Genomic DNA, 56,426 nt, shown 5'->3' on the forward strand with positions numbered 1-56,426 from the left:
GCGCAGATCGAAGACGCGGAAAAGCAGCTCGCCCCGGAAATGGCGCGCAAGCTTTAGTCCGCAGGAAACGTCACCGCCTCGATCCGGTTGCCATCGGGGTCGACGACGAAGGCTGCGTAATAACGCACGCGATCGTGCGGGCGGATACCCGGCGCGCCGTCGGACGCGCCGCCGGCGGACAGCGCTGCCGCGTGAAATGCATCGACCTCGGCGGTCGTCCTGGCCCGCAGGCAGATATGCACGCCGCTCTCCGGCGGCACGCGCGGCATGCCCTCGCGCAGATTGATCCAGAATTCGGGATAGGCCTTGCCAAAGCCGATCGTCCGCGGTCGCGCGACGACGCGCGTGAGCCCGAGGGCCCCGAGCGTTGTTTCGTAAAATGTCGCCGAGCGTTCGAGATCGCTGACGCCGACGGAGATGTGATCGATCATGCCTTGGTCCCTCCTCACCCCCAGCTGTCATCGCCCGGCTTGACCGGGCGATCCAGTATTCCGAGACGCCAGAGAGCTACGGAGAAGCCACGGTGTACTGGATACCCCGCTTTCGCGGGGTATGACAGCCATTGTGGGTCCTAAGCCGGCGCGCCCGACTTCACCAGCTTGTAGATCACCGAATCCATCAATGCCTGAAACGAGGCGTCGATGATGTTGGGGGACACCCCGACCGTGGTCCAGCTGTCGCCGTTCTCGTCCTCGCTCTCGATCAGGACGCGCGTGACCGCGCCGGTGCCGCCGTTGAGGATACGCACGCGATAGTCGATCAGCGTCAGGCCTTCGATATATTTCTGGTACTTGCCGAGATCCTTGCGCAACGCGACGTCGAGCGCGTTGACGGGACCGTTGCCTTCGGCCGCCGAAATCAGATGCTCGCCGGCAACGTCGACCTTGACCACCGCCAGCGCCACGGTGACGCGCTCGCCATGCGAATTGTAGCGCTGCTCGACATTGACGTCGAACTGCTCCACCTCGAAATAATGCGGCACCTTGCCGAGCGTGCGCCGCGCCAGCAGCTCGAACGAGGCGTTGGCGGATTCATAGGCGTAGCCCTGGGCTTCGCGCTCCTTCAACTCCTCGACCAGCCGCGACAGCTTCGGATCGCTCTTCTCATAAGCGATGCCGGCGCGGTCGAGCTCGGCGATGACGTTGGAGCGGCCGGCCTGGTCGGACACCAGCACCTTGCGGTGATTGCCGACCAGCTCCGGCAAGACATGCTCGTAGGTCTGCGGATCCTTCAGCACGGCGGAGGCATGGATGCCGGTCTTGGTGACGAAGGCGCTCTCGCCGACATAGGCTGCATGCCGGTTCGGTACGCGGTTGAGCATGTCATCGAGCGTGCGCGACACCTTGACCAGCGTTGCGAGCTTCTCCGCCGTGACGCCGATCTCGAAGGCGTCGGCAAACTCGGCCTTCAGCTTCAAGGTCGGGATCAGCGAGCACAAATTGGCGTTGCCGCAGCGCTCGCCGAGGCCGTTCAGCGTGCCCTGGATCTGCCGCACCCCGGCGCGTACCGCGGCGAGCGAATTCGCCACCGCCTGCTCGGTATCGTTATGGGCGTGGATGCCGAGATGATCGCCGGGGATGTGCTTGGTCACCTCAGTGACGATGGCCTCCACCTCGTTCGGCATGGTGCCGCCGTTGGTGTCGCACAGCACCACCCAGCGCGCGCCGGCTTCATAGGCGGCTTTCGCGCAGGCGAGCGCGAAACTGGAATCCTCCTTGTAACCGTCGAAGAAATGTTCGCAATCGAGCATCACCTCGCGGCCGGCGGCCTTTGCTGCTGCGACGCTGTCGCGGATCGAGGCGAGGTTCTCCTCCTTCGTCGTCTCCAGCGCGACGCGCACTTGGTAAGCCGAAGCTTTTGCGACGAAGCAAATCGCGTCGGCTTTGGCTTCCAGCAGCCCGGCCACGCCCGGATCGTTGGAGACCGAGCGCCCCGCCCGCCGCGTCATGCCGAACGCAGTGAAGCGCGCATGCGAAAACTTCGGCTTGGTGCCGAAGAACTCGGTGTCGGTCGGATTGGCGCCGGGATAGCCGCCCTCGACATAGTCGATGCCGAGTTCATCGAGCATCGCCGCGATGATTTGCTTGTCGGTCAGCGTGAAGTCGACCCCATTGGTCTGCGCGCCGTCGCGCAGCGTGGTGTCGAACAGATAGAGACGCTCCTTGCTCATTGCAGCGCTCCCGACGCAGGGCCGCTGCCGAGCGTCTTTTGCATGGTGGTGTTGGCCAGCCACTCGTCGTTGACGGTGATGCTGTTGCGCTGCATGGCGACATAGCCGCGCTTGGCAAAAAAGCCCTGCGCGTTGTCGCTGGCATCGACCGTCAGCTTGTCGGCGCCGCGGCCGCCCGCAAGCTTTTCCAGCGCATCGACCAGCATGGTCGCCAGGCCCTGCCCGGCCACGGCCGGATGCACATAGAGCATGCGGACATGATCCTTGCCGCGGAGCGAGGCAAAGCCCACCGGTGATCCCTCCAGCGTTGCGATCAGCGTCAGGTCGGAGGCGAGCCCCTTGCCGAATTCTTCGTCCTCGGCTGCGGCCATCCAGGCCTGCTGCTGCGCTTCGCTATAGTCCTCGCCGGTCAGCTCTTCGATGCTGGCCGTGAAGATCGCGGCGAGAACCGGCACGTCCTCCGGCAGGAAGGGCCGCAAGCCAGGCTTTGGGAGTGCTTGTGCCATCGTCTTCACCACATCCCATAGAGTTTCAGCGCCAGCGCCACGGCGGCGCCGAGCAGCAGGATTTTCAGCGCGATGTAATAGAACCAGTGCCGCGGAAAAGGCGTGTCGGGCCGCTTCATCGTGCGACCTCCCAGGTCGTGCCTTCCTTGGAGTCCTTTATCGCGACGCCCATCGCGGCAAGCAGATCGCGGATACGATCGGAATCCGCAAAGTCCTTGCGCTCACGCGCCGCCGTCCGCTCCGAGATCAGGCGCTCGACTTCCTTGGCATCGACGCCACTCGCCTGCTGCTTGCGTCCTTCCCACTGCGCGGCACTCTCGGAGAGAAAGCCGAGCAGACGCAACGAACCCGCGAGGGCACCAACGTCGCTGCCGCGCAACCCATGCAGCGCCGCGATGGCGAGCGGCGTGTTGAGGTCGTCGAGCAGCGGCTCGACCACTGACAGGGCGGGCTTGCTGGGCGCGATGTCAGCCGCAACTCGATACCAGTCGTCGAGCGTCTTCGCGCTCTCCTCCAGCGACTTCATCGTCCAGTCGATCGGCGAGCGGTAATGCGTCTTGAGCATATTCAGGCGCAGCACTTCGCCCGGCCAGTCGGTGAGCAGCTCATGGATGGTGATGAAGTTGCCGAGCGATTTCGACATCTTCTCGCTCTCGACCTGCAGGAAGCCGTTGTGCATCCAGTAGTTCGCCATGCGCTCCCGATGAAAGGCGCAGCAGGTCTGCGCGACCTCGTTCTCGTGATGCGGAAACACGAGATCGATGCCGCCACCGTGGATGTCGAAGTGCTCGCCGAGATGCTTCCAGGCCATCGCCGAGCACTCGACGTGCCAGCCCGGGCGCCCCTGCGCGGCGATGCCGGCCGGTGATGGCCATGACGGCTCGCCGGGCTTGGACGGCTTCCACAGCACGAAGTCGGTGTTACCCTTTTTGTACGGCGCGACATCGACGCGGGCGCCGGCAACCATCTCGTCCAGCGAACGATTGGACAGCGCGCCATAGCGCGGCAGCCCGGAATCGGCCGCGTTCATCGCCTGCGGCGAGAACAACACGTGATCCTCGGCGACATAGGCAAAGCCGCCGGCGACCAGCCGCTCGATGATATCGCGCATCTCGCCGATATGCTCGGTGGCCCGCGGCTCGACGCTCGGCCGCAGCGCACCGAGCGCATCGACGTCGGCGTGAAACTGCTCGCCGGTCTGCTCGGTGACTTTCCGGATCGCCTCGTTCAGCGGCAGGCCGGGGAAATCCCGCGCGGCGCGGTCGTTGATCTTGTCGTCGACGTCGGTGATGTTGCGGACATATTTGACGTGGGCCGCGCCATAGAGATGGCGCAGCAGCCGGAAGAGCACGTCGAACACGATCACCGGCCGGGCATTGCCGATATGGGCGAAGTCATAGACGGTCGGTCCGCAGACATACATGCGGACGTCCTTGGCATCGAGCGGCACGAAGGTGCGCTTTTCCCGGCTCAGCGTATCGTAGAGGCGCAATTCCATAAGGATACCCGTCGGCTGTTGGCCGGGCGTCCAAGGCTCTCAATGGTTTTGAGAAAAGACGGCTCCAGCCAGCGAATCGCTAGCTCGTAATCTCGCGGCAAATGGCGCAAATGATGAGGAGACCGTTCATGACGGAACATATGGGCTATGAGGCTGCCCCGCGTCAAGAGAGCCGCGGAAATGCCGTTTTATCTCCGCAATGCGCAGCCGCAGCGCATAGATAGTTCATATCCTTAACCATTTGAGCCCATTCTGGAACTGGCAGTTCCTAATTTTTTGCCCCCGGTGTTTTCATGCGATCATTGCTCGCGCTCATTTCCTGCGCCTCCACCCTCCTCGTTTCCAGCGCTCTCGCCGAGACCCGCGTCTTCATCATCCCCAACCAGGCGGACGGCTACGGCGTCGATCAGTGCCTGGCCAAAAGCGACAAATGCGGCGCGCAGGTCGCCCGCACCTACTGCCAGTCACGCGATTTTGCCCAGGCTTCGGCCTATCGCCGGGTCGATCCCGACGAAATTACCGGCTCTGTCCCCAAATCCGGCGCAAACTGCTCCCATGGCCATTGCGATGAATATGTCGCAATCACCTGCCAGCGCTGAATTCGCTCGGAACTGGCGTACCTTAGGCCCAATCGCTGGCCTCTGAAACGACGTGACGATGCCGCAGGAAGCGGCTATGGGAGGGCGCGCTTCGGCCCCCCACATCACGCGTGGCCGTGACCTCGCTAGAATGGCGGATATGCCTGAATTTTTGTCTCTATCCCGTGCTCGCTCGATCCTTGCCTGCGCCGTGCTCTTGAGCACGGTCGCGCTCGCCAATGGTGCTTCCGCACAGGCCGGACCGCCGGGACCGCCGCCTCAACCCGGCCAGAACGGGCTCGGACCCAACCCGATGTGTGCGCGCCTGGAAGGCCAGCTCGCCGGTCTCGATCGTGGCGGCGGCGGTGATCCCGCGCGCGAAGACCAGATCCGCCGCTATCAGGAATCCCAGAGCAAGCAGCAGGCCGAGCTCGACCGCGTCACCATGCAGGCCAAGCGCATGGGTTGCGATTCCTCCGGCTTCTTCTCGTTGTTCAGCGGCCAGTCGGCGCAATGCGGTCCGGTCAACACCCAGATCCAACAGATGCGCGCCAATCTGGACCAGATCACCGGCAATCTCGAACGCCTGCGCGGCGGCGGTCCCGGCGGCTTCAGTCCCGAGCGTGACAACCAGCGCCGCTCGGTGCTGGCAGCGCTGGCCCAGAACAATTGCGGCCCGCAATATGCCAACGCCGCGCAGTCGCAAGGCGGCGGCAACTTCCTGAGCAATCTGTTCGGCGGCAACAACCCCAACAATCCGCAAGGCGTGCCGCCGTCCGATCTCGGCCCGCAATCAGGCACCTATCGCACCGTGTGCGTGCGCACCTGCGACGGCGCGTATTTCCCGGTTTCGTTTGCGACCGTGCCGGCGCGCTTCCCCGACGACGAGAAGACCTGCAAGGCGCTGTGCCCGGCCGCCGAAGCCGTGCTCTACACCCATCGCAATCCCGGCGAGGACATGAACTCCGCGGTCTCCACCAGCGGCCAGCCCTACACGGCGCTGCCGACCGCGTTCAAATTCCGCAGCGAGTTCAACCCGTCCTGCTCCTGCAAGGCCGCAGGCCAGACCTGGGCGGACGCGCTCAAATCGGCCGACGACAAGGCCTCGGCCGAGCAGCAGGGTGACATCATCGTCACCGAGGAGAGCGCCAAGAAGATGCAGCAGCGGCAGCTCACCAAGGGCACGCCCGCGAATGCGAAGAAGGGCGCAGCGCCGGCGACGACGACGGCTGGCGCGCCGGCAGCAACGCCGCCGATGGAAACTGGCACCCCTGCCAACTCCGAGAACAAGCCGATCCGTTCGGTCGGGCCAAGCTTCCTGCCGCAACAGCAGAAGTAGGCGGCCACAAATTCAACTGTCATGCCCGCGAAGGCGGGCATCCAGTACTCCGCGGCGGCAGTTGGGTTTTGACAACGTCCGCCGCGGCGTACTGGATCATCCGCCTTCGCGGATGATGACAGCGTCGTACGTGACGACACCGTCCATCCCACGACCGTCGGCCAGCCTCACCCCTCGAACGCGTCGATCGAGGCTTTGCTCCCACGCGACACCAGCGTCTCATCCGGGGCGGCGAGCTGCTCGCCTTTGTCGCGAAAGCGGTTGGTGATGGGATAGCGGCGGTCGCGGCCGAAATTCCTGGCCGTGACCTTGACGCCGGGCGCGGCCTGGCGGCGCTTGTATTCGGCGACGTTGAGGAGATGATCGATGCGGGTGACCATCTCGCGGTCGAAGCCAGCGGCGATGATCGTGTCGAGCGGCTCTTCGCGCTCGATGAGACGCTCCAGGATGGCATCGAGCACGTCGTAAGCCGGCAACGAATCCTGGTCGGTCTGGTTCTCGCGCAGCTCCGCGGTCGGCGGGCGCGTGATGATGTCGGGCGGGATCACCTCGCCCGCAGGCCCGAGCGCGCCATCCGGCTTCCAGCTGTTGCGCAAGCTTGCCAGCCGAAACACCTGCGTCTTGTAGATGTCCTTGATCGGATTGAAGCCGCCGTTCATGTCGCCGTAGAGCGTGGCATAGCCGACCGACATTTCCGACTTGTTGCCGGTTGTCACCACCATCAGGCCGGTCTTGTTGGAGATCGCCATCAGCAGCGTGCCGCGGGTGCGGGCCTGGAGATTTTCCTCGGTGACATCGGGCGGCAGATTCTTGAAGACGCCGGACAGGATGGTCTCGAATCCGGTCACCGCTTCGGCGATCGGCAGCACCTCGTAGCGGATGCCGAGATGGCCGGCGAGCTCGCCGGCGTCCGCAATCGAGTGTGCCGCAGTGTAGCGATAAGGCAGCATCACGCCGTGCACCTGATCGGCACCCAGCGCATCGACCGCGATCGCTGCGCACAGCGCGGAATCGATGCCTCCGGAAATGCCGAGCAGCACCCCGGGAAAGCCATTCTTGGCGACGTAGTCGCGTAGACCCAGCACGCAGGCCGCGTAGTCGGCGTGGTCGCCCTCGGGCTGCGCGGCGATCGGACCGGTGCAACGCCAATCGTCGCCGCTTCTCGTGAAGCGGAGTGTGGTGATGCTCTCCGCGAACGCCGGCAATTGCGCTGCGAGCGAAAGGTCGCCGTTGAGCGCGAAGGAAGCTCCGTCGAACACCAGCTCGTCCTGGCCGCAAACCTGATTGAGATAGACCAGCGGCAGGCCGCTCTCGGTGACGCGCGCGACCGCGACCGACAACCGCACGTCGGCCTTGTTGCGGGCGTACGGAGATCCGTTCGGCACAAGGATGATCTCCGCGCCGGTCTCGGCCAGCGTCTCGACCACGTTCTCGTAGTCCTCGGACTCCTCCAGCCAGATATCCTCGCAGATCGGCACACCGATGCGCACGCCGCGCACGGTGACGGGACCGGCCGCAGGGCCGCGCGAAAATAACCGCTTCTCGTCGAACACGCCGTAATTCGGCAGATTGCATTTGAAGCGCAAGCCAGCAATACGGCCGCCATCGAGCAGCGCGCAGGCATTGTAGAGCCTGCCCTCCTCGACCCATGGCGTGCCGATCAGCATGGCCGGCCCGCCATCGGCGGTCTCGCGCGCCAGCGCTTCGATCGCAGCGCGGCAGGCGGCCTGAAAAGCAGGCTTCTGCACCAGATCTTCCGGCGGATAACCGGCGATGAACAATTCCGGAAACAGCACGAGATCGGCGCCGTCGGCGGCTGCCCGCACGCGCGCCGCGCGCGCTTTCGCGGCATTGCCGTCGATGTCGCCCATGGTCGGATTGAGCTGGGCGAGCGTGACCGCGAATGCGTTGAGACGTTCGGTCATGGCGCTCCGATCAGAGCATGATCCGGAAAAGTGTGAAGCGGCTTTCCGAAAAGATCATGCTCAAAAAAACAGTCTAGAGCGCGATGCGCGCTCTAGAGGAATCCCAATCGCTCGATGATGGCGATGATCCAGAACGCGCCAGCCATCAGGAGCGCAACACCGACCGCGGCCGAGCCCATGTCCTTGACCCGCCCGATCTGCTTGTCGTGATCCATGGTCAGCCGGTCGGCAAGCTTCTCGATTGAAGTATTGAGGAGCTCGACCACCAGGACGAACGCGACCGCGCAGATCAGCTCGACCGCGCGCATCGCCGTCGCGCCGACGAACCAGGCAACGGGCAGCGACAAGAGGAGCGCAACGATCTCCTCGCGGACGGCCTGCTCCGAGCGGAACGCAAAGGCCAGACCGTTACGGGAATTGATCGTGGCCTTCCAGATCCGCAGCAAGGTCTCAGAGCCCCGCTGCGGCCGGCATCGGCCTGACCTTGCCGGCGCGTTCCTGCTTGAGCAGTTCCGCGACCAGGAAAGCCATGTCGATGGATTGCTCGGCGTTGAGCCGGGGATCACAGACCGTGTGATAGCGGTCGTTGAGATCCTCGTCGGTGATCGCGCGGGCGCCGCCGAGGCACTCGGTGACGTCCTGGCCGGTCATCTCCAGATGCACACCGCCGGCATGGGTGCCTTCCGCGGCGTGGATCGCGAAGAACGACTTCACCTCGGACAGGATGCGGTCGAAGGGCCGCGTCTTGTAACCCGACGTCGAGGTGATGGTGTTGCCGTGCATGGGATCGCACGACCAGACCACCACTTTGCCCTCGCGCTTCACGGCGCGGATCATGTTCGGCAGGTGCTCGCCGATCTTGTCGGAGCCGAAGCGGCCGATCAGCGTCAGCCGGCCCGGCTCGTTGTCGGGATTGAGCACGTCGATCAGCTTCAGCAGCTCGTCGGGCTTGAGCGATGGGCCGCATTTGAGCCCGATCGGATTCTTGATGCCGCGGAAATATTCGATATGGCCGTGGTCGAGTTGGCGGGTGCGGTCGCCGATCCAGATCATGTGACCCGAGGTCGCGTACCAGTCGCCGGTGGTGGAATCGACGCGGGTCATGGCCTGCTCGTAGCCGAGCAGCAGGGCCTCGTGGCTGGTGTAGAAATCGGTGGCGCGCAGCTCGGGATGGGCCTCGAGATCGAGGCCGCAGGCGCGCATGAAATTGAGCGCATCGGAGATGCGGTCGGCCAATTCCTTGTAGCGGCGGGACTGCGGGCTGTCCTTGAGGAAGCCGAGCATCCACTGATGCACGCTGCCGAGATTGGCGTAGCCGCCGGTGGCGAACGCACGCAGCAGGTTCAGCGTCGCGGCCGACTGGCGATAGGCCATCAGCTGGCGCTGCGGATCAGGGACGCGCGCTTGCTTGGTAAAGGCGATGTCGTTGACGATGTCGCCGCGATAGCTCGGCAGCTCGACGCCGTCGATCTTCTCCATCGGCGAGGACCGGGGTTTTGCGAACTGGCCGGCGACGCGCCCGACCTTCACCACCGGGACGGCGCCGGCATAGGTCAGTACCACCGCCATCTGGAGCAGCACGCGAAAGAAGTCGCGGATGTTGTTGGCACCGTGCTCGGCAAAGCTCTCGGCGCAGTCGCCGCCCTGCAGCAGGAAGGCCTCTCCGGCCGCGACCCGCGCTAAGGCCTTCTTCAGATTGCGCGCCTCGCCCGCGAACACCAGCGGCGGAAAGGTTGCAAGCTGCGCCTCGACGTCGGCCAGGGCCTTGGCGTCGGGATAATCGGGCACCTGTAGCACCGGCTTGCTGCGCCAGGACTCGGGCGTCCACCGCTCGGACATCGCAATCTCTCCGTGAAGCAAAAAGCACAACCTGATCTGTGGGTTGCGAGGGTCGCCTTATACACAGGCTGGCCACCGGCCGCCAGTTGTAAATCCGTCTGGCACTGCAAAGCCTTGCGGGGAAAGCCAAATTCGCATTTGCTGGGAAACGGCTTGGAAACTGGCAAGATACCTTCGGCCCATGGACGTGGCACTGGACGACGTTTTCATCGACGAGATCAGCTTCCCGGCCACCGACGGGTATGCGCTGACCGGCACGCTATTCCTGCCGCGCGGCACCAAACGTCATGCTGTCTTGGTCAATTCGGCGACTGCCGTCCCGCGAAAAATCTATCGCGGCTTTGCCTCCTATCTCGCCCATCGCGGCTGCGCGGTCCTGACCTACGATTATCGGGGCATCGGCGACTCCCGGCTGCCGGCGATGGTCGGCTACAACCAGCCGAAATCGCTGGTCGGCTTCAAGGCCTCGATGTCGGACTGGGCCGCGCTCGACGTCACCGCCGCGGTGCACTGGATGCGCCAGCGCTACAATACCCTGCCCTTGGCCTATGTCGGCCACTCCTTCGGCGGCCAGGCGCTCGGGCTGATCGCCAACAACAAGGAGATTTCGCGCGCCGCGTTCGTGGCCTCGCAGGCCGCGACCTGGCGGTTGATGACATCGCCGGAAAAATATCGCGTCTTCGCCTTCATGAATTTTGTCGGCGTGCCGCTCGTCCACGCGCTCGGTTTATGCGCCGGGCTGGGCCGGCATCGGCGAGGATTTGCCCAAGGGCGTCTTCCTGCAATGGGCCGAGTGGGTCTCGAGCCCCCGTTATCTCTTCGATTCAAAGCTGCCGGCCCTGGAGAACTTCGCGAAGTTCAAGGGCGAGTTGCGCACACTCTGCTTCTCCGACGATCCCTGGGCGACGCGGCCCGCGGTCGAGCTGCTTGCGAGCGGATTCACCGCGATCAAGCCTGAGGTGCTCAACGTGAAGCCGTCCGACGTCGGCGCCAAGGCGATCGGCCATTTCGGCTTCTTCCGCCCCGACCACCGCGACACATTGTGGCGCGGCGTCGCGGAATGGATCCAGGGGGAGTGAGAATAGATCTCGGACGAATGTCGGTGCTGGCCTGAAGCAGCTCTGCGTGCTTTGATGCGCTGGGCCAAATATCATATTTTAGAGGCCATTTTGTTGAGACCAATTTGACCGGCGAGCGCGTAGAACGACGACTTGTAGCAGTATTGGCTGCGGATGTCGCCGGCTACAGCCGTCTCATGGGCGCTGACGAGGAAGGCACGCTGGCCCGGCTGAAGGCAGCTCGAAAGATCGTTGTCGATCCCACGATCGCTGCGCATCGCGGCCGCATCGTCAAGACAACCGGCGACGGCATGCTGGTCGAGTTTGCGAGTGCGGTGGACGCGGCGCGCAGTGCGGTCGAACTCCAGCGCGGAATGGCGGCGCAGAACGCCGACGTCTCCCCGGCAATGAGGATCGATTTCCGGATCGGCATCCACATCGGCGATATCATCCTTGATGACAACGACATCTTCGGCGATGGCGTCAACATCGCCGCGCGCCTTGAGGGGATAGCCGACCCCGGCGGCATCTGTATCTCCGACGATGCTCGTCGGCAGATTCGTGGCAAGGTAGACGTCGCCTACGACGATATGGGTCTGCAAGCACTCAAGAATATCGCCGAACCGATGCATGCATGGCGCCTCCTTGTGGATGCGAATTCATCTGCAGCATCATCAAAGCCGCGACAAACGCCTGAAACTGCGCGACCGCTGGCGCTTCCGGACAAGCCATCCATCGTAGTGCTGCCGTTCCAGAACATGAGTTCCGATCCGGACCAGGAGTTCTTCGCCGACGGAATAGCGGAGGACGTCATCACGGCGTTGTCGCGATATTCCTCACTGTTCGTCATCGCCCGCAATTCGTCGTTTTCCTTCAAGGGACGCGCGGCAGACGTGAAACAGGTCGGGCGCGAACTGGGCGTTCGCTATGTGCTTGAGGGCGGCCTGCGAAAATCCGGCAACCGCGTCCGTGTCACCGCGCAGCTTGTCGAAGCAGAGACAGGCAACCATGTCTGGGCGGAACGCTACGACCGCGATATAGCCGACATCTTCTCCGTCCAGGATGACATCGCGCAGTCCACGACCATTGCCATCGCGCCGGTCATTGCCGGCGCCGAGCAACAGCGGGCCATGCGCAAGCCGCCCGCAAGTCTTGATGCCTGGGGTGCCTACCAGCGTGGAATGTGGCATCTGGGCAAGGCGAGCACCGAGGACGATGCACTTGCCGGAGAATTCTTTCAGCGCGCCATTGATCTCGATCCCATGTTCGCGCCCGGATATATCGGGCTCTCCACCGTGCTCAGTCGGTCGAAAGGAACGCAAGTCGAGGAGGAAGAATTGGCGCGACGCGCGGTCGCTCTCGATCGTGGCAACGCGGACGCCCATTCACGCCTGGCGCTGGCGCTCAACGCTCGGGGCGATCACGGCGGAGCACGTGCGCAGGCCGAGCGTGCGCTGGCACTCTGCCCGAATCTGGCACCAGCTCACGGAGCGCTGGGCGTCATTCTCGCGTATTCCGGCTGTCCGAAAGAGGGGCTCGTCGCCCTCGAGACGTGCATTCGGCTGGACCCTCGTGACCCATCGCTGGTCAATCGCTTGAACCAGGTCGCATTGGCTCACTATTTTTGCCGGGACTACACGGCCACGGTCGAGGCGGCGGAGCACGCGATCCGAACATTTCCCGATTTTCCCTCCCCCTACCGCTGGCTTGCGGCAGCTCTCGGCCAACTCGGTCGAACTGCTGAAGCCGACGATGCGCTGCAGAAAGCAATCGCAATTTCATCGGCATCCTTCGAGTTTCAGGTCCGTCAGCGGCCACCGTGGTTTCGGCCAGAAGATCACGCCCTCATGCTGGACGGCCTTCGGAAAGCGGGTTGGGAGGATTGAGGAAGCAGTTGACCGATTGCTATTCACGGCCCGTCGCGTCGGCGATGTGGCGCGGAGTCCGGCGCACGCGGGCCACCGCGGCCTCGGCGCGAACCGCCGGGTTTGCAGTCGGAACGATGAGTGTGCGCCCTAGCGAATGATCGTCGTCAGCGACGAGTAGCGCTTGTTCAGCTTGACTTCGCCCGGCGCGAATTGCGCAAACGCCTCGCTGACGCGGACGGCCGGCGGCGTATCGCCGGCGAAACGAAACTCCATCGGCCGCGGCGCGTAGAAGCTGGCGCTGTAATAGGCTTCGTCGAAGCGCGCCTCGCCGATCCCGAACATTGCGTCGCACGCGAACAGAAGTGCGTAGACTCCCGCGACCGCGACGACGACCTCCCTGAGAACTGACATGCTGATGCCCCACCCTGTTGCAGGCAGGATGCACGCCGGTTCCAAAGCCGGGGTTTAAGGCCGCACAGTTCTTGTCCGCAGGGTTTGCCGCAGCTGAGCGGAATGCAGACAATTTTATCGATCTCGAAAAAAGAGCCCGCCGACCGGGTGATCTGGCGGGCTCCGGGTTTGGTCGCTCGGGAGGTATCAGACGGCCAAATTCATCCAGACAGCCTTGGGCTCGGTGAAATTGTCGAGCGCGGCGGTGCCGTGCTCGCGGCCGAGGCCGGAGTCGCGCTCGCCGCCCCAGGGCAGACGCACGTCGGTATAGCCATAGGTGTTCATCCAGACCGTGCCCGCGCGCGCCCGCTTGGCGAAGCGCTGCAGCTTGCCGATGTCGCGACTCCAGACCCCGGCGGCGAGGCTGTAGGCCGTGCCGTTGGCAATCCGCAAAGCATCGGCTTCATCCTTGAACTTGATGACGCTGACGACGGGACCAAAGATCTCCTCCTGCGATATCCGCATCTCGTGCGCGACATTCGCGAACACCGCGGGGCTGACGAAGTAGCCGCGATCGCCGACCTTTTCGCCACCGGTGACGAGGGTCGCGCCCTCCTTCCGGCCGATCTCGACATAGTCGAGGATCGACTTCATCTGCTTCTCTGAGATCACGGGACCGAGCGTCGTCTTGCGGTCGAGCGGGTCGCCGATCCTCAGCGACTTCGCGCGCGCCGCCAGTCGCTCGACGACCTCGTCATAGGCCTTCTCCTGCACCAGCACGCGCGAGCCGGCGGAGCAGACCTGGCCCGCATTGAAGAAGATGCCGGAAGCCGCAGCTTTCGATGCGGCTTCGAGATCGGCATCGTCGAAAATGACGTTGGCCGACTTGCCGCCCAGCTCCAGCGAGACGCGCTTGAAGTTGCTAGCGGCGCCCTTCATGATTCCCCGCCCGACACCGGGAGACCCGGTGAAGGTGACCTTGTCCACGTCAGGGTGATTGACCAGTGCGTCGCCGACGACCCGGCCGGGGCCAGTGACGACGTTGAAGACGCCCGCCGGCAGGCCGGCTTCGAGCGCGAGCTCGGCGATGCGCAGCGCCGACAGCGAGGTCAGCTCGGCCGGCTTCATCACGATGGCGCAGCCGCAGGCCAGCGCCGGCGCGAGCTTCCACATCCCGATCATCAGCGGGAAATTCCACGGCACGATCGCGGCGACCACGCCGACCGGCTCGCGCACGGTGTAGGTCAGGGCATCATCGCGCACGGGCACGACGTCGCCGCTGATCTTGTCGGCCCAACCGGCGTAGTAAATCAGCGTGTCGACGGCGGCCGGAAAATCCTGCCGCGATGTCGCGGCGATCGGCTTGCCCGCATCGATCGACTCGAGCTCGATGATCTCCTCTGCGTGAGCCTTGAGCAGGTCAGCCCAGCGCAGCAGGATCTGGCCGCGCTCGGACGCCCGCATCGTGCGCCATGGGCCTTCGAAAGCCCGGCGCGCGGCGGCGACCGCATGCTCCACATCGGCCTCGTTGCCTTCGGCGACGACGGCGATGACCTGCCCAGTGGCCGGGCTGAGCGACTTGAAGGTGCGCCCGGAGCTTGCGGGGACGCGGCGGCCGTCGATCAGCAGATGCTGTGGCCGGGACATGAACTCGGTGGCCGGCGAGTGTGCAAAATCATATGCAACAGACATCATATTTCTCCAGTTCTGGTATGCCAGACTAGGCGCACAGAGACCGGAGTAAATATGATATGAATTGCGAGTGGACGGCCAGCATATGAAGTACAATTCATAAGGAAGACTAATGCTTCAGATCGAGATCGAGGCCTTATGGCGGTTTCGGCGCGAGGGCAATCCGCGCACCGCCATCATCATGCTCGGTGTCCTCAACGAGATCAGGAGAACGGGGAAGATCACCAGCGCGGCCAAGGACGCGCACCTCTCCTATCGCCATGTCTGGAATCTGATCGAGCAATGGTCGGAGTTCTTAGGCACGCCGCTCGTGGAAACGCAGCGCGGCAAAGGTTCGAAACTCACGCCCTTCGGCGAGCGGCTGGTGTGGGCGGGCGAGCGCATGCAGGCTCGGCTGGGACCTCAGCTCGAGAATCTGGCGCAGGAACTGGCGAGCGAGATCAAACCGTTCCTCGAGCAGCGGCCGTCGGTGATCCGCGTGCATGCCAGCCACGGCTTTGCGGTCGCAAAACTGCGCGAATTCCTCGACCGCGAGCCGGGCATCGGCGTCGATCTGCGCTATGTCAGCAACCAGCATTCGCTGGTCTCGCTGGCGCAGGGCGCCTGCGATCTCTCCGGCCTGCACCTACCGCACGGCGCCCTGCGCGCCCAGGGCATCAAGGCTGCGCGCGAATGGCTCGATCCGCGCGAGGATCGAATTATCAGCTTCGTCACACGCGAAATGGGATTGATGGTCGCGCGCGGCAATCCGCTGCGCATCGCTTCGCTTGATGATCTCACCGGACCAAAAGTCCGCTTCGTCAACCGCGATCATGATTCCGGCACGCGCCTGCTGTTCGACCAACTGCTCGCGGCAAGCGGAATTGACGAGAGCCGCATCAACGGCGCGCAGCAGATCGAATTCACCCACGCCGCGGTCGCGGCTTATGTCGCGAGCGGCATGGCGGATGCGAGTTTTGGCGTCGAGGCGGCTGCGCGCCATTTCGGCCTCGATTTCATCCGGCTCCTGACCGAGGATTATTTCTTCGTCTGCAAGCGCGCGTTCCTGGACACCGGGCCGATGCAGCGCATCCTGGAGATCATCCGCAGCGCCGATTTTCGCGCGGTCGTCGCCACCCTGCCGGGTTATGTGCCGTCGGACACCGGCACCGTCACCGGCGTGAAAGCGTTTCTGGAGATGCACGCCGTGCGATGATGCCGAAGGATGCCGTCGCCTTGTCCGCGCCGGTCAGATCGGCGGCTCGTCCTTCAGCGCCGACAGAACCTGCTCGCCCTGCGCGGTCAGGCGATACGTCACCAGCGGACGGCTCGACGGCGGCTTTCGCGCGAGCTCGACGATGTAGCCGCGCACCATCAGCGCTTCGAAGCTGCCGTAATAGCCGAACATGCTGAGCTGGTTCTGCCTGAGCAGTTTGAACTCGCGCAAGAGACGTATCTCGTTGCCCGACAGCAGCGACCGGCGCACGCGCTGAACGAACCGCGCGCGCTGCTCGAACCAAGCCTGGTCCGGCAGTTCGTGCGAGGCCGGTGCCGGGGTCCGTTCGCAGGGGCGTGCGTCCTGCGCAATCTCGACCGTCACCTGCGGCGGGCACGGCATGCTGCTGCTGACAACCGCGTCCTTCGCCACGTCGAGCAACGCGAGCGGCCAGCGCCGCTTGTTGTCCACCATGACAGGCGGTGGCACGACGCTGTCGCGCACCAGCTGCTCGAAGCGTCCGGCGGTCACGCCGACATAGGCCGCCGCGCGACGGCGATCGACCAGACGCCTATCCGGCGCGACCTCGCAAACAATGTTCTCGTCCACCCTGGATCCCCTGGCGCCTCGTTGCGCATGGCATGACGGTCCGCGGGACCGGCCGAGCCGGGCGGGAACCTAGGTGGGAGGAACGCGCTCGAAAAGCACAGAATTTCGTGCATGTTGATGCCGTTTCGGCAACAGCTATAGTCCGGCCGGGGGTCCCATGCGCTTTCACTCACCGGCCATCCAGTACTTCCACGCCGTGCGCCGCACCGGTTCGATTCGGGCCGCGGCGCGTTTGCTGAACGTTGCCTCGTCGGCCGTAAGCCGCCAGATTCTCAAGCTTGAACAAGAGGTTGGGTCACCCTTGTTCGAGCGCAATGCGCGCGGCCTGACGCTGACGACGGTCGGCGAGATGTTGGCCCGGCACGTCATGAACGTGCTCCAGGACCTCGACCGCTTCCGCTCGGACGTCGCGTCCCTGTCGGGGACGTGGCACGGCACCGTCAGCATTGCCTGCATCGAGTCGCTCACGGAGTCGGTGCTGCCGGACCTGATCGCCTCCCATCGTGGCCGCGCCCGGCGCGTCAGCTTCACCACCGAGGTGAAGGGATCGTCGGATGTGCTGGAGGCCCTGAGCCGCGGCGAGGCCGACATCGGCATCGCCATGGCGCTGCGCCATCCGCCGGACCTGCGCCAGGTCGCCCTGAAACGATTTCGCCTCGGCGCGGTCGTCGCGCGCGAGCATCCGCTGGCGCGCGGCAAGACGGTCACGCTAACCCAATGTCTCGCCTTTCCCGTCATCCACGCGCTGCCGGAGCTGTCGATCTATCATCTGCTCCAGCCGCTGATCGCGCAGCTCTCCGAGACGCCGGAGCCTGCCATCCAGGCCAACTCGATCGACCTGATGCGCGAGCTCGCCGCGCGCGGCGTCGGCGTCGCCTTCCAGACCCAGCTCGGTATCAGCAGGCTGTCGCGCGATAGCCAGCTCGTCTTCCTGCCGCTCGACAAGGCCGGGAGTCCGGTGTGGTCAGATCTCGGCATCTACGTTCGCGCCGAGCGCACCCTGCCCGCCCACACGGAATCCTTCCTCCAGGAGCTGGTGCGCGAACTGGGCGAGCGCGAGCGGCAGGAAAACGCGGCCTACCCGCAAGTTGCGTGATCAAGCGTCGCAGTAGTTTCCCGGGATAGGGCCGATGGACGACCATCTGATACCGTTTGTATTTTGCGGCTCATCCCTCACGCCAGGATCCCGAAATGCCGCTATGTCGGCTGAAGCCTTCGCGAGTCCTCGGCATCGAGCGCTTCTCGGATTTCGCCGAGTTTCGCGCCAACGAGGTGCTCGGCCTCGGCATCAGCACGCCGCTCCGCCCGCGCGAATTCTCGCTATCTCGCGCCATCCTGCCGCTCCAGGATGGTCTGTTCGTGCTCCAGCGCTCCTTTGCACGGCGGTTTGAGGCCGAGATCGGCACGGACAATGGTGTCGGCCTCGTTGTCCCCCTCACGTTTCACTCCACCTCCAACGGCCGCGAGGTCGACAATTCGACCATTGCCATCATGCGCGGCAAAGCCCCCGTCGACGCGATCGAGCATCATCCCAACACTTACCTGATGCTGCGCTTCAACTCGGACATGCGTCATCGCGGCTGGACGGATTTCGACACGGGCCTCGCATATGTTCGCGCACAGGACCATCCGATGGTGCGATTGCGCGCCGCTATCCTGGAGATGTTCTCACTCGCCTCGGCGTGCAACGATCCCCGCCAATTCGAGGCGCTCAACCGACCCATCCAGGAGACGCTGCTCGCCTGCCTCGACGACGCCATAGCGCCGGCCGGCGGGCTGACCGCGCGACGCGGATCGTTCGCCAAGCACCGCAAGCTGATCGCGCGCCTCGACGAAATGGTGATGTGGTCCGGCAGCAAGGCACTCTACAGTGACGACCTGGCCTCTGCGCTCGGCGTATCCGTGCGTACGCTCCAGACCGCCGCGCACGCGGTGCACGGCGTCAGCCTGCACCACTATCTACGCCTCAAGCGGCTGTGGTCCGCCCGCATCCAGCTCATGGTCGGAGGCGGCGGCATGAGCGTCAAGGCCGCAGCGCTCGGCAACGGCTTCTGGCATCTTGGTGAGTTCTCGCGCGGCTACAGATTGGCGTTCGGCGAGGCACCCTCCGAGACGCTGGCGCAGAGCCGGCGTCCCTGAGCGCAGCCTTCGGCGTTTGAGCGGCCGCGTCTGTCACGCTCAGCCGTGGCCGGCTCCCTTGCGCTGGCCCCCCTCGCTGAGGCGGTCGACCCAGGCGATGCCGATCGCGGAGATGATGAAGGTCAGATGGATCAGCACCTGCCACATCACGCCGCTCTCGGTGAAATTGCTGCGCGTCGTGCCGAGATTGCCCGCCTCGATGAAGGTCCTGAGCAGCGAGATCGAGGAGATGCCGATGATCGCCATCGCAAGCTTGATCTTGAGCACGCTGGCGTTGACGTGGCTGAGCCATTCCGGCTCGTCCGGATGACCGCTGAGGTTCAGGCGCGAGACGAAGGTCTCGTAACCGCCGACGATCACCATCACCAGCAGATTCGAGATCATCACGACGTCGATCAGCCCGAGCACGACCAGCATGATCTGCTGCTCGCTGGCGTCGAACGAGTGCACGACCAGGTGCCAGAGCTCCTTCAGGAACAAGAGCACATAGACAGCCTGCGCGACGATCAGGCCGACATAAAGCGGGACCTGCAGCCAACGCGAGCCAAAGATGAGTTGGGCAAACGGGCCGATTTGCGGTGCCCGCACGGAAACCGCCGAAGGTGCTTTGGATTCGGACGTCATTGATCACTCCGGATGATGGACAGGCGCGTTGCCTCAGAGACTCGCGATCACAGGCGCGAGCTCGAGCGATCCGCGATAGATCATCTCGAAGGCGACGTAAACGATGATGGCGAGGCCGACATAGCCGATCCAGCGCTGCTTCTGGAGCACGCGGCCGAGCAAATCGGCGGCGACGCCCATCAGCGCGACCGACAACAGCAGGCCGAAGGCGAGGATGTAGGGATGCTCGCGCGCAGCGCCCGCGACCGCGAGCACGTTGTCGAGCGACATCGAGACGTCGGCGGCGACGATCTGCACCGCCGCCTGTCTGAAAGTCTTTTGGGAGTCAGGCGCAGCGCTGCTGCTGCCATGGCTGAACGCGAGCTCGTTCGCGTGCGCGGACTGCTCGCGCAGCTCCCGCCACATCTTCCAGCAGACCCAGAGCAGCAGCACGCCGCCGGCGAGCAAGAGGCCGATCACCTGCAGAAGCTGGGTCGCGACGCCGGCAAAGACGATGCGCAAGGCGGTGGCGGCGATGATGCCGACGACGATGGCGCGCCGGCGCTGCTCGGCCGGCAGGCCGGCTGCGGCAAGGCCGATGACGACGGCGTTGTCGCCTGCGAGCACGAGGTCGATCAGGACGACCTGAAACAGCGCAGTCAGCGCTTCGGTGGTGATGAATTCAGTCATGATTGGTCATTTTTCGGTGCGGACGGATCGAGCCATTGCGGCTTCTTCCGCTCGACCCAATCCAGAACCTTGCCGCGCGAGGATCGCAGCGCGGGCACGTCTTCAGCGAGCAAAGCGAGGCCGAGCGGGAGCATCCAGACGCCGAGCACCGGCAGGAACGAGAGTACGCCACCGACAATCAGCAGCGCGCCCGAAGGGATTCTCACCCAGCGGCTGGACGGCTTGAGCAGATAGGTGACGGTGTCGCCCATGCGCGGCGGCAGGCGACGGACAAGCTTGTCGAGGCGCGGGTCGCCGCCGGCCATCTGGCCGGTGGCGCCCGCAGTCCCTGTCTTATCCTCGTCCGAAACTACGCTCATGCTTACTCCTCGGCGGCGATGCGCTGTTCGGCGCGCACTGCATCCGGTGTCACCTGCTTTGCGCGGGGCAGCACCAGCGTCAGCAGGCGCAACAGGTTGATCGCCTGCACTTCGTGGGGATGCACGTCCTCGTCCGCGGCCGCGACGCGCTCCGACAGCTCCATCAAATGAGCCGACAGCGGCAGGTCCGAAACCGGACGCAAATTCTCGATCACCACATTGGCGAAATCCGGTTCCTCGAGTCGTTCGGCAAGCTCGTCGAACATCGCGTAGAGCCGGTCGTCCGAGATGTGCGGTGCCAGCTTGCGATCCCGGATGAAACGGACCACCTCGTCGCGTTCGACCGACGAAACTTGCCGGTCGGCGACGGCAACCAGCGCGCCGACGATCACCAGCGCCACCGCCGCCTGCTCGTTCAGGCTCGACGGCTCGGTGATCTCGATTTCGATCGGATTTGAATGCTTGGCGTCGGACATCGTTGCTCCCTTATCTTGCGAAATACCGCACGGAGCTGCGATGGGGACGATTGGGTCGGAGAGACTATCAAGAAGGCCCGACGATCGGCCGATCCATCGCATTCGCGCGGGACAGGTCATCCGACATCACGAGGTTTGCCGACAGCGTCGGCGTCCTCGCCAGAGGGGCCCGGATTCTTGTTCCTTCCACACATAAAGATGGGACTGTCGGAATCAAGGCGACGCGACTGCGACCAGCCGCCGCATCGGGTTCCGTGTTGCGACCGAGCCGGTGTTACCCCGCCCGCTCGACAAGATGCGCCCGCGAGGGCGACGGCTCGAACCTGTCGCCGAAATACTGCGTCTCGTGCGCCACCAGGCCGTCGCGGAATTCCATGATGCTCACGACGTAAGACGGCACCCCGTCATAGGTCAGCACGAATTCGCTCACCCAGAGATCGTTGCCGCCGACGATGCGCCGAACCGTGAAGCGCTTCTTGTTCGGCTGCACGAACCGGCTCTGCTGGATATTTCTGCGACCACGGATGCGCTCGCCGGATTGCGGATAGTCGAGCACCGCGTCCTCGCGATAGATGTCGTGCTCGGCCTCGAAATCGTTCGCGTCCGAAGCGTCCCAATGGCGCTGGAGCGCGGCCAGCTTGCCCTGATCATTCATCGTGATCTCCCGTTGTCCCGACTGCGTTTTTCGTTACGCCATCTCAGATTGGCCTGAGGGCCGCCGGTAGCAAGGCTTGCTCGCAACGTCTAACAACGACTAACGAGCCAAAAACCCGATCCGGATGCAAGGATGATGGCAGAACCGCGCAGTCAGATCGGGAACACACAATGACACGTCTGCTTTCGGTCAATGTCGGCCTGCCGCGCGACATCGCCTGGCAGGGCCGGACCGTCCACACCGGCATCTGGAAGGCGCAGGTCACAGGCCCGCGCAGGGTGCGCCGGCTCAACATCGATGGCGACGGCCAGGGCGACACGGCCGGACATGGCGGCGAACATCGTGCCGTATTCGTCTATCAGGACGAATCCTATCGGTACTGGCAGGAGCACCTGGGTCGATCGAACCTCGTTCATGGCCAGTTCGGCGAGAACTTTACGGTCGAGAGCCTCGCCGACACCGGCGTGTGCATCGGAGACCGCTACAGGATCGGCTCCGCGGTGTTCGAAGTGACCCAGCCGCGCGTCACCTGCTACCGGCTCGGCATTCGCATGGACGAGCCGGACATGGCTGCGCTGCTCGTCAGGCACGGGCGGCCCGGATTCTATTTCCGGGTGATCGAGGAAGGCGACGTCGAAGCCGGTGACGAGATCACACAGATCGCCGCGGGACCCGAGCGCATGAGCGTGTTCGAGATCAATGCGCTGCTTTACCTGCCGCCGCATCCGCGCGAAGGCCTGGAGCGTGCGCTGCGGATTCCCGCGCTGAGCCGCGGGTGGCACCGTTCATTCGAGGCGCTGCTCGAGCAGCAGAAGGATAACAAGGCCGCGGGAAACGCCGGGCTTGGGCCGGCGGCGAGCCCTCCTCCGGCCTGGCGCGGGTTCCGCTCCTTTCGCGTGGCGCGCAAGATCGCGGAAAGCGGCAACGTGACGTCGCTGATTCTCGAACCCGTCGACGGACATCCGGTGGCGGTCGCTCTGCCCGGTCAGTTCGTCGTCATCAGGCTCGAACCTTCCACTGCGCAGGCAATGACGCGCAGCTATTCGCTCTCGAGCGGCGCCGATGCCGCGTCCTATCGCGTCAGCATCAAGCGCGAAGCGCACGGCGCCGCCAGCCGTTACATTGCCGACGAGCTGGTGGACGGCGCTGCCGTGCAGCTCGGTGCACCACGCGGCAGTTTCACGCTACGACCGGGCACCCGGCCCGTCGTCCTGCTGAGCGCCGGTATCGGCGTCACCCCGGTGCTCGCGATGCTCCACGCGCTCGCCGCGGAAGCGACGACTCGCGACGTCTGGTGGCTGCACGGCACCCGCAACGGCCGCGAACATGCGTTCGCCGCCGAGGCGCGCGAGTTGCTAGGTGGGCTCTCTCGTCACCATAGCCATATCTGCTACAGCGCGCCTGACCCGGACGATCGTCTCAACGTGGAGTTCGATACAGTCGGACATCTCGACGCACGCCTGCTCCAGACTCTGAGCGTGCCGCGTGACGGCGATTTCTATCTGTGCGGACCGGCAGCTTTCATGAGCGATCTGAAAGCTGGCCTCACCACGTTGGGTATCGCACCGGATCGCGTCCACACCGAATTGTTCGGCGCCGGACCATCCTTGACGCCCGGCATAGCGCCCTCCCCGCAGAAGCGAGCGCACTCGCCGGTCGGCGCACCCGGCCCCGGCCCGATGGTTTCGTTCGCCCGCAGTGGCCTCAACGTGTGCTGGGCACCGGCCTACGCCAGCCTGCTGGAATTGGCCGAGGCGTGCGACGTCCCCGTGCGCTGGTCGTGCCGGACCGGCGTCTGCCACAATTGCGAGAGCGGATTGATCGCGGGGACGGTCGACTATGCGCCGGATCCGCTCGATCCGCCGGCGGACGGCAATGTCCTGATCTGCTGCTCACGGCCCCGAAACGACGTCGTGATTGATCTGTAAAACCGGGAGAGCGTAATGCGACCTGACATCATGCCGGGAGTAACCTTCCCGGATTACGAACTCAGCGACCACACCGGCAAGCATCGAAAGCTCTCCGAGCTGCAGGCGGGCGATCCGATGGTGCTCGTGCTCGGCCGCGGCGGATTCTGTCCGAAGGATCGTCGCCAAGCCGAAGGCTTGCTGCAACTCCATCGCGAGATGGAGGTGGGCTATTGCCGGATGGTCACGATCACGACCGACAACATCACCCAGACCAGCGAATATCGCAGCGGCGTCGGAGCGCACTGGCCCTTCCTCTCGGATCCGCGACGCCTCGTTCAGAAGGATCTCGACATCGCCGAATACACCGATCCCGTCCACAATCCGATGATTCCGCACGTGATCGTGCTCGAGCCCGGTCTCGTGGTTCACAAGATCTACAACGGCTACTGGTTCTTCGGCCGTCCAACCGTCGAAGAACTCCGCCAGGACCTCAGGGCAGTCGGCATGAAGTGCCGGCCGGATTGGGACATTACGGCGCCCGGCCTCAGGGCCCTGTGGGACCAGGGCCGCAAGGAGCATTTTCATCCCTACGGCAAGGCTTACGTCGAAACTCTCGGCGAACGGGATTAGAACCACATTCCGACATCGCCCGCTCGGGCGAATGCCGGCTTGGAATGTGGATGATCCAGATGAAGACCAAACCCGCTCCCCGTGCCGACCGCATGGGCGCGCGCCAGATCTACGAAGCCCTGCGGGATCAGATCATGGCGCGGGTGTTCGGGATCGACGGCTTGCTGCCGTCCTCCCGCGCCCTGGCCGGCGAGATGGGCGTGGCACGCTCGACCGTCACGATCGCCTACGAACAGCTCGCCGCCGAAGGCTTCATCGAGACACGCCATGGCGCGCGACCGCGGGTGGGTCGCGCCGTCGTCGAACGGGGACACACGCGCGTACTGTCGCGCCCGCCGGCGCGGAAGGTGCGGCTGTCGGCCTTCGGGGACCGGTTGCTTCAAGACCCGCCGCGCTGGACCGAGCCGCCGCGCGGGCTTGTCGCGAACTTCCGCTATGGCGAGCTCGCGCCGTCGGATTTCCCGGTAGTGGCCTGGAAGAAGGCCGTGACTGCCGCGATGGCCCGCAAGCCCGAGCGGCTGGCCTATGACGATCCCTGCGGCGCGCTGCGGCTGCGGACCGCGCTCCAAGGCTATCTCTGGCGGTCGCGCAGCGTCCGCTGCGAGGTCGATCAGATCGTTGTCGTCAACGGCTCGCAGCAGGGCCTCGACATCTGCGCGCGCCTGCTGCTCGATGCCGGCGACCGCTTCGTGATGGAGGATCCCGGCTACCAGATGGCGCGGCATACTTTCGCGGCGACGGGCGCGGAGACGATCCCGATTCCCGTCGACGCGGATGGACTGGAGACAGCGCGGCTCGATGGCGTCGAAGCCCGCCTCGCCTATGTCACGCCCTCGCACCAATATCCGCTCGGCGGCGTCATGCCGATCGGACGCCGGCACCAATTGCTCGCCTGGGCCAGGGCAAACGACGCCTACGTGATCGAGGACGATTACGACAGCGAGTATCGCTACGATACCAAGCCGATTCCGCCCCTGCACGCGCTGGAAGGCGGCGGCAACGTGATCTATCTCGGCACCGTCTCCAAGACGCTCTCCCCGACCTTGCGGATCGGCTATCTGGTGGTGCCCGCCGCCCTGCGATCCCTGTTCGCCGCCGCCAAGCAGATCATGGACCGGCACACACCGCTGATCGAACAGGACGCACTCGCGTCGATGCTGGAAAGCGGCGCCTATGACGGCCACATCAGACGCGTGCGCCGGCGCAACGCCGAACGCCAGCGCACGCTGCTCGACGCGCTTCGCCGCCGGTTCGGGGATCGCGTCCGGATCGAGGGCACGGCCGCCGGCCTGCACATCGTGGCGTGGTTCGACAACCTGCCGCAGAAGCGAGAGGACGCATTGATCAAGGCAGCCCAGGCAAAGGGCCTCGGCATCTATCCCGTCTCGGCACTGTTCGTCGGACTTCGCCGACCGCGGAAGACAATCGGCCTCGTCATGGGCTATTCGGCACTGGAGGTGTCACAGATCGAGCGCGGCTGCAGGCTTCTCGCACAGGCCGTCGCCGAACTGGACTGATCAAATAGACGATAACTGGCAGTTTCTTACAGACCAGATTTCGGCTATCTCCATATCAACACCGGAGATAGACCATGTACATCCCTCCCGCCTTCAAGGACGATATCGAGAGCATCCGGGCGACCATTCGCGGCGCCCGCCTCGCCAGTCTGGTCACGGCCACCACCGAAGGCCCGGTCGCCACACCGCTGCCGCTCTTTCTCGAGGAGAGCGAAGGCGAGCATGGCGTGCTGTACGGACATGTGGCGAAAGCCAATCCGCAATGGAAACTGCCGCCGATCGGAGATGCGCTGGCAATCTTCAGCGGTCCCGACGCCTATGTGACGCCGTCGTGGTACGCGACCAAGCAGGAGACCGAAAAGGTCGTGCCGACCTGGAACTACGTCGCGGTGCATGCCTATGGCCCGGTCGAATTCTTCCAGGACCCCGAGCGTCTGCTCGAGGCCGTGACGCGGCTCACGAACAGGCATGAAGGATCGCGTGCCAAGCCCTGGGCCGTCACGGATGCCCCTGCGGATTTCATCGCCGCGCAGTTGCGTGGAATCGTTGGCGTACGCATTCCCGTCGTGCGGTTCGAAGGCAAGCGCAAGATGAGTCAGAACCGTCCCGAGGCTGACCGTGTCGGCGTCGCGCAAGGTCTCGCAGCGAGCGAGAACGCAGGTGATCGCGAGGTTGCGCCATTGATTCCGGTTCCGGTGTAGTGACCACTAGGTTCCCGGCACTCGCTGTCGGGAACCATCGTCCTGTCAGGCTCGTTGATACATCTCAGCAAGCATCTCCTGACAGGATTCCCATGTGCCGCTGGATCGCATACCGGGGCGAGACCACGTCTTTCGAACCCTACGTCACCGAGCCCGAGCATTCGCTGATCGCGCAAAGCATCCGCTCGCTCCAGTCGACCGCCGGCTCGAATGGCGACGGCTTTGGTCTCGGCTGGTACGGCGAGCATCCGGAGCCTGGTCTTTATCGTGAAACACGCCCGGCCTGGTCGGACGAAAATCTCCGCTATCTCTGCCGGCATCTGCGCTCGCATCTGTTCTTCGCCCATGTGCGTGCCGCCACCGGCACGGCGGTGACGCGGCAGAACTGTCATCCCTTTGCCTGCGGCCACTGGATGTTCATGCACAACGGTTTCGTCGGCAGCTGGAATCGCCTGCGGCGCAAGGTCGAGGCGCTGATCCCCGACGCCTACTATCCTTCGCGGACAGGCACGACCGATTCGGAAGCCGTGTTTCTCGCCATGATGGGCGCGGGGCTCGATGCCGATCCGCTCGGCGCAACGCATCGCGTGCTGCGAGCCCTCGTCGGCCTCGTCAACGAAGGCGAGCTTCGCGAGCGGCTACGCTTCACCAGCGCCATCGCCAACGGGCGGGATCTCTATGCGTTCAGGGTTGCGGTCAACGATGCCGCCAACACGCTGTATTTCCGCGAGGCTGGCGGCCAGGTCATCGTCGTGTCCGAGCCGTTCGACAAGGAAACGGACTGGACGGAAGTGCCCGCGAATCACGCGCTGGTCGCACGTGCGTCCGAAAGCGCGAAGATTGTTCCGTTCGACCTTGCAATTTCCGGTGGGGCCGATGCGGAACCTGCCCCTGTCAGAAGGATTATCGCCCGCGGGTAAATACCTTGGTCGGGTGGCACGATGACATTGGCGTCAGACGTCTTGAAACTGCTGCGACTCGATTCCTCCGACAGGCAGCACCTCGTCATTCGCTCGGCCGGCGGACGCGGCAAGGCCGCGGAATATTCGTTCGGTATCGAGGAGGAATACTTTCTCGCCGATCGCCGCAGCCTGGAGGTCGCGATCCAGACCCCCAATGAGCTATTCGAATCTGCGAGTTGGTCGACAGGCGGCCAGGCCATGCGGGAGATGTTGCAGTCGCAACTCGAGGTCGCCACCAACGTTCATGTCGACGTCGCCGACGCGCGCGAAGAACTTCGCTTCCTGCGTCGCGAAGTCGCAAACGTCGCGGCACAATACGGCTTCGTGATCATGGCCTGCGGCACGCATCCGACCGCGGTCTGGCGCATGTCGCAGCCGAGCCCGAAACCGCGCTACGAGGAGATGATCGAGGATCTGCGCAGCATCGGCCACCGCAACCTGATGTGCGGTATGCACGTGCACGTCCAGTTGCCCGACCCCGAGAAGCGCATAGCGGTGATGCGAGCGATGCTGCCGCATCTGCCCTTGTTCATCGCCCTGTCGGCCTCCTCCCCATTCTGGAATTCACACAAGACCGGACTGAAGGGCTATCGGCTCGCCGCCTATTCCGAGCTGCCGCGCACCGGCCTGCCCGAATTGTTCGAGAGCCGGCAGGACTACGACGGATATGTCGGCGCGTTGCAGCGCTCCGGCGTGATCCCTGATGAAAGCCACATCTGGTGGGCCATGCGCCCCTCCATGAAGCACCCCACCCTCGAGCTGCGTGCGCCCGATACCTGCACCTTCGTCGACGATGCCGTTGCCATTGCCTCGCTCTATCGCTGCCTGACGCGCTATCTCTACCTGCGACCTCATCTCTCGAAAGAGGTCACCGCGGTCGAACGCGCGATTGCGGTGGAGAACAAATGGCGCGCCCAGCGCTACGGCACCGATTGCATCTTTGCCTCCAAGGACGGGCCGGTCGAGATCTCCGAGCTGCTCTCCCGCGTGATCAAGGACATCGCCGAAGACGCCGCGGCGCTGAACTGCGCGGCCGAGGTCGAACACTGCCGCACCATCGTCGAGCGTGGCAGCTCGGCGGAATTTCAGCTTCGCGCTTTCCGCGACAATGCGGAAGAGATCGCCGCCGTGTCGCGCTGGATCGCAGACGCGACGATCGCGGGCACGAGCGCCCCGGCGACAGGCGTCGCTGCGCCCTCATAGCGCCCGCGCAAGCTTCGGGAGCAACAATGTCGCTCCTGAATTCGGAAGGTCGCGGAGAGAACCATGAATCGCGTCAAATGTTGCGCCGGCTGCGGCCATGGCCTCATTCCGATGCTCTCGGCCAAAGGGCGCGCAGAGCTCAGCTGCCTGTGGTGCGAGCTCATCGAGGCGCGTGCAGTGGACATGGCGAAGTGGGCCGACAGCCCGTACGGCAAGCCCGAGCGGACCGTCCGTCGATCTTTCGACTGAACGGTGAGACACCGCCGACTTCCCTGGTCGGCGCGGCTGCACGTCCGCGCCAGAATGCCGACAAATTAGACAAGACACCTCTCGTCGCCAGGCTTGCAGATTGGGCGAACATGGCCATGCAGGCTGGCGAAGCGTGTCATCTAACCTCAGGTGCAACCTCGATTTTTCTTCGCGTGGCGGCTCGTCGCAAAGCCTTGCGTGCCGCCCGGCGCCTCGACTGGCCCAGAATTCGCAAGGCAGCATCAGGCCTGATCCCCTGCTCTCCCGATTGGAGCAGCAAGATGCGTGTGCCGAGAGACCGGGTGAGCGGCCCAGATCGGAGAATGCCATGAACGTGCATGCCGCCGGCGATCTCAAAATCACCGGCCTCACCCGCCCGGACGGCGCCCCCCTTCGCCTCAACGACCGGGATTTCGTGGCGATCGACCGCGACCGGAATGCGAAGTTCGAGGCGACGTACCGGCCGCAAGCCCTCTACAATCGCGCCAACGAAGGCTTTCACGCCAACAACGAAACCTTCCTGCTGCACGAGGTCGCGACCAATCTGCCGATCTATCTGCCCGACACCGGTCCGACAGATTTCCATCTTCATTTGCCCCCAGGTGGCTTTCAGCTCGTGCTGGTCACCTCGGGCGCGTTCACCTTCGACTATGACGGCCGCTTCTACAATGTCGGCCCCGGCGCGGTGATGCTGCAAAGCGCGATCGTGCACCGCCAGCTATTCTACACCTGGTCGGGACTGTCGACCGAAGAGAATTTGAAGACACCACAAACGGTGGCGCCGGATCCAATTTCCATGGGCTATTCCGGCAAATTCCTCGAAGCCTTCATCACCGATCCGACGACCTTTCCAAACCCGACCATTGTCGGTCCGGACCAGATCAACGAAGACGAGACGCCACGGGTGGCATGGAGCCATTCTCTGCATGATCGACCTGCGGACGGAAGCTTTTGGCTCCAGGACCCGCTGGCGCTCGATGCGCTGTTCAAGCCGCTCACCGACAGCCCGGTCAAATCATCCATGCCGGTCTATGTGCGCGACATCGGCATCGAAGTGCCGAGCGGGCATCTCGTCGCCGGCCACATCATCGCAACCGACCCGCGCGGCCAATCGCTCCTGCCCAAGAGCACGTCGGCAGCGGCGGACACCACATGTTTCGGCAAGGGCGAGGTTGTGATCTACCGCGTCATCCGCGGCACGGCCGAATTCAGGAACAGGACTGGTGAGACTTTTGAGCTCACGGCCGGCGACGTGGTGACGGCAGGCAAGAATGCCACGACCCTCGTCGGTATCGGTGAGAACACGCAGGTCCTTCGGCTCGGCCTTCTCAAAGGCATGAACGACCTCCGCAGCTGGACGCCGACCCAACGCGACGAGATCGACGGCCTCGCCGGTCAGATCATCACACAGAAGGACATCCGTCCCCTGCGCACCGAGGGCAAGCCGGTCGGGTATCTCTACGACTGAGCGGAGTTACTCCGCCGCCTGGCGGACGTGGCGGGCGGTCGGGGTGCGCATGGTGACGAGCTCTTCGGCCGCCGTCGGATGCAGCGCAATCGTCGCATCGAAATCGGCCTTGGTCGCCTTCATCTTCACCGCAATCGCGACCGCCTGGGTGATCTCGGCCGCGGCATCGCCGACGATGTGACAGCCGAGCACGCGGTCGGTTGAACCATCGACGACGAGCTTCATCAGCACGCGGGTATCGCGGCCCGACATCGTCGCCTTGATGGGCCGGAACGTGGTCTTGTAGATGTCGACATGGCTGAATTGCGCGCGGGCCTCGGTCTCGGTGAGGCCGACGGTGCCGACCTCCGGCTGCGAGAACACGGCGGTCGGGATGTTGGCGTGATCCACCTGAACCTCGCGCTTGCCGAACACGGTGTCGGCGAACGCATGGCCCTCGCGGATCGCGACCGGCGTCAGGTTGAAGCGATGGGTGACGTCGCCGATCGCATAGATGCTGTCGACCGAGCTCTTCGAGAAATGGTCGACGGCGATGCCGCCGTTCCTGGGGTTGATGGCGACGCCGGCCTTCTCCAGGCCGAGATTGGCGACGGCGGGATGGCGGCCGATCGCGAACATCACCTGGTCGGAGGCGAGGCTCGACCCGTTCGACAGATGCGTGGTGAATTCCTCGCCGTGCCGATCCACCTTCACCACCGTGCAGCCGGTGAGGATGGTGATGCCCTGCTTCTCCATCTCGGCGCGGACGTGGCCGCGAACATCCTCGTCAAACCCGCGAAGAATGTTGTCGCCGCGATAGATGACGGTGACGTCGGAGCCAAAGCCGGCGAAGATGCCGGCGAACTCCAGCGCGATGTAGCCGCCGCCCTGGATCACGATCCGCTTCGGCAGCTTGGTCAGGTGAAACGCCTCGTTGGAGGAGATCACGTGCTCGATGCCGGGAATCGGAGCGCCGTGATTGGGCGCGCCGCCGGTGGCGATCAAAATGTATTTTGCGGTGATCTTCCTGTCGTTCTCGAGCAGGCGGACGGTGTGCTTGTCCTCGATCACCGCGCGGCTCTTGACGATCTGCGCGCCCGACTTCTCGACATTGGCGGTGTAAGCCGCCTCGAGACGCGCGATCTCCTTGTCCTTGTTGGCGATCAGCGTCGGCCAGTCGAAGGTCGCAGGCGGAACGGTCCAGCCAAAACCGGCGGCGTCCTCGATCTCATGGCGGAAATGCGAGCCGATGACGAACAGCTTCTTCGGCACGCAGCCGCGGATAACACAGGTCCCGCCCATGCGGTACTCTTCCGCGATCATCACGCGGGCACCGTAACCGGCCGCGATGCGGGCGGCACGCACGCCGCCCGAACCGCCACCGATGACAAAGAGGTCGACGTCGAATTCAGCCATTGTCCACTCCGACCTCTTTCACAACATGATCCGGATTCTGATCAGATAGGAACTGTCAGATCTCCTTGCCACGCTTGCGCATCTCGGCGCGGAAGTTGCCCATCACCGTCTCGGAGAAGTTCTGGGCCCAGGAGTTCATGAAGGCCATGCTCAGGCCGATCGCGCGCGGCTCGGCCTCGATCAGTTTCTTGCCCAGTGGCGACTTGTAGAAGGTGACGAGATCCTTCAGCTCCTGCTCGGTGAACTCGCTGGCATAGACCTGCGCCATGCCATCACCGATCTCGCTCTCGCGGCCCTTGAGCTGCTGGGCGACGATCTGGGCGACCTCGGTGAGATCCTTCTGATAGTTGAGGTTCTGCTGGATCAGCGCGATCTTGGTCTTATCGACCAGACCGGGCACGGCGTTGGCGTACATCGCACTGGCGTTCTTGATCGCCAGGATCTCCTTGGCCGCCGCGATGGCGGCCGGCGACGATTTCGGCGCCGCGGCCTGCTGGGCCCCGGCCGGGACGACCGAGAGGGCCAGTCCCACAGCGAGAGTCGCGACCGGCAACAATTTCAAAACGCTCTTCATTCCTAGTCTCCTTTCGGCTTTCGCCGTTCAATCACGCGAATTCCCTCGCCACCCGCCAAAACAGCCGAGCTGGCCAAGCCGATGAACAAACCATGCTCGACCACGCCGGGGATCGCGCTCAACGCCGTGGCGAGGCGAGCGGGATCCTCAATTTTTTCGAGCTGGGCATCGACGATCCAGTGGCCGCCATCGGTGACGAAAACGTGGCCGTCCTTGCCGTTGCGGACCGCCATCGGCCCGGAAACGCCGCATTCCGTGAACGCCTTCTCGATCGCGCGTCGCGTTGCGCCAAGCCCGAACGGGATGACTTCGACCGGCAGCGGAAAGCGGCCGAGTGTCGGCACCCATTTGGTGTCGTCGGCAATCACGATCATGCGATCCGAGGCAGCCGCGACGATCTTCTCGCGCAACAGCGCGCCGCCGCCGCCCTTGATCAGATTGAGTTCGGGGTCGATCTCGTCGGCGCCGTCGACGGTGATGTCGAGATGGTCGATCTCGTCCAGCGTGGTCAGCGGCACGCCGCAGCGGATTGCATCGAGGCGCGTCGCCTCGGAGGTCGGCACGCCGATCACTTTCAGCCCGGCGCGGACCCGCTCGCCGAGCAGCTCGACGAAATGTTTTGCGGTCGAGCCGGTGCCGAGCCCGAGCTGCATGCCGTCACGGACCTCCTCGAGGGCGCGCGCCGCAGCCTGCCGCTTCAACTGGTCCATGTTCACGTTTGCGCCGTCCCTGAATGACGAGTGTGCCGGTAGGCTTGCGGCGGCCTGTGTAGCCTCGTTTTCCCTCGGAGAACAGGGTCTGGGGGAACAGGCCTCCGAGCCCACCTTATAAGGTGATCTTATGGCTTCGGCCCTTGCGCGGGCGGAGCCGGGCCGGTAGCGCTGGACCATGATCCCCTCCCACACCATCGTCTTCGATCTCGACGGCACGCTTGTGGATACGGCGCCCGACCTGATCACCGCCCTCAATTACGTGCTCGACCGCGAAGGCCTGCCGCCCGTGCCGATGGCCTCGGCCCGCAACATGATCGGCGCCGGCGCCCGCAAGCTGATCGAGCGGGGGCTGGAGGCCGAGGGCCGCAGCGTCACGGTTGCCGACATGGACCGGATGACGGCCGATTTCATCGCCTATTACGCCGACAATATCGCGGTCGAATCCCGGCCCTTCGAGGGGCTGGAGGCCGCGCTCGACCATTTTGCGGCCCAGGGCCATCGCCTCGCGGTCTGCACCAACAAGCTGGAATGGTTGTCGAAGCGCCTGCTGGACCAGCTTGACCTGAGCCGGCGCTTCGCCGCGATCTGCGGCGCCGACACTTTTGGCGTCCAGAAGCCCGATCCGACCATTTTCCGCGAAACGGTGGCGCGGGCCGGCGGCGAGGTCAAAGCCAGCATCATGGTCGGCGACGCCGGACCCGATGTCGGCGTGGCCCGGCGCGCCGGAGTTCCGGTGATCGGGGTCAGCTTCGGCTATACGGACGTGCCGATCGCCGAGCTGAAGCCGGACCGGCTGATCCATCACATGCGCGACCTGCCGGCCGCCGCCAGCAGCCTGATGATTGCGCAGGAAGCTCTCAAGTAGCTGACAGAGCTTAGTTATTCCGCGGAATCCCGCGTTAACCATCTGCTAACTATGCACCGCCCGCCGATTGCTTGCTTGGAACGACGCTCCTAAGTTCGCCCGGGGATGTGGCGGTTCGTCGCACTAGGTGGATGGTCATGCGTCGTGTCATCGCGATTGCGTTAGCTGGGGTAAGCCTCCTGGGAGCAACGAGCCTTGCCGGCTGCTCCTCGATGTCTTCGGTTTCCTGGGACATGTTCAAATCGGCCCCGCCGATGGTCCAGGTCCGGCTCGAATCCAATCCTCCGGGTGCTGACACCACGACCTCGCTCGGTGGAGGCTGCAAGACCCCCTGCTCCGTGTCGGTTCCCGCCCCCGACGTCCCCTTTACGGTCGCTTTCGCGCTGCCGAAACACCAGCCTGTCAGCGTGCCGGTGAACGTCATCAGGAATCCCGGGGACTTCACCACGCCCGCCTCGATCACCACCGACCCAAACCCGGTTTTCGCGGAGCTCCAGCCGGCCGTTCCGCCAAAACCGGTCCGCAAGCCGCACCGGCCGAAGAAACCGAAACCGGCGGCGCCCGCCGCTGCCCCGGCGGCTGCTGCCGCACCGATCTCGGGCTCGCCGTTCCCCGATCCGAACACGGGCAAGCGCTGACCTCTACGAACGCCCCAATTGTCTCTGACGCTTCCGATGCTTAGATTGCGTCCAGGGCGCCGCTGAAGCAAAGCTGCTCCGGTCGCCGCAAGTGACAAGGCATTTGGTATGAACGGACTTTCCGCGAGCCCCCGCGCCGCGCTGTCGAGCGCGATGACCGATCCGTTCGGACGGACCATCTCGTATTTGCGCGTCTCCGTCACCGACCGCTGCGACCTGCGCTGCTTCTACTGCATGTCGGAAGACATGACGTTCCTGCCCAAGGCAGACCTGCTGACGCTGGAGGAACTCGACCGGCTCTGCTCGGCCTTCATCGCCAAGGGCGTGAAGAAGCTGCGGCTCACGGGCGGCGAACCGCTGGTCCGCCGCAACGTGATGACATTGGTGCGCTCGCTGTCGCGGCATCTCGAGAGCGGCGCGTTGAGCGAGCTGACGCTGACCACCAACGGCACCCAGCTTGCGAAACACGCGAGCGAACTCGCCGATTGCGGCGTCCGCCGCATCAACGTTTCGCTCGACACGCTCGATCCGCAGAAGTTTCGCGAGATCACCCGCTGGGGCGAGATCGACAAGGTGCTGGAAGGTATCGAGGCCGCGCGTACTGCGGGCCTCGCGGTCAAGATCAACGCCGTTGCGCTGAAGAACCTCAACGAGGACGAACTTCCCGACCTGATGCGCTGGGCCCACGGCAAGGGCATGGGGCTGACGCTGATCGAGGTCATGCCGATGGGCGAGATCGGGTCGGGACGAATCGACCAGTACCTGCCGCTGTCGCTGGTGCGCGCGCGCCTGGCCCAGCAGTTCACGCTGACCGATCTGGCCGAGAGCACCGGGGGGCCGGCGCGCTATGTCAGCGTCGCCGAGACCGGCGGCAAGCTCGGCTTCATCACCCCGATGACCCACAATTTCTGCGAATCCTGCAACCGCGTGCGCGTCACCTGCACGGGAACGCTGCACACCTGCCTCGGCCACGAGGATGCCTCCGATTTGCGCAAACCTTTGCGTGCATCCGATGACGATTCGCTGCTTGCGGATGCGATCGACCGCGCCATTGGGCTGAAGCCCAAGGGCCACGATTTCATCATCGACCGCCGCCACGACCGCCCCAGCGTCTCTAGGCACATGAGCGTCACCGGCGGCTAGCATCGGCTGCCCGGCCGCGGCTTATTCCCCTTAACTATCAACAAACTTCCGATTGACTGGCGGCAAACTCGCTGGTTTGGTGCGGCTGCCTCATGCCTGCGCGGCGAGACAAGCCAACGCGCCACTCGGCGCAGTCAAGACGGCCGGGGCAAATCGGGGAGGACCAATCTTGCAAGCGCTCCTGAAGCTGAGCAATGGAATTGACGCGTTCACACGTTGGACCGGCAAACGTCTGGCGTGGCTGATTCTGCTCGCCGTCGTCATCTCGGCGCTGAATGCGATCATTCGGAAGACGTTGGACACGTCCTCCAACTCCTGGCTCGAGCTGCAATGGGTGCTTTTCAGCATCGTGTTCCTGCTGTGCGCGTCCTGGACGCTGCTCGATAACGAGCACATCCGGATCGACATCTTCAACAGCATGATGCCGAAGCGGGCTCGCAACATCATCGACATCATCGGGCACATCTTCTTCCTGATCCCGCTGACCATTGTCATGATCGTGACCGGGATACCGTTCTTCCTGCGCTCGCTTCAGATCAACGAGCAATCCGGCAATGCGGGCGGCCTGCCGCAATGGCCGGCAAAAGCGCTGATCATGATCGGCTTCACCCTCCTGCTGGTTCAAGGCATCTCCGAGCTGATCAAGCGAATCGCCATCATGCGCGGAATGATCCCGGATCCTCACGAGTCGCAGGTCTCCGCACTGGAGGCCGAGGTCGAGCACCTCGTCGAAGCGATCGAAAAGAAGTAGCCGCTGGCGACGGTTTAGGGGGAAGTCATGACCGCGTTTATTATCGCCAATCTGGCGCCCATCATGTTCGCGACGCTCGTCGTCGTGCTGCTGCTCGGCTATCCGGCGGCCTTTTCGCTCGGCGCCGTCGGCCTGTTCTTCGCCATCATCGGCGTCGAGCTCGGGCAATTCCACCCGGACTTTCTGCAGGCCCTGCCCGAGCGCGTCTACGGCGTGATGAACAACGACACGCTGCTCGCCATTCCCTTCTTTACCTTCATGGGACTGGTGCTCGAGCGCTCCGGCATGGCCGAGGATCTGCTCGACACCATCGGCCAGTTGTTCGGCACCATCCGCGGCGGCCTCGCCTACGCGGTGGTGTTCGTCGGCGCCCTGCTTGCGGCGACGACCGGCGTCGTGGCGGCCTCGGTGATCTCGATGGGCCTGATCTCGCTGCCGATCATGCTGCGTTACGGCTACGACCGCCGCGTGGCGACCGGCATCATCGCGGCCTCCGGCACGCTGGCGCAGATCATTCCACCGTCGCTCGTCCTGATCGTGATGGCCGACCAGCTCGGCAAGTCGGTCGGCGACATGTACGAGGGCGCTTTCATTCCGGGCTTGGTGCTCGCCGGCCTCTATGCGACTTACGCGTTCCTCGTGACCATGATTTTCCCGAAGGCCGCCCCGGGCCTGCCGAAGGAAGCCATCGGTTTCCGCGAGGAGAGCGGCGACCGCGGCCTGAAGTCCCTCGGCGTGCTGTTCCTGGCGAGCTGCGTGTTCGGCTGGTTCATGATGCGGAATTCGGAGACACACGGCGCCGACTTCGTCGTGCTCAGCATGTTCTTCGGCATCCTCTTCGCGTTCTTCGTCGCCATCGCGAACTGGGTCCTCGACAAGCTGACGGGCTTCCGTTTCCTTTCGAAGATGGCGCAACAGACCACCTTCGTCATGGTGCCGCCGCTGTTCCTGATCTTCCTGGTGCTGGGCACGATCTTCATCGGTGTCGCGACGCCCACCGAAGGCGGTGCGATGGGCGCGGCCGGCGCCCTCATTCTCGGAGCCGCGAAGCGGCGCCTGACCTGGGACCTCGTTCGTCAAGCCACCGAATCGACGGCGAAGCTGTCCGCCTTCGTCGTCTTCATCCTGGTCGGCGCGCGCGTGTTCTCGCTCACCTTCTACGGCGTCAGCGGCCACGTCTGGGTCGAGCACCTGCTGACCTCGCTGCCCGGCGGCCAGGTCGGCTTCCTGATCTTCGTCAACGCCTTCGTGTTCGTGCTGGCGTTCTTCCTCGACTTCTTCGAACTGGCTTTCATTGTGATCCCGCTGCTCGGGCCGGCTGCCGAGCATCTCGGCATCGATCTGATCTGGTTCGGCGTCATCCTCGGCGTCAACATGCAGACGTCGTTCATGCATCCGCCGTTCGGATTTGCGCTGTTCTATTTGCGCTCGGTGGCGCCGAAGGAGCGCTATACCGATCGCGTCACGGGCAAGCGCATGGAGCCGGTCACGACGGGACAGATCTATTGGGGCGCGGTGCCGTTCGTCGTCATCCAGATGATCATGGTGCTGCTGGTGATCATGTTCCCGTCGATGGTGATGCACTACAAGGGCGTGCAATCCACCGTCGATCCCAACAGCATCAAGATCGACATTCCCCAGATCGATCTGCCGCCGCTCGACTTCGGCCAACCGAAGCAATAGCGCCCGGCCGGCCCCGCAAAAAAGAAACCCGGAGCTTTCGCTCCGGGTTTTTTCGTTTGGGCGGATCGTGCGCTCTGCGATCAGCTCTGCGAGTTGCGCGCCATGAAGTTGTCATAGCCGACTTCGGCGACCTGGAACCACTGATATCCGTTGTTCGAGAACGCGGTCAGCGATTCGTAGACCTTCTTGAAATCCGCGTTGGTGGCGGAGACTTCGGTGTGCAGCTCCTTTGCCGCCTTGAAGCAGGCCTGCATGACCTCTGGCGAGAACGGATGCAGCTTGGCTCCGGCCGCGAGCAGACGCCGCAACGCCGGTGGATTAGACTGGTCATACTTCGCCATCATCCAGTTGTTGGCGTAGTGCCCCGCCTGCTCGAGGATGCTCTGATAGTGCTTCGGCAGCGCATTCCACTTGTCCTGGTTGACGAAGGCGAGAAGCATGGGCCCGCCTTCCCACCAGCCCGGGAAGTAATAATGCGGCGCGACTTTCACGAAGCCGAGCTTCTCGTCGTCATAGGGCCCGACCCATTCCGCCGCGTCGATGGTGCCCTTCTCCAGCGCCGGATAGATGTCGCCGCCGGCGATCTGCTGCGGCACCGCGCCGAGTTTGGCCATCACTTTTCCGGCGAAGCCGCCGATGCGGAATTTCAACCCGCTGAAGTCCTGAGGCGTCTTGACCTCCTTGCGGAACCAGCCACCCATCTGACAGCCGGTGTTGCCGGCAAGCAGCGAGACGACGTTGTACTTCTTGTAGAACTCGTTGAGAATCTCCCTGCCGCCGCCCAGCATGTACCAGGCCTGGTTGATGCGCATGTTCGGTCCGAACGGTACAGCCGAGCCGAAGGTGAAGGTCGGGTCCTTGCCGAAGTAATAGTAGGACGCGGTGTGGCCGATTTCGCAGGTGCCGTTCTGCACGGCATCGAGCACCTGAAGGCCCGGCACGATCTCGCCGCCGGCAAATGTCTGAATCTGGAATTTGTTGTCGGTCGCTTCGGCGACCATCTTGGCCATCATCTCGGCGCCGCCATAGAGCGTATCGAGTGATTTCGGCCAGCTCGTCGGCATACGCCATTTGATCTCGGGCGTCGTCTGCGCGATCGCTGGAGCGGCGAGCGTGGCGACACCCGCCGCACCAAGCCCGGTGACCTTGATGAAATCTCGTCTTTTCATGATTTCCTACCCTGATGGATTGTGATGATGGGCCTTCTTGCCGAGGCTTGGAGGCCAGCATGGAACAAGTGTCATCCGATTTCCATCCCTCACGATGTGAGGGACGAAAATGCTCAGCTCCCGCGCCATCCGATCCTACGACTTTAGGCTTAGGCGGCCGGCCGCCCTGGCCCTTCCCATCACGTCCGCCTCGGCGGGGCATGACGGGTGCCCCGGACGCGTGACAAGCGCCGGAAACACGGGCATACCGCGCCATCCCCCAACCCAAGGCCGCCGCGCATGCCTCGATCGCACCCTGCTCCATCGCTCGTTGGTCCCTTGATCGCGTCGCTCTGGCTGGCCTGTGCGGCAATGACGGCGCATGCCGAGCCCAGCGCGAATGTCATGGCCGACGTCCATGCGCTGGCGCAAAAGGAGCAGCAGCCGCTGCTCGACACGCTGCGCGATCTCGTCAGCATCGAATCCGGCAGCAAGGATGTCGAAGGCCTGAACCAGATCGCCGAGCGCGTTGCCGGCCAGCTCAAGCAGCTCGGCGGCACGGTGGAGATCCTGCAACCCGCCGACGTCTATCGCCTCGACGACACGCCCGAGAAGATCGGCCCGGCCGTACACGCCGTATTCAAGGGCACAGGCACCAAGAAGATCATGCTGATCGCCCACATGGACACCGTGTACCTGAAGGGCATGCTGAAGGATCAACCGTTCCGCATCGACGGCGACAAGGCCTACGGCCTCGGCATTGCCGACGACAAGCAGGGCGTCGCGCTCATTCTCCATACCGTGGCGGTGCTGCAGAAGCTGAGCTTCCGGGATTACGGCACGCTCACGGTGCTCACCAATGGCGACGAGGAGATCTCGTCACCCGGCTGGCGCAGCACCATCACCAGGTTCGCCGCAGATCAGGACGTGGTGTTCTCGTTTGAAGGCGGCGGCACCGACGGCACGCTGCGGCTGGCCACCAGCGGCATCGGCTCGGCCTACCTCACGGTGCAGGGCAAGTCGTCGCATGCGGGCTCCCGGCCCGAGGGCGGCGTCAATGCACTGTACGAACTCTCGCATCAGGTGCTGCAGATGAAGGACCTGTCCAAACCGGAGCAAGGCCTGAAACTGAACTGGACGGTCTCCAAGGCCGGCACCAACCGCAACGTCATCCCCGCGGAGGCCACGGCCCAGGCGGACGCGCGCGCGCTCAAGGTCGCCGATTTCGACGAGCTGGAGAAAGCGCTACAGGACAAGATCAAGAACCACCTGCTGCCCGACTCCAAGGTCGCGCTCAAATTCGAGGTGCGTCGCCCGCCGCTCGAGGCCAACGACGCCTCACAGCGCGTGGCGGCCTACGGCAAGACGATCTATGGGGAGCTTGGACTGCCTCTCAAGGTCGACGAGAAGGCGACCGGCGGCGGCACCGACGCCGCGTTTGCCGCGCTGAAGACCAGCGGAGCCGTGGTCGAAGGCATGGGCCTGTCGGGCTTCGGCGCGCATTCCAACGACGCCGAATATGTGCAGCTCAACAGCATCGTGCCGCGGCTTTATCTGACCACGCGCATGATCATGGATTTGTCCACCGGCAAGCTGAAATAAGCGCTCTCTTCCTTCTCCCCTCATATCCGCCGAAGCCTTGGCGAAGGCGGATGTGGGAGAAGGTGGCGCGTCAGTGCCGCACCACGTTCAATTCAACCTCGCCCGACTTCTCCGCCAGCCTGAACCGCAGCGTGAACTGCGCGCCGCCGCCCGGAAGATTCTCCACCGCAACCGTCGCCACGTGATCATCCGCCACCGCGCGCACGATCGACAGCCCGAGGCCGGCGCCGTCGCTGCGCTGGCGGTCGGCGCGCCAGAAGCGCTGGAAGATCAATTCGCGCTGGGCTTCCGCAATTCCCGGTCCGCAATCGCGCACGCGCACCGCACCATCCTCGCTCACATCGACATCGACCGACGTGTCCTTTGCCGTGAACTTGATGGCGTTTTCGGCGAGGTTGAAGATCGCGCGCTGGAGCATCACGGAATTGCCGTGGATCAGCACCGGAGCCTCGGTGCCCTTCAGCGCGATATCCTTGTGCTGCGCGATCGCGAACGGCGCGATCGAACCGACCACCTCGGCGCAGACCGCACGCAAATCCGCGGTCTCGCCGGGATCGAGCACCAGCGTGTCGAGTTCGGCGATCTCCAGCAGCTGCGCGACGATGCGGCTCATGCCCTCGATATCGGCATGCAGCGCCTGCTTTGCAGCGCCGTCGCCGAGCGTCTCGATCCGCGTGCGCAGGATCGCGAGCGGCGTGCGCAATTGGTGCGCGGCGTCGGCGGTGAACTGCCGCTGCACCCGAAAGCCGTCCTCGAGGCGGTCGAGCGCCTGGTTGACAGCGGTAACCAGCGGCATGATCTCGCGCGGGATCTGCTCCGTCGGCAGGCGGATGTCGGTGCGCGCCGGGCCGATATTGCTCGCCTCCTCGGAGGCCTTCCACAGCGGCGCGACAGCGCGGCGAAAGATGATGATGTCGATGCCGAGCAGGACCAGCAGGATCGGGATGGTGATCCACCCGACCCGCCGGAAGAAGTTCGAGACAATGTCGTCGATGATGACGTCGCGGTGCGCGAGGTCCTCCGCGACGCGAATGCGTATCACCTTGCCGTCGATGGTGCGGGTGACGCCGGCGCCGGAAATCGTCTCGGAGAGCGGCGGAGGCGCGGCCGTGGCAGTGCCGGTCTTGCGCCGCGACGAAAACAGCAGATTCCCCTCGGCATCGCGAATGTCGTACTGGTAGCGGCCATAGGCTTCCGAATAAAGGCCCTTGAGACTGTCCGGCAGGTTGAACGTCAACAGCCCGTCGGGCTGGGCGACGATGCGCTCGGCCAACACCTCGGCCTGCGCGCGCATGGCATCGCGATGCAGCTGGTCGATCTCGGAATTGAGCAGCCAGAATAGCACCAGCGGCAGGAAGATCGCGACCACAGCGACCGCCACGATGTGCAGGAACACGATGCGCCAGATCAGCGATTTGAACGTCGGCGACCTCGCATGAATTCCGGCGCGAGATCCGATCCGGGCCACGCTATTTCTCCTCGGCCATGAGATAGCCGACGCCACGGATGGTGTGGATCACGACCTTGGCGCCGTGCTCGGCGAGCTGCTTGCGCAACCGCGAGACGTAGACCTCGACCGCGTTGGAGGCGACCTCGCCGTCGAGCCCGAAGATGTGGTCCTCGACATTCTTCTTCGGCACCACCCGCCCCTGCCGGCGCAGCAGGATCTCAAGCACCGAGGTCTCGCGCGCGGAAATGATGCGCGGCTGGTCGTCGACGAAGATCTGGCGGCTTTCGGTGTCATAGACGAGGTTGGCGAGGCGCAGCGAGCGGCCGAGCAACTGGCCCGGACGGCGCAGGATCGCCTCCAGCCGCGCCACCAGTTCCTCCATCGCGAACGGTTTGGCGAGATAGTCGTCGGCACCGCTGCGCAGGCCGCTGACGCGGTCCTGCAAGCCGCCGCGCGCGGTCAGCACCAGCACCGGCAACGGCTCCATCTGCCGGCGCAGCTCGCGCAGCACCGAGAGGCCATCGCCGTCGGGAAGTCCGAGGTCCAGGATCATCGCGGCATAGCTGACGCTGCTGACCGCCTCGCGCGCTTCGGCGGCGCTGCCAACGATGTCGCTCTCATAGCCGGCCGCCGACAGCCCGCCGGCAACGAGCCGCGACAGTTCGGCATTGTCCTCGACGATCAGAAGGCGCATCGCATTGTCCCGCGGGATGTTCCGGTGTCACCGCACGGCTCGCGCCGCATCTTCGCTGTCTTCCACCATCCGGGGCATCTCGGCCAGCGAAAAAGCATCCCCCCGCGGGCGGCCGCTCCCTTCCGTCAGGTTCCTGTAAGCCAATCAGGGCACCTGCGGATGAGGTCGCGGATGGCGCGGACGTTTGCTTCCTTGGGCCCCGCCGCCGGCGCCGCATCGATCCTGCCAAGGAACGAACACCCCGGAGAACCGTTTAACTCAGCTGCAACATTTCTCATTTGATGGGGCGTCGTGCAGACCACCTAAGGTAATGCACATGCGCCTTGCACGACGAACACGTCCCAGCTCCCTTCTATCCGATTGCTTGACCGCCATCACGCGACATCCGGGCGCCGCCGCGCTTGCTGCCGCAGGTACCCTCGTTGCGGCTACCGCAATCATAAATCGGCGGCTCGCGAACAAAGCGCAACGCGATAACCCTCCGCAGGGTCGGTTCATCGACGTCGAGGGCGTTCGCCTGCACTATTTGGAACGCGGCAAGGGCAAGCCGCTGGTTTTGTTTCACGGCAATGGCAGCATGGTCCAGGATTTCGATTCGAGTGGATTGATCGATCTCGCAGCCGGGAACTACAGGGTCATCGTGTTCGATCGCCCCGGTTTTGGGCATAGCTCGCGGCCAAGACATGTCGTCTGGACCCCGGATGCTCAAGCGGACCTGTTCAAGAAGGCGCTCGATCAGTTGGGCGCCTCTCAAGCGATTGTCCTTGGCCATTCGTGGGGAGCGTCGGTTGCGGTTGCGCTGGCGAAAAGACATCCTTCGTTCGTACAGGCTCTCGTGCTGGGCTCGGGTTATTATTTCCCGACGCCCCGCTCGGACAGCGCGACGTCGGTGCTGTCCGCCCTACCAGTGGTCGGGGACCTCATCAGCTATACGATCTCGCCGCTAGTCGGTCGGATGATGTGGCCCGCGATGTTGCGCAAGCTGTTTGGCCCCCGGCCGGTCCCTAACAAGTTCACGGGCTTTCCGAAAGAAATGGCGCTCCGCCCATCACAGATGCGGGCCGCAGCGGCCGAAGCGACGATGTTGGTCCCCGCCGCATTCTCAGGCTCGAAGACCTACGGTGAACTCAAGATGCCGACGATCATTATCGCGGGCCAGGGCGACCGTATGATCGATGTCAAGCAGTCCGCCAGGCTGCACGGCGAGATCAAGCAGAGTAAATTGCGCCGGATCGACGGAGCGGGACACATGATTCATCATTCCGCAACTGCTGAAGTCATGGCGGCCATCGACGAAGCTGCTGCCGAGGCCGTGTTGACCCATGGACGGGAAGGTCCGGGCGTACAGCAGTCCCAAGAGACTTCCGGCGCCTGAGGGCGGATTGTTGGCGAGAAAGCGGCTGCACGGAATTTCCGAAGAAGAAGTCGAGAGATCCATGGGACGCGATGACCCCGCATAGCGCCATCGTCCAGTGACGATGGGCCACCAGTTCGTAGATGTGCTCAACACCGAGATCACCTGAACGATCATTCGTGAAGCAATTCGTAATCGCTGACGAACAACTCCGCTTGTGGCCGTCGGCGAACCTCACGGCTCGTTTGCCGAGGATCGCCTCTGAGCCAACTCGGTCGCGGGGTACACTTCAACCTGCCCTTCCGATCGAACCGACACCTTCCGACCGGGTATGCTATCTGTCAATCACTGCCTAGGACCGCTCGTCGGGACACCATCGTGCGATCAGGAACGAGCCGCCGGCAACGGTGGCAAGCAGCAACGCCACTGCGATGATGGCTGTGGGCAGCGCGATCAAACCGCGCGCATGGGCGGTCATCGCGGCGGAACCGAAAGTGAACGAGCACCCGCTCGCGACGAGGTTCGACATGGCTTGCACGACCGCGCACCGCGAGACCGGCTTGTAATTCAGAAACCTCCAAAGCAGCGGCGCGCCCGTGAAGGCAAGCGTCAAGGCCCAGACGAGGATCAGGAAGGGTCCGTCGAAAAGGCTAAAGAAAATGGAAGACAAGATCATCACTCTGAAGCGTCCGGCGTTTGACGTCATAGCCCGCGATCAGGTTCAAATGCGTCAGGTCTCTGCAGCTCCATAGACAGACTGCGGCCTGTCCCGTTGACGAGCCCGCGTTCAAACAGCTAAATTGGCAATGTCGGAAAAGGCAGATTTGGTCTGGTAAGCCCAAGTCCTTTCGGTAACGAAAGCTCTGGTCTTTGGCCTCAGGCCTGAGATCCCCACGACGAACGCGATCGCTGTTCAGGCGATCACATGTTCGTCCGTGAGGTCCTCAGGTCCGGGAAACGCTCCGGTCGATCGTCGACAACGGAGCATTTTATGCAGACCCCCGACACGATTTCCTATGACGTTATCATCGCAGGCGCTGGTCCCGTCGGCCTCTTTCTGGCTTGCGAGCTGCGGCTTGCCGGCTGTTCGGTGCTGGTGCTGGAGAAGGCGCAAGACCCGCACTCGCCGCTGAAGAGCCCGCCCTTCGGCTTGCGCGGCCTGTCGGTGCCGACCATCGGGAGCTTCGACCGCCGTGGCTTGCTGGAGTGCTTGAAAGCTCGCGCGACGAGCCGCGACACGCCGGCGGCTGCGCACTGGATGCAGCAGCAGCGTCGCCCCGGCGGTCATTTTGCCGGCATCCAGTTCTTCCACGACCAGATCGACGCTACGCAATGGCCATACCGCCTGCCCGGCCCGATCACCAACATGGCCGCCGACATGGCAAGCATCGAAGACGTCCTTGCGATCCGCGCCAAGGCGCTGGGCATCGAGATCCGGCGCGGCTGCGGTGTCGAGGCGTTCGTGCAGTCGATCGATGGCGTTGCCGTCGAGGTGAGCGGCGAAACCGTCCACGGCCGCTGGCTTGTCGGCTGCGACGGCGGGCGCAGCAGCGTGCGAAAAGCGGCTGGTATCGGCTTCACCGGGACCGATCCGGAGTTCACCGGCTATTCTGTTCAGGTCGAGCTGGCCGATCCAATCTTGCTCAAGCCGGGTCGCCACTACACGCCTTCGGGCATGTACACCTATGTGGCGCCGGGGACGATCGCGATGGTCGATTTCGACGGCGGCGCCGCCCACCGTAGCGAGCCGGAACGCGACCATGTCGAGGCGGTGTTGCGCAGGGTCTCGGGCATCGACGTGACGGTAACTGCGCTGCTGCTGGCCACAACCTGGACCGACCGCGCTTATCAGGCAACCGACTATCGCATGGGCCGAATATTGCTGGCGGGTGACGCCGCGCATGTCCATTCGCCGCTGGGCGGCCAGGGCCTGAACCTCGGCCTCGGCGATGCCATGAACCTCGGATGGAAGCTCGCGGCGACCATTCGTGGCGATGCGCCGTCCGGCCTGCTCGACAGCTATTCGACCGAGCGACATCCGGCAGGAGCACAAATCCTGGACTGGTCGCGCGCACAAGTCGGGCTGATGCGCCCCAGCAAGAGTTCGCGCGCGCTCGAAGCCATTGTGCGTGATCTCGTCAATACGCGCGACGGCACGACCTACTTCGCCGAGCGCGTGTGGGGCGTTTCGCTCCGTTACGATCTCGGCGGTCGGCATCCTCTGGTGGGCCGAAGCGCGCCGGACTTCAAGTTCGCCGACGGGACAAGACTGAACGAGCACCTTAGAACGGGACAAGGGCTGCTGCTGGATTTTGGCGTACGGCCATCGCTTCAAGCGCTTGCGAGCCGCTGGAGCGGCCGGATCACCTATGTCGCAAACGAAGCAAAGGATCGATTGGGCTTGATCGCTTTGCTCGTGCGCCCCGACGGCGTGGTGGCCTGGGCCAGCGAACAGGCTCCTGACGAGGAGGAAACCTCGCAGGCCGCAGCGCGATGGTTCGGTGAGCCCAATGTCTGCTAGGGCCGTTTCACGTCGCCGATATCGGCCTTACCATGCGCTAGCCTGAATTCGGACGGTGCTCCTGAAAAGCGGCTCTGAGTTCGGCCAGCTCATTGCTTGTCGCTCCCAGTTCCGCATCGGTACGGCTTGCAGGTAAATCCTTGTAAGCAATCGGCTGATCGAACTGGCTCGCCGTGAAGTCATACCGCCGGCCTGTGATGCGATTGTAAAAATGGTCGCCGGCCGGCAGCGGCGTCTTCAGCAAGTCGCCGCCGAAGAGCTCGTGAATCAGCAGCGAGGTGACGTTGCATTGCCCTGCCGCCGGATTGCTCGCCGTCCATTGACTGGCCGTTGCCAACGACCAGGCCTTGCGCAGCGCGCGTTGAACCTCATCGGGATCGAAGTTCATCGTCAACCCAGGCCAGCCGCCGAGGCACTCATTTCGGATTTTGCGATAATGCCTTTATGCCACTGTTTTGCCCGACGAGTCAAACGATCTTGCTGAAGCACGCGCTTGGTGCGCCTCCCGCTTTCGCTCCCAAAATGCGAAGTTGCCATCGACCGCGCGATGCTCGGGCCCGCCTGCCAATTAACTCCATTGCATCAAGCTGTTGGCTCCACGCGCAACGCCTTGTCCTCTCATCCCTCGTCTACTGTGCATGGGGTTGTTTTTCAGTTTTTTTGTTGGAGGCCCCGCCCGTGCCGCGGCGACAACGCCGCTCGGCGGCTTCCGCCTCGCCTATTCCGATCGCGTCGCCCCAAAGAAAAAGCCCGGCCTCGCGAACGAGACCGGGCGTGTCGTCTTGCGACTTGTTCGAAGATCAGCCGCGGGTGCGCGAACGGATCATGAAGCTGTCGTAGGTGTATTCGGCGACCTGCCACCACAGATATTCGTCGGAGCGGTAGGCCTGCATGGCGTCGATCGACTTCTTGAAGTCGGGATTCTTGGCCGAGATCTCGCCCCACAATTCGTTGGTCGCCTTGAGACAGGCTTCCAGAACCTCATTGGTGAACGGGCGAAGCTGCGTTCCGCCGGCGACCAGACGCTTCAGCGCGCCGGGGTTCACCATGTCGTAGCGCGCGGCCATCCAGGTGTTGGTGTTGACGGTCGCGTTGGTGAGGATCGCCTGATAGTTCTTCGGCAGCTCGTTCCACTTGTCGACGTTGGCGAAGGCGTGAACGGTGGGACCGCCTTCCCAGAAGCCCGGGTAGTAATAGTACTTGGCGACCTTGGCGAAGCCGAGCTTCTCGTCATCGTAGGGACCGACCCATTCGGCGGCGTCGATGGTGCCCTTCTCCAGCGACGGATAGATGTCGCCGCCGGCGAGCTGCTGCGGCACCACGCCGACCTTCTGGAGCACCTGGCCGGCAATGCCGCCGATGCGCATCTTGAGGCCCGAGAGGTCGGCAACGGTCTTGATCTCCTTGCGGAACCAGCCGCCCATCTGGGTGCCGGTGTTGCCGCAGGGGAAGCCGACCACGTTCGACTTCTTGAAGAACTCGTTGGCGAGCTCGTTGCCGCCGCCCTGGTACAGCCAGGAATTCTGCTGGCGTGCGTTCAGGCCGAAAGGCACCGACGCGAAGATCGCGAAGGTCGGGTCCTTGCCGACGTAATAATACGACACCGTGTGGCACATCTCGACGGTGCCCTTCTGCGTCGCGTCCAGCGCCTGCAGGCCCGGAACGATTTCACCCGCCTGGAAGACCTGGATCTGAAACTTGTTGTCGGTCATCTCGGCGACGTATTTCGCCATCTGCTCGGCACCGCCATAGATGGTGTCGAGCGACTTCGGGAAGCTCGACGTCAGGCGCCACTTGATCTCGGGCGAGGACTGCGCGATCGCCGGCGAGGCCACCGCGGCGGTCGCCGCCGCACCGGCTGCCGACACTTTCAGGAAATCACGACGCTTCATCTTCAGTCTCTCCTTGTTGGGGCGTTTCCCCTAACTTCCTCTTTGCTGCCGCTCATTCCGGCGACGCGTTCTTGGGCCGCGTCGAACCGAAGGGGCTTGACTGCCGTGGGCCTTTAACACGGAAGCCCCGCTTTCGAAACGCGACATTGGCATGACAGGGCTCTACGAAAGTCGCATGTCCCCAGAGTATTGGTTTGAAGGGTTGGCTTGAAGGTATTGCCTTGGATCTGCTCAGGCCGCGGCGATGACGCCCTTGAGCTGGTCCCGCACCTGCCCCGCAATGGCGCGGTAGATCGCCGCATGGGGACCGTCCGGCTCGCTGTCCACAACGGGCGTGCCGGCGTCCGAGGTGGCGCGAATCGCCATGTGCAGGGGGATCTCGCCCAGGAACGGCACCCCGAGCTTCTCGGCCTCGTGGCGCGCGCCGCCATGGCCGAAAATGTCGGATTTCGTGCCGCATTGCGGACATTGGAAATAGCTCATGTTCTCGACGATGCCGAGCACGGGCACGTTGACCTTCTTGAACATCGCAAGCCCCCGCCTTGCGTCGATCAGGGACAGGTCCTGCGGGGTCGAGACGATCACGGCGCCCTTCAAGGGGACGTTCTGCGCCAGCGTGAGCTGGGCATCGCCGGTGCCTGGCGGCATGTCGACGACGAGCACATCGAGCTGGCCCCATGCGACATCGCGCAGCATCTGCGTCACCGCCGACATCACCATCGGCCCACGCCAGATCATCGCAGTCTCTTCCTCCACCAGGAAGCCGATCGACATGATGGCCAGGCCAAAGCGCCTGAGCGGAATCATCTTGCGCTCGTCGTTCAGCTCCGGCTTCTCATGCAGGCCTGTCAGCCGCGGCACCGAGGGGCCGTAGATGTCGGCATCGAGCAGCCCGACCTCGAGGCCGAGATCGCGCAGGCCCAGCGCAAGATTGAGAGCGGTGGTGGACTTGCCGACGCCGCCCTTGCCCGAGGCGACCGCGATCACGGCCGCGACGCCCGGAATCTCGGACTGCCGCGCCATCGGCGATTGGGCGCCGCCCTGCGGCGGCGGCTTGTGGGCATGGACCGGCTGCACGCCTGGCGCACCGCGGCTGGGAGTTGGCGGCGGTGGTGGCGCCGCACCGGCCTTGCGCTCGGCGGTCAGCGCCACCATCACAGTGGTGACGCCGGGAATGGCGCGGACCGCGGCCTCGGCCTCGGCCCGGACGGATTCCCAGGCTCGCGCCTCGGCGGCATCGACATTGATCGAGAAGAACACCTTGCCGTCGGCCGCGCTGATCGCGCTCAGCACACTGGCATTGGTGAGCGCGACCCCGCGGGGCGACTTGATCCTGGCGAGGCTGTCGAGAACCTGTTGCTGCGTCACGCTCAAAGCGCATCTCCTAGAATTCAAGATGCCCCATTAGAGCGGAAACGCCCAAAAGGCTACTGCCTGCCGATATCGTCAGCCATCTCGGCGGGCGACGCCCCCTGCTCCAGGGCCGCCTCGTAGTTGAGCTCGATCATGACCCCGTTGGGGTCGTGGACGAAGATCTGCCAAAGCTCGCCGCCGGGCACCTGGCGGGAGTCGAACTTCATCCCCTTTGAGGCCAGCCGCTGCTTCATGCCGTCAAACCCGCGGCTGGCGAAGGCGACGTGGTGGACAACGCCGGAATCCGGCTTTTGTGGCTCGGCAGTCGGAGAAATATCGACGAGGTGCACCACCGGCTGACCCTCGCTGTACATCCAGGCGCCGGGGAAGGCGAAATTCGGCCGGGCGCCCTTTTCCAGGCCCAGCACGTCCTCATAGAAGCGGACGGTCTCGGCCAGATTCCGGGTCCGGATATTGAAATGATCGAGCACGCCGACGCTTACGCCGCCCATGCCTTCGCTCCCTTTTTTTGAAGTCCTTAGGTCCGCCATCCTAGCACAGGCGGAGGCCAAACGAAGCCGTTGCCCTCCGGCCTCAAGGGTTTATGGTGCGCCCGATCTGCCGCAATGGCGGAACCGGGCGCCCCCCGCCCGGCAAGAACCGTAAAACCCAAACTACGGATAAGGCACCACAGATGGCTAAAGTCGCTTTCCTCGGTCTCGGCGTGATGGGCTTCCCCATGGCCGGACACCTCGTGAAAAAAGGGGGCCATGAGGTCACCGTCTACAACCGCACCGCGGCCAAGGCGAAGGAGTGGGCGGACAAATTCGGCGGCAAGACCGCAGCGACCCCGAAGGCTGCAGCCGAGGGCCAGGATTTCGTGATGTGCTGCGTCGGCAACGACAACGATCTGCGCGCGGTCACGATCGGTGCCGACGGCGCGTTTGCCGGCATGAAGAAGGGTGCGACCTTTGTCGACCACACCACTGCTTCCGCCGAGGTCGCGCGTGAGCTCGATGCTGCCGCCACCAAGGCCGGCTTCAAGTTCATCGACGCACCCGTGTCCGGCGGCCAGGCCGGCGCCGAGAACGGCGTGCTGACGGTGATGTGCGGCGGCACGCAGGACGCCTATTCCGGCACCGAGCCGATCATCACGGGGGCCTATGCGCGGATGTGCAAATTGCTGGGGCCGGCCGGCTCCGGCCAGCTGACCAAAATGGTCAACCAGATCTGCATCGCCGGCCTCGTCCAGGGCCTCTCCGAGGGTATTCACTTCGCCAAGAAGAGTGGCCTCGACGTCGCCGCCGTGATCGAAACCATCTCAAAGGGCGCCGCGCAGTCCTGGCAGATGGAAAACCGCTACAAGACCATGAACGAGGACAAATACGATTTCGGCTTCGCGGTCGAATGGATGCGCAAGGATCTCTCGATCGCGTTGGCGGAAGCCCGGCGCAATGGCGCCAATTTGCCGGTGACCGCGCTGGTCGACCAGTTCTACGCGGAGGTCGAGAAGATGGGTGGCAAGCGCTGGGATACGTCGAGCCTGCTCGCGCGCCTCAATCGCTGACACCTGACGAAGTGATCCTGCCTTGCTGATCGCACTCGCCGCAATCTTCGTCCTCGCCTATGCGGCGATCGCGCTTGAGCATCCCATCGGGGTGAACAAGAGCGCGTCTGCGCTACTCGGCGCGGGCGTGCTCTGGACAATCTACGCGCTCGCGACCGGCGACCACACGCTGGTCGGCCGTCAGCTTGATGAGTCCGTCGCCGCCACTGCGCAGATCGTGTTCTTCCTGGTTGGCGCGATGACGATCGTCGAAGTGATCGACGCCCATGACGGATTCGAGGTCATCACGTCCCGCATCAGCACGACCAGCCAGGTCCGTCTGATATGGCTGATTGGCTTCGTGACCTTCTTCCTCAGCGCAATCCTCGACAATCTGACCACCACCATCGTCATGGTCTCGCTGATCCAGCGGTTGATCGCCAAGCGCGACGACCGCCTGCTGTTCGCCTCCCTCATCGTCATCGCCGCGAATGCCGGTGGTGCATGGACTGTGATCGGCGACGTCACCACGACCATGCTGTGGATCGGCGGACAGATTTCGCCCCTGAAAATCATGGGCGGGGTGTTCCTGCCCTCCCTGCTCAACCTGCTGGTGCCGCTCGCATTCATCAGCTTTTCGCTCAAGGGCAAGACCATCGCACCGCCGCCGAAAGAGGACGGATTGCAGGGCGTCGATCCGTTCGAGCGGAACGTGATGTTCTATCTCGGGCTCGGCGTACTGATCGCGGTGCCCGCCTTCAAGACGGTCACGCACCTGCCGCCCTTCATGGGCGTCCTGCTCGGGCTTGGCCTCGTGTGGCTGGTCGGCGAGATCGTTCATCGCGACAAGGATGAGCATGTCCGCGGTCCGCTCACGCTGGCGAATGCGCTGACGCGGATCGACATGGGCTCGATCGTGTTCTTCCTCGGCATCCTGCTCGCGGTCGCCTGCCTCGAACATGCCGGCCTGCTCTCCATGCTGGCCAAATCGCTGGATACCGCGATCGGCCGACAGGACATCATCGTGATCGTGCTCGGCCTGCTCAGCGCAGTCATCGACAACGTGCCGCTGGTCGCCGCGACGATGGGAATGTACGACGTGGCGCATTATCCACCCGACAGCTTCCTCTGGGAGTTCATCGCCTATTGCGCCGGCACCGGCGGTTCGATCCTGATCATCGGCTCGGCCGCGGGCGTCGCCGCCATGGGGCTCGAGCGCATCGAGTTCCTCTGGTACGCCCGTCGCATCGCCCTCCCGGCGCTCGCCGGCTATCTGGCGGGAGCCGTGGTGTACATCGCACAGCACGCGGCGCTGCATTGAGCGGCTCACGCCGGATCCAAAATTAACGCCGGGTTAACGTAATTCTTTAGCTCCTTAAGTCACCTCTTAAGGATTTCTTGCCAGAGATAGACAATGCAGAAGGCCCGCCCCGCGCGGGCAGGAATTGTTGTTGTGCGATGAGTAAACCCGCTGAAAAGCCCGAGGTTGTGCAGCTTCCGGCCGAGCCGGTGAGCGTGCCGTCGGCGAGCCATCGCCGGGCTGCGGCACAGCGGGTGCGCGAGGCGCGCGATAAGTTAACGTCGACCAGTGGAACCCGGCCAGCTTTCGACGCCGAAATGCTGCGCCATTACGCCCAGACGCGGCTGTCGGCCTCCTATGTCGTGATGCTGCTTGTGGTCGCGACAGGCGTGCTGTTTGGGCTGTGGATGCAGCCGATCCCGGCCGCGGCCTGGACCGCCGGCATGCTCTGCATCCATGCCGCGATGATCCGCAGCTGCCACCGCTTCCTGGCCGAGCCCGCCTCGCCCGCGGCAACGCGCGCATGGCAGACACGCTTCGTCGTGCTCGACCTGCTCTATGGCCTTTGCTGGATGGCGATCCTGATCCATCCCGTGCTCGACATGATCACGGAATCGCTGATGATGTTCCTGATGCTGCTGGTGATCGCAGTATCGAGCATGCTGGCCGCCAATCTGCCGATCGCCGCCCTCGCCGCCACTGCACCGGTCGCCGTCGCGATGGCGCTGAGCTTCGTGATGACCGGCTCGTTGGATAATTACATCCTGGCCGCGCTCGCCGTCGCCGCCGAAGGCTATTTCGTGCTGCTGGCACATCGCCTGCACTCTTCGACCTTCGCCACGCTGGAGGCGCGCGCCGAGAAGGACGCGCTGATCGGCGAGCTCGAACAAGCCAAGGCGATCTCGGATGAAGCGCGCCACCGCGCTGAATCCGCCAATGTGGCCAAGTCGCGCTTTCTGGCGCAGATGAGCCACGAACTGCGGACGCCGCTCAATGCGATCCTCGGCTTCTCCGAGGTGATGAAGAGCGAGATTTTCGGCGCGCATGCCGTGCCGGTCTACAAGGAGTACTCGGCCGATATCCACAATTCCGGCGTTCACCTGCTCAACCTCATCAACGAGATTCTCGATCTGTCGCGGATCGAGGCCGGCCGCTACGAGCTCAATGAGGAAGCGGTCTCGCTGGTCGGCATTGTCGCCGACTGCCATCATCTGATGAAGCTGCGCGCCTCGAGCCGCGGTATCACCATCCACGAGGTGTTTGAGCAGGCGATGCCGCGGCTGTGGGCCGACGAGCGCGCGATCCGCCAGGTCGTGCTCAATCTGCTCTCCAACTCGATCAAGTTCACTCCGCAGGGCGGCGAGATCTGGCTCAAGGCCGGCTGGACGGCCTCAGGCGGACAATATCTCTCGGTGAAGGATACCGGCTCCGGAATCCCCGAGGACGAGATTCCGGTCGTGCTGGCCTCGTTCGGCCAAGGCTCCAACTCGATCAAGTCGGCCGAACAGGGCGCTGGTCTCGGCCTGCCCATCGCCAAGAATCTGATCGACCTGCATGGCGGTACGTTCACGCTGAAATCGAAGCTGCGCATCGGCACCGAAGTGATCGTCACCTTCCCGCCCGAGCGCGTGATGAGCGCGCTGGCGCCGATGTCGGATGATTCTCCGCCGCTCCAGCCCGAGAGTTCCGCGGTAGCGGACGAGAAGCGCCGGCCCCGTCGCAAGCCGATCATGAGCGCAGGTACGGGCTCGTAACGAGATGCTTGCAGACATGCCCGACCATCCGCCACTATGTCCGAATGAGCAAAGAAACGCCGTGCGTGGCCGTCTGCATGATCGATCCCAAGACCAGGCTGTGCTTCGGCTGCGGACGCACATTGCCGGAGATCGCGCGCTGGCACGCCATGGAGAGCGCGGAACGGCTCGCGGTCATGGCGCTGTTGGCAGCGCGCATGAATCAGGCTGGACTTGCGCCGATCGCGGGATCGCCGGAACGGACCTGACCGGCCTGAGCGCATCGGGAGGTGCGCAATGATTCGCTTCCTGCTCGTTCTCATCATGCTCGCCTGCACGGCAGGTGCCGTCGTCGCCTATGGCGATTCCGACCAGATCGCACGCGCGAGCAGCAAGGTCTCGCATATCTTTCGTACGCAGACCGCAGCGCCCGCGCCCGCCGTGCAGATTCAGCGCGGCCAGGGCGGCGAATTCGCGCTGCGCGCGAAGATCAACGGCGTGGCCGCACCGATGGTCATCGACACCGGCGCGACCTCGGTGGTGCTGACCTGGGAAACCGCCAAAGCGATCGGGCTGCCGCTCGAGATGCTCGAATACGACGTCGATCTCGAAACCGCGGGCGGTCACACCAAGGCGGCCCGCCTCACGATCGACCGCCTCTCCGTCGGGCACCTCGTCGAAAAATCGGTGCCGGCCCTCATCGTGCAGCGCGGGCAGATGAAGACCAACCTGCTCGGCATGAGCTTCCTGGACCGCCTGGAGAGCTGGGGCGTGCGCGCCGACAAGCTGATGCTCACCGGTTATCCGGAACTCCAGACCAGTCACCGCCGCTCTCGCATCGCGGTCGACTAGACCTTTGCAATCCGCCTCGTCATGCAACTACGGCTAGGCCGCCGCCTCTGCCGGCGCGGGCGCACCGACACGCGCAATCGCATCGCGCAGCACCTCCAGGCCGGCGCCCGGCTTCACCCCCTGCTCGGCAAGATGCCGGCGAAAGGCGCGCGCGCCGGGCACGGCGTGGAATGCGCCGACGAAATGCCTCGTCATGGAGTGCAGCCGCGTGCCGCGCGCGAGCTGTCGTTCGATGTAGGGCATCATCGCTTCGAGCGCATCCTGCATCGAGGCATGCGGCGCCGCCTCGCCGAAAATGTCGGTATCGACCGAGAGCAGCCGCCACGGCTCCTGATAGGCGGCCCGTCCGAGCATCGCACCGTCAACGTGATCGAGATGCGCTTTTGCCTCATGGACACCGAGGATGCCGCCGTTGATGATGACAGGCACATCGGGCATCGCGCGCTTGAGGCGATAGACGCGATCATAATCGAGCGGCGGGATGTCGCGATTCTCCTTCGGTGACAAACCGCTGAGCCAAGCTTTCCGGGCATGCACGATCAGCGCATCGCAGCCGGAGGCAACGACCGCGCGTGCAAGGTTGTCGAGCGCGACTTCCGGATCCTGGTCGTCGATCCCGATGCGGCACTTCACCGTCACGGGCACGGCAACCGCACGCTTCATCGCCTCGACGCACCTCGCCACGAGATCAGGCTCTGCCATGAGGCAAGCGCCGAAACGGCCGTCCTTCACGCGGTCGGAGGGGCAGCCGACATTGAGGTTGATCTCGTCGTAACCGAACTCCTCGCCGACCCGCGCGGCCAGCGCCAGCTCGCGCGGATCCGACCCGCCGAGCTGAAGCGCGACCGGGTGCTCGACCACGTCGAACCCAAGCAGCCGCTCCCGGTCACCATGAATGATGGCGCCAGTCGTCAGCATCTCCGTATAGAGCAGCGCCCGCCGCGTCAGGTGACGGTGGAACACCCGGCAATGCCGGTCGGTCCAATCCAT

55 protein-coding genes and 1 pseudogene (2 of these 56 only partly in view) are annotated in these 56,426 nt (G+C 64.1%); 29 read left to right on the forward strand and 27 right to left on the reverse strand.

Translation table 11 applies throughout. The annotated features are described in order from the left end of the window. Positions 1-57, forward strand: partial view of an LOG family protein gene (locus AC0L21_RS02625; protein ID WP_018459347.1) — the 3' portion only. Its footprint begins 549 nt before the window's first position; only the last 57 of its 606 coding nucleotides appear in the window; its start codon lies off the left edge, out of view; its stop codon occupies positions 55-57. Here AC0L21_RS02625 and AC0L21_RS02630 read toward each other — a convergent pair. The 4 genes from AC0L21_RS02630 to cysS form a co-directional block, all read right to left on the reverse strand. After that, a complete protein-coding gene (locus AC0L21_RS02630; RefSeq protein WP_473257713.1) occupies positions 54-431 on the reverse strand; it encodes a VOC family protein in 378 nt (125 codons plus the stop codon). The two genes, AC0L21_RS02625 and AC0L21_RS02630, sit on opposite strands and share 4 nt — an antisense overlap. 140 nt (positions 432-571) lie before the next feature. Beyond that, the gene (gene cimA, locus AC0L21_RS02635; RefSeq protein ID WP_473257715.1) at positions 572-2,170 is read right to left on the reverse strand and encodes a citramalate synthase; all 1,599 of its coding nucleotides are present in this window, start codon (positions 2,168-2,170) and stop codon (positions 572-574) included. Further along, positions 2,167-2,676: a GNAT family N-acetyltransferase gene (locus AC0L21_RS02640; protein WP_473257718.1), complete on the reverse strand. Its 510-nt coding sequence runs from the start codon at positions 2,674-2,676 to the stop codon at positions 2,167-2,169. The genes cimA and AC0L21_RS02640 overlap by 4 nt, the downstream gene beginning before the upstream one ends. 115 nt (positions 2,677-2,791) lie before the next feature. Further along, positions 2,792-4,174 (reverse strand): cysteine--tRNA ligase, encoded by a 1,383-nt coding sequence (gene cysS, locus AC0L21_RS02645; protein WP_473257720.1) that lies wholly within the window; start codon positions 4,172-4,174, stop codon positions 2,792-2,794. 293 nt (positions 4,175-4,467) lie between these two features. Between cysS and AC0L21_RS02650 the strand changes: the two genes are divergently transcribed. After that, a complete protein-coding gene (locus AC0L21_RS02650; protein WP_473257722.1) occupies positions 4,468-4,773 on the forward strand; it encodes a hypothetical protein in 306 nt (101 codons plus the stop codon). Between the two features lie 130 nt (positions 4,774-4,903). After that, positions 4,904-6,091 carry a DUF2865 domain-containing protein gene (locus AC0L21_RS02655; RefSeq protein WP_473257724.1) on the forward strand — a complete coding sequence of 396 codons (1,188 nt, stop codon included), beginning with the start codon at positions 4,904-4,906 and terminating at the stop codon, positions 6,089-6,091. A gap of 167 nt (positions 6,092-6,258) precedes the next feature. On the opposite strand, the gene AC0L21_RS02660 is transcribed toward AC0L21_RS02655, so the two are convergent. The 3 genes from AC0L21_RS02660 to AC0L21_RS02670 all read right to left on the reverse strand — a co-directional run bounded on the left by AC0L21_RS02660 (position 6,259) and on the right by AC0L21_RS02670 (position 9,855). Beyond that, positions 6,259-8,016 carry an NAD+ synthase gene (locus AC0L21_RS02660; protein WP_473257726.1) on the reverse strand — a complete coding sequence of 586 codons (1,758 nt, stop codon included), beginning with the start codon at positions 8,014-8,016 and terminating at the stop codon, positions 6,259-6,261. A gap of 92 nt (positions 8,017-8,108) precedes the next feature. After that, entirely contained in the window at positions 8,109-8,462 is a 354-nt protein-coding gene (locus AC0L21_RS02665; protein ID WP_473257728.1) for a diacylglycerol kinase, read from the reverse strand. Between the two features lie 4 nt (positions 8,463-8,466). Continuing rightward, on the reverse strand, positions 8,467-9,855 hold the full coding sequence (locus tag AC0L21_RS02670) for a class II 3-deoxy-7-phosphoheptulonate synthase (RefSeq protein ID WP_106943045.1): 1,389 nt from the start codon (positions 9,853-9,855) through the stop codon (positions 8,467-8,469). A gap of 181 nt (positions 9,856-10,036) precedes the next feature. On the opposite strand from AC0L21_RS02670, the pseudogene AC0L21_RS02675 reads away from it, so the two are divergent. Both AC0L21_RS02675 and AC0L21_RS02680 read left to right on the forward strand, forming a co-directional pair. Beyond that, positions 10,037-10,934: pseudogene (locus tag AC0L21_RS02675) on the forward strand (alpha/beta hydrolase family protein). Between the two features lie 104 nt (positions 10,935-11,038). Beyond that, on the forward strand, positions 11,039-12,799 hold the full coding sequence (locus tag AC0L21_RS02680) for an adenylate/guanylate cyclase domain-containing protein (RefSeq protein WP_473257732.1): 1,761 nt from the start codon (positions 11,039-11,041) through the stop codon (positions 12,797-12,799). A gap of 129 nt (positions 12,800-12,928) precedes the next feature. On the opposite strand, the gene AC0L21_RS02685 is transcribed toward AC0L21_RS02680, so the two are convergent. Both AC0L21_RS02685 and AC0L21_RS02690 read right to left on the reverse strand, forming a co-directional pair. Continuing rightward, on the reverse strand, positions 12,929-13,192 hold the full coding sequence (locus AC0L21_RS02685; protein WP_473257734.1) for a hypothetical protein: 264 nt from the start codon (positions 13,190-13,192) through the stop codon (positions 12,929-12,931). A gap of 186 nt (positions 13,193-13,378) precedes the next feature. Next, the gene (locus tag AC0L21_RS02690) at positions 13,379-14,863 is read right to left on the reverse strand and encodes an aldehyde dehydrogenase family protein (RefSeq protein ID WP_473257736.1); all 1,485 of its coding nucleotides are present in this window, start codon (positions 14,861-14,863) and stop codon (positions 13,379-13,381) included. Positions 14,864-14,975: 112 nt separating this feature from the next. On the opposite strand from AC0L21_RS02690, the gene AC0L21_RS02695 reads away from it, so the two are divergent. Continuing rightward, the gene (locus AC0L21_RS02695; protein ID WP_473257738.1) at positions 14,976-16,058 is read left to right on the forward strand and encodes a substrate-binding domain-containing protein; all 1,083 of its coding nucleotides are present in this window, start codon (positions 14,976-14,978) and stop codon (positions 16,056-16,058) included. Between the two features lie 33 nt (positions 16,059-16,091). Here AC0L21_RS02695 and AC0L21_RS02700 read toward each other — a convergent pair whose 3' ends face one another. Beyond that, complete coding sequence (locus AC0L21_RS02700) at positions 16,092-16,667, reverse strand: hypothetical protein (protein ID WP_473257740.1); 576 nt, start codon at positions 16,665-16,667, stop codon at positions 16,092-16,094. A gap of 157 nt (positions 16,668-16,824) precedes the next feature. Here AC0L21_RS02700 and AC0L21_RS02705 point away from each other — a divergent pair, with 157 nt between their 5' ends. Both AC0L21_RS02705 and AC0L21_RS02710 read left to right on the forward strand, forming a co-directional pair. Then, positions 16,825-17,763: a LysR family transcriptional regulator gene (locus AC0L21_RS02705; RefSeq protein ID WP_473257743.1), complete on the forward strand. Its 939-nt coding sequence runs from the start codon at positions 16,825-16,827 to the stop codon at positions 17,761-17,763. Between the two features lie 95 nt (positions 17,764-17,858). Beyond that, positions 17,859-18,806, forward strand: coding sequence for a helix-turn-helix domain-containing protein (locus AC0L21_RS02710; protein WP_473257745.1), 948 nt, complete (start codon positions 17,859-17,861; stop codon positions 18,804-18,806). A 39-nt stretch (positions 18,807-18,845) separates the two neighbouring features. On the opposite strand, the gene AC0L21_RS02715 is transcribed toward AC0L21_RS02710, so the two are convergent. The 5 genes from AC0L21_RS02715 to AC0L21_RS02735 all read right to left on the reverse strand — a co-directional run bounded on the left by AC0L21_RS02715 (position 18,846) and on the right by AC0L21_RS02735 (position 21,589). Continuing rightward, complete coding sequence (locus AC0L21_RS02715; protein WP_473257748.1) at positions 18,846-19,430, reverse strand: TIGR00645 family protein; 585 nt, start codon at positions 19,428-19,430, stop codon at positions 18,846-18,848. Between the two features lie 33 nt (positions 19,431-19,463). Further along, the gene (locus AC0L21_RS02720; protein WP_473257752.1) at positions 19,464-20,099 is read right to left on the reverse strand and encodes a TerC family protein; all 636 of its coding nucleotides are present in this window, start codon (positions 20,097-20,099) and stop codon (positions 19,464-19,466) included. Continuing rightward, positions 20,096-20,458 (reverse strand): hypothetical protein, encoded by a 363-nt coding sequence (locus AC0L21_RS02725; RefSeq protein WP_473257755.1) that lies wholly within the window; start codon positions 20,456-20,458, stop codon positions 20,096-20,098. Before AC0L21_RS02725 ends, AC0L21_RS02720 begins: the two co-directional genes overlap by 4 nt. A gap of 2 nt (positions 20,459-20,460) precedes the next feature. Beyond that, positions 20,461-20,934 carry a TerB family tellurite resistance protein gene (locus AC0L21_RS02730; RefSeq protein WP_473257760.1) on the reverse strand — a complete coding sequence of 158 codons (474 nt, stop codon included), beginning with the start codon at positions 20,932-20,934 and terminating at the stop codon, positions 20,461-20,463. A 274-nt stretch (positions 20,935-21,208) separates the two neighbouring features. Then, the gene (locus AC0L21_RS02735) at positions 21,209-21,589 is read right to left on the reverse strand and encodes a nuclear transport factor 2 family protein (protein ID WP_473257762.1); all 381 of its coding nucleotides are present in this window, start codon (positions 21,587-21,589) and stop codon (positions 21,209-21,211) included. A 170-nt stretch (positions 21,590-21,759) separates the two neighbouring features. Here AC0L21_RS02735 and AC0L21_RS02740 point away from each other — a divergent pair, with 170 nt between their 5' ends. From AC0L21_RS02740 to AC0L21_RS02775, 8 genes are all read left to right on the forward strand, one after another. After that, positions 21,760-23,517: an MOSC domain-containing protein gene (locus AC0L21_RS02740; RefSeq protein WP_473257764.1), complete on the forward strand. Its 1,758-nt coding sequence runs from the start codon at positions 21,760-21,762 to the stop codon at positions 23,515-23,517. 15 nt (positions 23,518-23,532) lie between these two features. Further along, a complete protein-coding gene (locus tag AC0L21_RS02745) occupies positions 23,533-24,129 on the forward strand; it encodes a redoxin domain-containing protein (protein ID WP_473257767.1) in 597 nt (198 codons plus the stop codon). A 50-nt stretch (positions 24,130-24,179) separates the two neighbouring features. Further along, the gene (gene pdxR / locus AC0L21_RS02750; protein ID WP_473257771.1) at positions 24,180-25,646 is read left to right on the forward strand and encodes a MocR-like pyridoxine biosynthesis transcription factor PdxR; all 1,467 of its coding nucleotides are present in this window, start codon (positions 24,180-24,182) and stop codon (positions 25,644-25,646) included. Between the two features lie 74 nt (positions 25,647-25,720). Beyond that, the gene (locus AC0L21_RS02755; protein WP_473257773.1) at positions 25,721-26,347 is read left to right on the forward strand and encodes an FMN-binding negative transcriptional regulator; all 627 of its coding nucleotides are present in this window, start codon (positions 25,721-25,723) and stop codon (positions 26,345-26,347) included. 92 nt (positions 26,348-26,439) lie between these two features. Beyond that, the gene (locus AC0L21_RS02760; protein ID WP_473257775.1) at positions 26,440-27,267 is read left to right on the forward strand and encodes a class II glutamine amidotransferase; all 828 of its coding nucleotides are present in this window, start codon (positions 26,440-26,442) and stop codon (positions 27,265-27,267) included. 21 nt (positions 27,268-27,288) lie between these two features. Next, positions 27,289-28,512: a carboxylate-amine ligase gene (locus AC0L21_RS02765; protein WP_473257777.1), complete on the forward strand. Its 1,224-nt coding sequence runs from the start codon at positions 27,289-27,291 to the stop codon at positions 28,510-28,512. 63 nt (positions 28,513-28,575) lie between these two features. After that, positions 28,576-28,761 (forward strand): hypothetical protein, encoded by a 186-nt coding sequence (locus AC0L21_RS02770; protein ID WP_007608779.1) that lies wholly within the window; start codon positions 28,576-28,578, stop codon positions 28,759-28,761. Positions 28,762-29,089: 328 nt separating this feature from the next. Beyond that, a complete protein-coding gene (locus tag AC0L21_RS02775; protein WP_473257783.1) occupies positions 29,090-30,229 on the forward strand; it encodes a hypothetical protein in 1,140 nt (379 codons plus the stop codon). Between the two features lie 6 nt (positions 30,230-30,235). Here the strand turns inward: AC0L21_RS02775 and gor are convergent, their stop codons facing one another. From gor to rpiA, 3 genes are read right to left on the reverse strand one after another with little or no spacing between them, the layout of a single operon-like run. Next, on the reverse strand, positions 30,236-31,624 hold the full coding sequence (gor, locus tag AC0L21_RS02780) for a glutathione-disulfide reductase (RefSeq protein WP_473257786.1): 1,389 nt from the start codon (positions 31,622-31,624) through the stop codon (positions 30,236-30,238). A gap of 55 nt (positions 31,625-31,679) precedes the next feature. Next, a complete protein-coding gene (locus AC0L21_RS02785) occupies positions 31,680-32,198 on the reverse strand; it encodes a DUF2059 domain-containing protein (protein WP_473257789.1) in 519 nt (172 codons plus the stop codon). 2 nt (positions 32,199-32,200) lie between these two features. Beyond that, positions 32,201-32,914: a ribose-5-phosphate isomerase RpiA gene (gene rpiA / locus AC0L21_RS02790; protein WP_473257792.1), complete on the reverse strand. Its 714-nt coding sequence runs from the start codon at positions 32,912-32,914 to the stop codon at positions 32,201-32,203. A gap of 172 nt (positions 32,915-33,086) precedes the next feature. On the opposite strand from rpiA, the gene AC0L21_RS02795 reads away from it, so the two are divergent. From AC0L21_RS02795 to AC0L21_RS02815, 5 genes are all read left to right on the forward strand, one after another. Further along, positions 33,087-33,776 carry an HAD-IA family hydrolase gene (locus tag AC0L21_RS02795; RefSeq protein ID WP_473257796.1) on the forward strand — a complete coding sequence of 230 codons (690 nt, stop codon included), beginning with the start codon at positions 33,087-33,089 and terminating at the stop codon, positions 33,774-33,776. A gap of 137 nt (positions 33,777-33,913) precedes the next feature. After that, entirely contained in the window at positions 33,914-34,414 is a 501-nt protein-coding gene (locus AC0L21_RS02800; RefSeq protein ID WP_473257798.1) for a hypothetical protein, read from the forward strand. A gap of 108 nt (positions 34,415-34,522) precedes the next feature. After that, a complete protein-coding gene (moaA, locus tag AC0L21_RS02805; protein WP_473257800.1) occupies positions 34,523-35,557 on the forward strand; it encodes a GTP 3',8-cyclase MoaA in 1,035 nt (344 codons plus the stop codon). A 169-nt stretch (positions 35,558-35,726) separates the two neighbouring features. Continuing rightward, positions 35,727-36,308: a TRAP transporter small permease subunit gene (locus tag AC0L21_RS02810; RefSeq protein WP_473257803.1), complete on the forward strand. Its 582-nt coding sequence runs from the start codon at positions 35,727-35,729 to the stop codon at positions 36,306-36,308. A 27-nt stretch (positions 36,309-36,335) separates the two neighbouring features. Beyond that, positions 36,336-37,991, forward strand: a complete 1,656-nt coding sequence (locus tag AC0L21_RS02815) for a TRAP transporter large permease (RefSeq protein WP_473257806.1) — start codon at positions 36,336-36,338, stop codon at positions 37,989-37,991. An 80-nt stretch (positions 37,992-38,071) separates the two neighbouring features. Here AC0L21_RS02815 and AC0L21_RS02820 read toward each other — a convergent pair whose 3' ends face one another. Then, positions 38,072-39,160, reverse strand: coding sequence for a TRAP transporter substrate-binding protein (locus AC0L21_RS02820; protein ID WP_085352726.1), 1,089 nt, complete (start codon positions 39,158-39,160; stop codon positions 38,072-38,074). Positions 39,161-39,439: 279 nt separating this feature from the next. On the opposite strand from AC0L21_RS02820, the gene AC0L21_RS02825 reads away from it, so the two are divergent. Further along, the gene (locus AC0L21_RS02825) at positions 39,440-40,741 is read left to right on the forward strand and encodes a M20/M25/M40 family metallo-hydrolase (protein ID WP_473257811.1); all 1,302 of its coding nucleotides are present in this window, start codon (positions 39,440-39,442) and stop codon (positions 40,739-40,741) included. A gap of 70 nt (positions 40,742-40,811) precedes the next feature. On the opposite strand, the gene AC0L21_RS02830 is transcribed toward AC0L21_RS02825, so the two are convergent. Next, entirely contained in the window at positions 40,812-42,209 is a 1,398-nt protein-coding gene (locus AC0L21_RS02830) for a sensor histidine kinase (RefSeq protein ID WP_473257814.1), read from the reverse strand. A gap of 1 nt (position 42,210) precedes the next feature. Beyond that, positions 42,211-42,885, reverse strand: a complete 675-nt coding sequence (locus AC0L21_RS02835) for a response regulator transcription factor (protein WP_007592584.1) — start codon at positions 42,883-42,885, stop codon at positions 42,211-42,213. Positions 42,886-43,201: 316 nt separating this feature from the next. Between AC0L21_RS02835 and AC0L21_RS02840 the strand changes: the two genes are divergently transcribed. Further along, complete coding sequence (locus AC0L21_RS02840; RefSeq protein WP_473257816.1) at positions 43,202-44,260, forward strand: alpha/beta fold hydrolase; 1,059 nt, start codon at positions 43,202-43,204, stop codon at positions 44,258-44,260. A 331-nt stretch (positions 44,261-44,591) separates the two neighbouring features. On the opposite strand, the gene AC0L21_RS02845 is transcribed toward AC0L21_RS02840, so the two are convergent. Continuing rightward, on the reverse strand, positions 44,592-44,945 hold the full coding sequence (locus tag AC0L21_RS02845; RefSeq protein ID WP_473257818.1) for a hypothetical protein: 354 nt from the start codon (positions 44,943-44,945) through the stop codon (positions 44,592-44,594). Between the two features lie 285 nt (positions 44,946-45,230). Between AC0L21_RS02845 and AC0L21_RS02850 the strand changes: the two genes are divergently transcribed. Beyond that, positions 45,231-46,760: an FAD-dependent monooxygenase gene (locus AC0L21_RS02850; RefSeq protein WP_473257820.1), complete on the forward strand. Its 1,530-nt coding sequence runs from the start codon at positions 45,231-45,233 to the stop codon at positions 46,758-46,760. 37 nt (positions 46,761-46,797) lie between these two features. Here AC0L21_RS02850 and AC0L21_RS02855 read toward each other — a convergent pair whose 3' ends face one another. The 4 genes from AC0L21_RS02855 to AC0L21_RS02870 form a co-directional block, all read right to left on the reverse strand. Continuing rightward, positions 46,798-47,148, reverse strand: coding sequence for a YunG family protein (locus AC0L21_RS02855; protein WP_473257823.1), 351 nt, complete (start codon positions 47,146-47,148; stop codon positions 46,798-46,800). A 412-nt stretch (positions 47,149-47,560) separates the two neighbouring features. Beyond that, entirely contained in the window at positions 47,561-48,652 is a 1,092-nt protein-coding gene (locus AC0L21_RS02860; RefSeq protein WP_473257825.1) for a TRAP transporter substrate-binding protein, read from the reverse strand. Between the two features lie 231 nt (positions 48,653-48,883). Then, positions 48,884-50,026 (reverse strand): Mrp/NBP35 family ATP-binding protein, encoded by a 1,143-nt coding sequence (locus AC0L21_RS02865; protein WP_473257827.1) that lies wholly within the window; start codon positions 50,024-50,026, stop codon positions 48,884-48,886. 53 nt (positions 50,027-50,079) lie between these two features. Continuing rightward, positions 50,080-50,517: a VOC family protein gene (locus tag AC0L21_RS02870; RefSeq protein WP_473257829.1), complete on the reverse strand. Its 438-nt coding sequence runs from the start codon at positions 50,515-50,517 to the stop codon at positions 50,080-50,082. Between the two features lie 182 nt (positions 50,518-50,699). Between AC0L21_RS02870 and AC0L21_RS02875 the strand changes: the two genes are divergently transcribed. From AC0L21_RS02875 to AC0L21_RS02895, 5 genes are all read left to right on the forward strand, one after another. Then, the gene (locus tag AC0L21_RS02875; RefSeq protein WP_473257831.1) at positions 50,700-51,572 is read left to right on the forward strand and encodes an NAD(P)-dependent oxidoreductase; all 873 of its coding nucleotides are present in this window, start codon (positions 50,700-50,702) and stop codon (positions 51,570-51,572) included. Positions 51,573-51,594: 22 nt separating this feature from the next. Next, positions 51,595-52,872: a sodium:proton antiporter NhaD gene (gene nhaD / locus AC0L21_RS02880; protein WP_473257833.1), complete on the forward strand. Its 1,278-nt coding sequence runs from the start codon at positions 51,595-51,597 to the stop codon at positions 52,870-52,872. Positions 52,873-53,009: 137 nt separating this feature from the next. After that, on the forward strand, positions 53,010-54,605 hold the full coding sequence (locus tag AC0L21_RS02885; protein WP_473257835.1) for a sensor histidine kinase: 1,596 nt from the start codon (positions 53,010-53,012) through the stop codon (positions 54,603-54,605). 44 nt (positions 54,606-54,649) lie between these two features. Continuing rightward, positions 54,650-54,853 carry a DUF1289 domain-containing protein gene (locus AC0L21_RS02890; protein WP_473257838.1) on the forward strand — a complete coding sequence of 68 codons (204 nt, stop codon included), beginning with the start codon at positions 54,650-54,652 and terminating at the stop codon, positions 54,851-54,853. 28 nt (positions 54,854-54,881) lie between these two features. Beyond that, positions 54,882-55,436: a TIGR02281 family clan AA aspartic protease gene (locus tag AC0L21_RS02895; protein WP_473257840.1), complete on the forward strand. Its 555-nt coding sequence runs from the start codon at positions 54,882-54,884 to the stop codon at positions 55,434-55,436. A 33-nt stretch (positions 55,437-55,469) separates the two neighbouring features. Here AC0L21_RS02895 and dusA read toward each other — a convergent pair whose 3' ends face one another. Continuing rightward, positions 55,470-56,426, reverse strand: the 3' portion of a protein-coding gene (gene dusA, locus AC0L21_RS02900) for a tRNA dihydrouridine(20/20a) synthase DusA (protein WP_473257842.1). It continues 39 nt past the right edge of the window; only the last 957 of its 996 coding nucleotides appear in the window; its start codon lies off the right edge, out of view; it ends in the stop codon at positions 55,470-55,472.

The organism is Bradyrhizobium sp. WSM4873, assembly GCF_055811355.1.

Bases quoted from the DNA above. Each gene is read 5' to 3' on its own strand.
- AC0L21_RS02730 (WP_473257760.1), bottom strand. From the start codon at position 20,934: ATGTCCGACGCCAAGCATTCAAATCCGATCGAAATCGAGATCACCGAG.
- AC0L21_RS02860 (WP_473257825.1), bottom strand. From the start codon at position 48,652: ATGAAGCGTCGTGATTTCCTGAAAGTGTCGGCAGCCGGTGCGGCGGCG.
- AC0L21_RS02895 (WP_473257840.1), top strand. From the start codon at position 54,882: ATGATTCGCTTCCTGCTCGTTCTCATCATGCTCGCCTGCACGGCAGGT.
- AC0L21_RS02715 (WP_473257748.1), bottom strand. From the start codon at position 19,430: ATGACGTCCGAATCCAAAGCACCTTCGGCGGTTTCCGTGCGGGCACCG.
- AC0L21_RS02690 (WP_473257736.1), bottom strand. From the start codon at position 14,863: ATGTCTGTTGCATATGATTTTGCACACTCGCCGGCCACCGAGTTCATG.
- AC0L21_RS02775 (WP_473257783.1), top strand. From the start codon at position 29,090: ATGAACGTGCATGCCGCCGGCGATCTCAAAATCACCGGCCTCACCCGC.
- AC0L21_RS02890 (WP_473257838.1), top strand. From the start codon at position 54,650: ATGAGCAAAGAAACGCCGTGCGTGGCCGTCTGCATGATCGATCCCAAG.
- AC0L21_RS02785 (WP_473257789.1), bottom strand. From the start codon at position 32,198: ATGAAGAGCGTTTTGAAATTGTTGCCGGTCGCGACTCTCGCTGTGGGA.
- AC0L21_RS02710 (WP_473257745.1), top strand. From the start codon at position 17,859: ATGCCGCTATGTCGGCTGAAGCCTTCGCGAGTCCTCGGCATCGAGCGC.
- AC0L21_RS02800 (WP_473257798.1), top strand. From the start codon at position 33,914: ATGCGTCGTGTCATCGCGATTGCGTTAGCTGGGGTAAGCCTCCTGGGA.
- pdxR (WP_473257771.1), top strand. From the start codon at position 24,180: ATGATCCAGATGAAGACCAAACCCGCTCCCCGTGCCGACCGCATGGGC.
- AC0L21_RS02840 (WP_473257816.1), top strand. From the start codon at position 43,202: ATGCGCCTTGCACGACGAACACGTCCCAGCTCCCTTCTATCCGATTGC.
- moaA (WP_473257800.1), top strand. From the start codon at position 34,523: ATGAACGGACTTTCCGCGAGCCCCCGCGCCGCGCTGTCGAGCGCGATG.
- AC0L21_RS02660 (WP_473257726.1), bottom strand. From the start codon at position 8,016: ATGACCGAACGTCTCAACGCATTCGCGGTCACGCTCGCCCAGCTCAAT.
- AC0L21_RS02820 (WP_085352726.1), bottom strand. From the start codon at position 39,160: ATGAAAAGACGAGATTTCATCAAGGTCACCGGGCTTGGTGCGGCGGGT.
- AC0L21_RS02875 (WP_473257831.1), top strand. From the start codon at position 50,700: ATGGCTAAAGTCGCTTTCCTCGGTCTCGGCGTGATGGGCTTCCCCATG.
- AC0L21_RS02720 (WP_473257752.1), bottom strand. From the start codon at position 20,099: ATGACTGAATTCATCACCACCGAAGCGCTGACTGCGCTGTTTCAGGTC.
- AC0L21_RS02695 (WP_473257738.1), top strand. From the start codon at position 14,976: ATGCTTCAGATCGAGATCGAGGCCTTATGGCGGTTTCGGCGCGAGGGC.
- AC0L21_RS02765 (WP_473257777.1), top strand. From the start codon at position 27,289: ATGACATTGGCGTCAGACGTCTTGAAACTGCTGCGACTCGATTCCTCC.
- AC0L21_RS02855 (WP_473257823.1), bottom strand. From the start codon at position 47,148: ATGAACTTCGATCCCGATGAGGTTCAACGCGCGCTGCGCAAGGCCTGG.
- AC0L21_RS02655 (WP_473257724.1), top strand. From the start codon at position 4,904: ATGGCGGATATGCCTGAATTTTTGTCTCTATCCCGTGCTCGCTCGATC.
- gor (WP_473257786.1), bottom strand. From the start codon at position 31,624: ATGGCTGAATTCGACGTCGACCTCTTTGTCATCGGTGGCGGTTCGGGC.
- AC0L21_RS02735 (WP_473257762.1), bottom strand. From the start codon at position 21,589: ATGAATGATCAGGGCAAGCTGGCCGCGCTCCAGCGCCATTGGGACGCT.
- AC0L21_RS02740 (WP_473257764.1), top strand. From the start codon at position 21,760: ATGACACGTCTGCTTTCGGTCAATGTCGGCCTGCCGCGCGACATCGCC.
- AC0L21_RS02630 (WP_473257713.1), bottom strand. From the start codon at position 431: ATGATCGATCACATCTCCGTCGGCGTCAGCGATCTCGAACGCTCGGCG.
- AC0L21_RS02670 (WP_106943045.1), bottom strand. From the start codon at position 9,855: ATGTCCGAGCGGTGGACGCCCGAGTCCTGGCGCAGCAAGCCGGTGCTA.
- AC0L21_RS02760 (WP_473257775.1), top strand. From the start codon at position 26,440: ATGTGCCGCTGGATCGCATACCGGGGCGAGACCACGTCTTTCGAACCC.
- AC0L21_RS02845 (WP_473257818.1), bottom strand. From the start codon at position 44,945: ATGACGTCAAACGCCGGACGCTTCAGAGTGATGATCTTGTCTTCCATT.
- AC0L21_RS02885 (WP_473257835.1), top strand. From the start codon at position 53,010: ATGAGTAAACCCGCTGAAAAGCCCGAGGTTGTGCAGCTTCCGGCCGAG.
- cimA (WP_473257715.1), bottom strand. From the start codon at position 2,170: ATGAGCAAGGAGCGTCTCTATCTGTTCGACACCACGCTGCGCGACGGC.
- AC0L21_RS02850 (WP_473257820.1), top strand. From the start codon at position 45,231: ATGCAGACCCCCGACACGATTTCCTATGACGTTATCATCGCAGGCGCT.
- AC0L21_RS02640 (WP_473257718.1), bottom strand. From the start codon at position 2,676: ATGGCACAAGCACTCCCAAAGCCTGGCTTGCGGCCCTTCCTGCCGGAG.
- AC0L21_RS02795 (WP_473257796.1), top strand. From the start codon at position 33,087: ATGATCCCCTCCCACACCATCGTCTTCGATCTCGACGGCACGCTTGTG.
- AC0L21_RS02770 (WP_007608779.1), top strand. From the start codon at position 28,576: ATGAATCGCGTCAAATGTTGCGCCGGCTGCGGCCATGGCCTCATTCCG.
- AC0L21_RS02870 (WP_473257829.1), bottom strand. From the start codon at position 50,517: ATGGGCGGCGTAAGCGTCGGCGTGCTCGATCATTTCAATATCCGGACC.
- AC0L21_RS02650 (WP_473257722.1), top strand. From the start codon at position 4,468: ATGCGATCATTGCTCGCGCTCATTTCCTGCGCCTCCACCCTCCTCGTT.
- AC0L21_RS02685 (WP_473257734.1), bottom strand. From the start codon at position 13,192: ATGTCAGTTCTCAGGGAGGTCGTCGTCGCGGTCGCGGGAGTCTACGCA.
- AC0L21_RS02825 (WP_473257811.1), top strand. From the start codon at position 39,440: ATGCCTCGATCGCACCCTGCTCCATCGCTCGTTGGTCCCTTGATCGCG.
- AC0L21_RS02835 (WP_007592584.1), bottom strand. From the start codon at position 42,885: ATGCGCCTTCTGATCGTCGAGGACAATGCCGAACTGTCGCGGCTCGTT.
- AC0L21_RS02755 (WP_473257773.1), top strand. From the start codon at position 25,721: ATGTACATCCCTCCCGCCTTCAAGGACGATATCGAGAGCATCCGGGCG.
- cysS (WP_473257720.1), bottom strand. From the start codon at position 4,174: ATGGAATTGCGCCTCTACGATACGCTGAGCCGGGAAAAGCGCACCTTC.
- AC0L21_RS02725 (WP_473257755.1), bottom strand. From the start codon at position 20,458: ATGAGCGTAGTTTCGGACGAGGATAAGACAGGGACTGCGGGCGCCACC.
- AC0L21_RS02705 (WP_473257743.1), top strand. From the start codon at position 16,825: ATGCGCTTTCACTCACCGGCCATCCAGTACTTCCACGCCGTGCGCCGC.
- AC0L21_RS02815 (WP_473257806.1), top strand. From the start codon at position 36,336: ATGACCGCGTTTATTATCGCCAATCTGGCGCCCATCATGTTCGCGACG.
- AC0L21_RS02745 (WP_473257767.1), top strand. From the start codon at position 23,533: ATGCGACCTGACATCATGCCGGGAGTAACCTTCCCGGATTACGAACTC.